This window comes from Nocardia amikacinitolerans NBRC 108937 (assembly GCF_001612615.1).
Lineage (GTDB): Bacteria > Actinomycetota > Actinomycetes > Mycobacteriales > Mycobacteriaceae > Nocardia > Nocardia amikacinitolerans.
Genome location: NZ_BDAU01000027.1, coordinates 1 through 44,217, shown reverse-complemented (window position 1 = coordinate 44,217; position 44,217 = coordinate 1). Strand labels below are relative to the sequence as shown.

Annotated in this window: 39 protein-coding genes, 1 tRNA gene and 1 pseudogene; 25 read left to right on the top strand and 16 right to left on the bottom strand. The window is 69.0% G+C overall.

Translation table 11 applies throughout. The features are described 5' to 3' along the window. Window positions 1–73: 73 nt before the first annotated feature. Both hutG and hutI read right to left on the bottom strand, forming a co-directional pair. The gene (gene hutG / locus NAM01S_RS20300; RefSeq protein ID WP_067787566.1) at window positions 74–1,027 is read right to left on the bottom strand and encodes a formimidoylglutamase; all 954 of its coding nucleotides are present in this window, start codon (window positions 1,025–1,027) and stop codon (window positions 74–76) included. Then, on the bottom strand, window positions 1,024–2,220 hold the full coding sequence (gene hutI, locus NAM01S_RS20295) for an imidazolonepropionase (RefSeq protein WP_067787573.1): 1,197 nt from the start codon (window positions 2,218–2,220) through the stop codon (window positions 1,024–1,026). The genes hutG and hutI overlap by 4 nt, the downstream gene beginning before the upstream one ends. A 322-nt stretch (window positions 2,221–2,542) precedes the next feature. On the opposite strand from hutI, the gene NAM01S_RS20290 reads away from it, so the two are divergent. From NAM01S_RS20290 to NAM01S_RS20270, 5 genes are all read left to right on the top strand, one after another. After that, window positions 2,543–2,941, top strand: coding sequence for an NUDIX hydrolase (locus NAM01S_RS20290; protein WP_067787564.1), 399 nt, complete (start codon window positions 2,543–2,545; stop codon window positions 2,939–2,941). Between the two features lie 260 nt (window positions 2,942–3,201). Then, the gene (locus NAM01S_RS20285; RefSeq protein ID WP_067787562.1) at window positions 3,202–4,647 is read left to right on the top strand and encodes a lytic transglycosylase domain-containing protein; all 1,446 of its coding nucleotides are present in this window, start codon (window positions 3,202–3,204) and stop codon (window positions 4,645–4,647) included. A 24-nt stretch (window positions 4,648–4,671) separates the two neighbouring features. Then, window positions 4,672–4,941, top strand: coding sequence for a hypothetical protein (locus tag NAM01S_RS20280; RefSeq protein WP_067787561.1), 270 nt, complete (start codon window positions 4,672–4,674; stop codon window positions 4,939–4,941). 68 nt (window positions 4,942–5,009) lie between these two features. After that, the gene (locus tag NAM01S_RS20275; protein ID WP_067787559.1) at window positions 5,010–5,888 is read left to right on the top strand and encodes an ABC transporter ATP-binding protein; all 879 of its coding nucleotides are present in this window, start codon (window positions 5,010–5,012) and stop codon (window positions 5,886–5,888) included. A gap of 73 nt (window positions 5,889–5,961) precedes the next feature. Then, on the top strand, window positions 5,962–7,149 hold the full coding sequence (locus NAM01S_RS20270; protein ID WP_067787557.1) for an ABC transporter permease: 1,188 nt from the start codon (window positions 5,962–5,964) through the stop codon (window positions 7,147–7,149). Between the two features lie 7 nt (window positions 7,150–7,156). On the opposite strand, the gene NAM01S_RS20265 is transcribed toward NAM01S_RS20270, so the two are convergent. Then, window positions 7,157–7,612, bottom strand: coding sequence for an aggregation-promoting factor C-terminal-like domain-containing protein (locus NAM01S_RS20265; protein ID WP_067787555.1), 456 nt, complete (start codon window positions 7,610–7,612; stop codon window positions 7,157–7,159). A 186-nt stretch (window positions 7,613–7,798) separates the two neighbouring features. Here NAM01S_RS20265 and NAM01S_RS20260 point away from each other — a divergent pair, with 186 nt between their 5' ends. Beyond that, window positions 7,799–8,368: a TetR family transcriptional regulator gene (locus NAM01S_RS20260; RefSeq protein ID WP_067787553.1), complete on the top strand. Its 570-nt coding sequence runs from the start codon at window positions 7,799–7,801 to the stop codon at window positions 8,366–8,368. After that, entirely contained in the window at window positions 8,365–9,585 is a 1,221-nt protein-coding gene (locus NAM01S_RS20255) for an NADH:flavin oxidoreductase (protein WP_067787551.1), read from the top strand. The genes NAM01S_RS20260 and NAM01S_RS20255 overlap by 4 nt, the downstream gene beginning before the upstream one ends. 171 nt (window positions 9,586–9,756) lie before the next feature. On the opposite strand, the gene NAM01S_RS20250 is transcribed toward NAM01S_RS20255, so the two are convergent. The 4 genes from NAM01S_RS20250 to NAM01S_RS20235 form a co-directional block, all read right to left on the bottom strand. Beyond that, complete coding sequence (locus NAM01S_RS20250) at window positions 9,757–10,143, bottom strand: VOC family protein (protein WP_067787571.1); 387 nt, start codon at window positions 10,141–10,143, stop codon at window positions 9,757–9,759. Continuing rightward, window positions 10,140–10,427, bottom strand: coding sequence for an ArsR/SmtB family transcription factor (locus NAM01S_RS20245; RefSeq protein WP_067787550.1), 288 nt, complete (start codon window positions 10,425–10,427; stop codon window positions 10,140–10,142). Before NAM01S_RS20245 ends, NAM01S_RS20250 begins: the two co-directional genes overlap by 4 nt. 337 nt (window positions 10,428–10,764) lie before the next feature. Continuing rightward, a tRNA-Arg gene (locus NAM01S_RS20240) sits at window positions 10,765–10,838 on the bottom strand. A 103-nt stretch (window positions 10,839–10,941) separates the two neighbouring features. Then, window positions 10,942–11,316: a DUF4345 family protein gene (locus NAM01S_RS20235; protein ID WP_067787549.1), complete on the bottom strand. Its 375-nt coding sequence runs from the start codon at window positions 11,314–11,316 to the stop codon at window positions 10,942–10,944. Window positions 11,317–11,661: 345 nt separating this feature from the next. On the opposite strand from NAM01S_RS20235, the gene NAM01S_RS20230 reads away from it, so the two are divergent. The 8 genes from NAM01S_RS20230 (at window position 11,662) to NAM01S_RS20195 (ending at window position 26,668) form a co-directional block, all read left to right on the top strand. Next, complete coding sequence (locus tag NAM01S_RS20230; protein WP_067787548.1) at window positions 11,662–13,704, top strand: bifunctional copper resistance protein CopD/cytochrome c oxidase assembly protein; 2,043 nt, start codon at window positions 11,662–11,664, stop codon at window positions 13,702–13,704. A 52-nt stretch (window positions 13,705–13,756) separates the two neighbouring features. Beyond that, window positions 13,757–14,728, top strand: a complete 972-nt coding sequence (locus tag NAM01S_RS20225; RefSeq protein WP_253798958.1) for a serine/threonine dehydratase — start codon at window positions 13,757–13,759, stop codon at window positions 14,726–14,728. Between the two features lie 163 nt (window positions 14,729–14,891). Next, window positions 14,892–17,438, top strand: coding sequence for a beta-glucosidase family protein (locus tag NAM01S_RS20220; protein ID WP_067787540.1), 2,547 nt, complete (start codon window positions 14,892–14,894; stop codon window positions 17,436–17,438). Window positions 17,439–17,630: 192 nt separating this feature from the next. Further along, window positions 17,631–18,146: a single-stranded DNA-binding protein gene (locus NAM01S_RS20215; RefSeq protein ID WP_084483112.1), complete on the top strand. Its 516-nt coding sequence runs from the start codon at window positions 17,631–17,633 to the stop codon at window positions 18,144–18,146. A 113-nt stretch (window positions 18,147–18,259) separates the two neighbouring features. Then, window positions 18,260–19,936 (top strand): energy-dependent translational throttle protein EttA, encoded by a 1,677-nt coding sequence (gene ettA, locus NAM01S_RS20210; RefSeq protein WP_067787538.1) that lies wholly within the window; start codon window positions 18,260–18,262, stop codon window positions 19,934–19,936. Between the two features lie 397 nt (window positions 19,937–20,333). Further along, window positions 20,334–25,283, top strand: a complete 4,950-nt coding sequence (locus NAM01S_RS20205) for an NAD-glutamate dehydrogenase (protein ID WP_067787537.1) — start codon at window positions 20,334–20,336, stop codon at window positions 25,281–25,283. Between the two features lie 218 nt (window positions 25,284–25,501). Further along, window positions 25,502–25,960, top strand: coding sequence for an acyl-CoA thioesterase (locus tag NAM01S_RS20200; RefSeq protein WP_342747026.1), 459 nt, complete (start codon window positions 25,502–25,504; stop codon window positions 25,958–25,960). A gap of 42 nt (window positions 25,961–26,002) precedes the next feature. After that, a complete protein-coding gene (locus tag NAM01S_RS20195; RefSeq protein WP_067787534.1) occupies window positions 26,003–26,668 on the top strand; it encodes a DUF8185 domain-containing protein in 666 nt (221 codons plus the stop codon). Between the two features lie 21 nt (window positions 26,669–26,689). Here the strand turns inward: NAM01S_RS20195 and NAM01S_RS20190 are convergent, their stop codons facing one another. Continuing rightward, window positions 26,690–27,001, bottom strand: coding sequence for an AzlD domain-containing protein (locus tag NAM01S_RS20190; protein WP_067787533.1), 312 nt, complete (start codon window positions 26,999–27,001; stop codon window positions 26,690–26,692). 260 nt (window positions 27,002–27,261) lie between these two features. After that, window positions 27,262–27,906 (bottom strand): annotated as a pseudogene (locus NAM01S_RS20185) (AzlC family ABC transporter permease); the annotation flags it as partial. Between the two features lie 80 nt (window positions 27,907–27,986). Between NAM01S_RS20185 and NAM01S_RS20180 the strand changes: the two are divergent. After that, on the top strand, window positions 27,987–28,556 hold the full coding sequence (locus tag NAM01S_RS20180) for a helix-turn-helix domain-containing protein (RefSeq protein WP_067787531.1): 570 nt from the start codon (window positions 27,987–27,989) through the stop codon (window positions 28,554–28,556). A 72-nt stretch (window positions 28,557–28,628) separates the two neighbouring features. On the opposite strand, the gene NAM01S_RS20175 is transcribed toward NAM01S_RS20180, so the two are convergent. Next, a complete protein-coding gene (locus NAM01S_RS20175; protein WP_245910160.1) occupies window positions 28,629–29,345 on the bottom strand; it encodes an HNH endonuclease in 717 nt (238 codons plus the stop codon). A 240-nt stretch (window positions 29,346–29,585) separates the two neighbouring features. Between NAM01S_RS20175 and NAM01S_RS20170 the strand changes: the two genes are divergently transcribed. The 7 genes from NAM01S_RS20170 (at window position 29,586) to NAM01S_RS20140 (ending at window position 34,414) form a co-directional block, all read left to right on the top strand. Continuing rightward, window positions 29,586–29,990 carry a globin gene (locus NAM01S_RS20170; protein WP_067787527.1) on the top strand — a complete coding sequence of 135 codons (405 nt, stop codon included), beginning with the start codon at window positions 29,586–29,588 and terminating at the stop codon, window positions 29,988–29,990. A 112-nt stretch (window positions 29,991–30,102) separates the two neighbouring features. Then, complete coding sequence (locus NAM01S_RS20165; protein ID WP_253798961.1) at window positions 30,103–31,707, top strand: glycoside hydrolase family 13 protein; 1,605 nt, start codon at window positions 30,103–30,105, stop codon at window positions 31,705–31,707. 350 nt (window positions 31,708–32,057) lie between these two features. Next, a complete protein-coding gene (gene ctaJ, locus NAM01S_RS20160) occupies window positions 32,058–32,336 on the top strand; it encodes an aa3-type cytochrome oxidase subunit CtaJ (protein ID WP_067787523.1) in 279 nt (92 codons plus the stop codon). Further along, window positions 32,323–32,787, top strand: a complete 465-nt coding sequence (locus NAM01S_RS20155) for a DUF5130 domain-containing protein (RefSeq protein WP_067787521.1) — start codon at window positions 32,323–32,325, stop codon at window positions 32,785–32,787. Before ctaJ ends, NAM01S_RS20155 begins: the two co-directional genes overlap by 14 nt. 128 nt (window positions 32,788–32,915) lie before the next feature. Next, entirely contained in the window at window positions 32,916–33,719 is an 804-nt protein-coding gene (locus NAM01S_RS20150) for an NAD(P)H-binding protein (RefSeq protein WP_067787519.1), read from the top strand. An 81-nt stretch (window positions 33,720–33,800) separates the two neighbouring features. Then, on the top strand, window positions 33,801–34,217 hold the full coding sequence (locus NAM01S_RS20145) for a hypothetical protein (RefSeq protein ID WP_157107808.1): 417 nt from the start codon (window positions 33,801–33,803) through the stop codon (window positions 34,215–34,217). Next, a complete protein-coding gene (locus NAM01S_RS20140; RefSeq protein ID WP_067787515.1) occupies window positions 34,214–34,414 on the top strand; it encodes a DUF6186 family protein in 201 nt (66 codons plus the stop codon). The genes NAM01S_RS20145 and NAM01S_RS20140 overlap by 4 nt, the downstream gene beginning before the upstream one ends. A 91-nt stretch (window positions 34,415–34,505) precedes the next feature. Here NAM01S_RS20140 and pepN read toward each other — a convergent pair whose 3' ends face one another. Beyond that, window positions 34,506–37,094 (bottom strand): aminopeptidase N, encoded by a 2,589-nt coding sequence (pepN, locus tag NAM01S_RS20135; RefSeq protein ID WP_067787569.1) that lies wholly within the window; start codon window positions 37,092–37,094, stop codon window positions 34,506–34,508. Window positions 37,095–37,630: 536 nt separating this feature from the next. On the opposite strand from pepN, the gene NAM01S_RS20130 reads away from it, so the two are divergent. Further along, window positions 37,631–38,461: a phosphoribosylaminoimidazolesuccinocarboxamide synthase gene (locus NAM01S_RS20130; RefSeq protein WP_067787513.1), complete on the top strand. Its 831-nt coding sequence runs from the start codon at window positions 37,631–37,633 to the stop codon at window positions 38,459–38,461. 21 nt (window positions 38,462–38,482) lie between these two features. On the opposite strand, the gene NAM01S_RS20125 is transcribed toward NAM01S_RS20130, so the two are convergent. The 4 genes from NAM01S_RS20125 to NAM01S_RS20110 form a co-directional block, all read right to left on the bottom strand. Beyond that, window positions 38,483–38,986, bottom strand: coding sequence for an NUDIX hydrolase (locus NAM01S_RS20125; protein ID WP_253798964.1), 504 nt, complete (start codon window positions 38,984–38,986; stop codon window positions 38,483–38,485). 367 nt (window positions 38,987–39,353) lie between these two features. Continuing rightward, window positions 39,354–40,586, bottom strand: coding sequence for an RNA polymerase sigma factor (locus tag NAM01S_RS20120; protein WP_067787510.1), 1,233 nt, complete (start codon window positions 40,584–40,586; stop codon window positions 39,354–39,356). Further along, a complete protein-coding gene (locus NAM01S_RS20115; protein WP_174554836.1) occupies window positions 40,583–40,984 on the bottom strand; it encodes a YciI family protein in 402 nt (133 codons plus the stop codon). The genes NAM01S_RS20120 and NAM01S_RS20115 overlap by 4 nt, the downstream gene beginning before the upstream one ends. Before the next feature lie 106 nt (window positions 40,985–41,090). Next, window positions 41,091–42,323: an NAD(P)/FAD-dependent oxidoreductase gene (locus tag NAM01S_RS20110; protein ID WP_067787509.1), complete on the bottom strand. Its 1,233-nt coding sequence runs from the start codon at window positions 42,321–42,323 to the stop codon at window positions 41,091–41,093. A gap of 179 nt (window positions 42,324–42,502) precedes the next feature. Here NAM01S_RS20110 and NAM01S_RS20105 point away from each other — a divergent pair, with 179 nt between their 5' ends. Beyond that, window positions 42,503–43,144 (top strand): mycothiol-dependent nitroreductase Rv2466c family protein, encoded by a 642-nt coding sequence (locus tag NAM01S_RS20105; RefSeq protein ID WP_084483110.1) that lies wholly within the window; start codon window positions 42,503–42,505, stop codon window positions 43,142–43,144. Window positions 43,145–43,189: 45 nt separating this feature from the next. On the opposite strand, the gene NAM01S_RS20100 is transcribed toward NAM01S_RS20105, so the two are convergent. Then, window positions 43,190–44,101, bottom strand: coding sequence for a M48 family metallopeptidase (locus NAM01S_RS20100; RefSeq protein ID WP_372511692.1), 912 nt, complete (start codon window positions 44,099–44,101; stop codon window positions 43,190–43,192). Between the last annotated feature and the right edge of the window lie 116 nt (window positions 44,102–44,217).

The window sequence follows — 44,217 nt, the reverse complement described above, 5'->3', positions numbered from 1 at the left end:
ATCTTGGTAAGCCGCCATTTGACTACCGTCGGTTATCGAGTGGGCGCGGTAGCCGGGTACGGGAGTGCCTGCCTCAGCTCACCGGCCGGTGACCGAGGACGATCCGGTGGATCAGTCGCGCGGCGGTGCGGGCGGTGCGGGCGTCGATATCGAATACCGGCGCGAGTTCGGCGACATCGGCGGCGACGAGTTTGCCGCTCGCCGTCACTCGATCGCACACCCGCTGTACGGTCTCGACCGGCACGCCGTAGCCCGCGGGCGCGCTGACGCCCGGGGCCACGGCGGCCGGGAGTACATCCAGGTCGAGCGTGAGATAGACCAGGTCGACGTCGTTCAGGAAAGTATCGATGAACTCGTCCACTGCCGGCCGGTCGACAACCCCACAGCGCTCGTCGGCTAGGTAGTGAACGCCCAGCCTGCGCGCGGTCTCGAACAGCGCCACGGTGTTGCTCGGCTGGCTGATACCCAGCACGTCGTAGCGGTAGGACCGCCCGGCCACCGATTCCGCCTCGGCGATCTGCCGGAACGGGGTGCCCGAACTCGGTGCGTCATCGGCGCGCAGGTCGAAGTGGGCGTCCAAGTTGAGGATGCCCAACCGTAGGTCGGCGCGCCGCCGTGCCGCCGCGATCCCGGCGTACGTGCCGAAGGCGACCTCGTGGCCGCCGCCGAGCACCACCGGAAAGCGGCCCGCGTCCAACGCGGCCGCGACCGCGCGGCCGAGCCGCCGCTGACCCGACTCCAAGTCCGTGCCGCCGACCACGATCGTGCCCGCGTCCTCCAGATCGAGCGGTTCGGGCAGCGCCAACGACGACAGCGCGCCGCGCAGTGCGTCCGGGCCCGCGACGGCGCCGGGACGTCCCTTGTTCCTGCGGACACCCTCGTCACTGGCGAATCCGATCAGTACGCAACCCTTTCCGACCGCGCGCGTCGGGTCATAGGGCCGGACGAGCTGATGCCAGCGCGCGTGCTCGGGTGCGTCGCCGTCGACACGGCCGGTCCACGGTCGCGGTGCGATGTCGACGTTCATGCGGCCGCGTCCGATACGAGCACGCCGCCGCGCCACACCGAGCGGACGAGCGGCACACCGGGCCGATAGGCCAGGTGCAGATAGGACGGTGCGTCCAGCGCGAGCGCGTCGGCGCGCGACCCGACTCGCAGACTCCCGACGTCGTCGCGGCGCAGCGCCCGCGCACCGCCGGCCGTGGCCGACCACACCGCTTGCTCCGGCGTCATCCGCAGCTCGCGCACCGCCAGCGCGATGCAGAACGGCAGGCTCGTCGTATACGAGGTACCGGGATTGCAGTCCGCGCCGAGCGCGACGGTGACGCCCGCGTCGAGCAACGCCCGAGCATCGGGATAGCTGTTGCGAGTGCAGAAGTCGGCGGCCGGGAGCAGCGTCGCGACCGTCGAGCCGCCCGCAAGGGCGTCGATATCGGCGGCGGTGACGTAGCTGACGTGGTCGACCGAGGCCGCGCCGAGTTCCACCGCCAGTCGCACACCGGGTCCCGCGCCGAGCTGATTGCCGTGCACGCGGGGCGTCAGCCCGTACGCAACACCCGCCCGCAGTACGGCCTCGGACTGTTCGCGGGTAAACGCGCCGTGCTCGCAGAACACATCGATCCACTTCACGTGCGGTGCGCAAGCCGGAATCATGTCGCGACACACCATTTCGACGTACTCGTCGGCCCGTCCGGCGTACTCCGGCGGCGGCACGTGCGCGGCGAGCAGGGTCACCTCGTCGGTGAACCGCCCGGCCACCAGCGCGCTGCGCAACTCGTCCTCGGTGGTCTGGCCGTAGCCGGTCTTGCATTCGACCGTCGTGCTGCCCGACCGCACCGACTCGTCCATCAGCCGCCGCACATTCGCGGCGAGCTGCTCGTCGTCGGCCGCTCGCGTCGCGGCGATGGTGGTGCGGATGCCACCCGCGGCGTACTCCACTCCGGACATCCGTGCCGCGAACTCCTCTGCCCGCTCCCCGGCGAAGACCAGATGCGAATGGCTCTCCACGAATCCGGGCAGCACCGCCCGACCCGCCAGATCCACTCGATCGTCGGCGGCGGGCGCCTCGCTCGCGTCTCCGACCCAGGCCACCAGTCCGCCGTCGAACACGACGGCCGCGCCGTGCCGCACGCCGAGGGCGCCGTCACCCGACTCGGGGTCGTTGGTGACCAGGGTGCCGATATTCGTCAGGACGGTGGACCGTGAGCCATCGGGCACGATTCCTCCTCGCGACCATGCCGTGTCAGCCGGATGCGCATCGGTGTGAGCCGACTGTAGAACATCACGCGCCGGCACAAGGGGATTCATCTGGCGGCACCAGCCGTCGGCTGCCATAGCCGTGGCACCTACGGATCGAGCACAGCGCCCGACGCCCGGTCATGACGCGCCAGGCCGCAGCCCGATAGCCGAGCAACAGCGGCCGATGCCCGGTCGTGCCGCGCTGGGCGGCCGTTCGACAATCGTGCAGCAGCAGTCGTGACGTGCCGGGCGGTGCCCGATATCGGGTTGACCGGCGGCCCGTTCCGCTCAGTAGGGTGGGCCGGTGATTCGCACAGCTGCGTTGGCTCATGTCCGGAATCGGCGTCTGCTGCAGGCGCGGTCCATCGGCAAGGACGTTTTCTACATGGCGGGCGGCAAGATCGACGCGGGGGAGACGCCCGTAGCGGCGCTGCATCGCGAGGTCCGCGAGGAGCTGGGCGTCGGCGTCGCCACCTACACCGAACTCGGCGTCTTCCAAGCCGAGGCCTACGGCCACGCACCCGGCACGCGACTCCACATGACCTGCTTCACCGCCGAACTCGACGGCGACCCGCACCCCAGCGGCGAAATCGCCGAACTCCGCTACTTCACCGTCCGCGAATACGCGGCAATGGACCACGTCGCTCCCGGCTCGATGCTCGTCTTCCGCAAACTGCACGAACTGGGCCTCGTCGACTGGTGACCATCGGCGGGTGACGAACGGCTCCAGCTGGCGGGGGCGGTACGGGCGGACGCACACCGCAGTCCATAAGTAATTAAATGGTCTTCGACGAATTGTGCTCTGGCGTCGGTGAATGATGCTGTATGTTAATGGCAATTCCTCATTCGTTGGGAAGTGAGGAACGTCGGTGACCTGGGTCGGCGGGGAGGAAGCGGCCCCACCGACCGAGCGCCGAAGCAGCACAGCCGCTCTCCGGCGTGGAAGAGGATTGGTAGGGCCGAATGCGTGTATCCGCTCCATTGACCGCATCGGCGCTGGCCGTCGCCGGACTGATCGTCACGGGATCGGCGACGTACTCGAGCGGTTCGAGTGCTCCACCCGAAGCTCCGGAAGCAATACTGGCCGGTGCGCGGGAAGGCTCGGTGCCAAAAGGCGACGAGGACGAACTCGCGCGGACCGTCGGCCTGCTTCCGGTGGCACCGGACGCGCCACGCAGGCTACGCGCCATGACTCCGGCGATCGCCAGTTCTGTCTCACTCCAAGACATTTCGCTGCCGAACACCGGCGGGTCGCTGGGCATACCGGAGATCGTGTTGGCGGCCTACCGCAATGCCGAGTTGGCGCTGGAGTCCTCGATGCCCGGATGCGGGTTGACGTGGAATCTGCTCGCCGGGATCGGGCGGATCGAGTCCGCCCACGCCGGAAACGGTCGCACAGACGCCGCGGGGACGACGGTGTCGCCGATCTTCGGCCCCGCGTTGGACGGAAGTGTGCCGGGCAACGAGATCATCAAGGCCGCCGACGGCGGATATGTGCGCGCGATGGGGCCGATGCAATTTCTGCCGAGCACCTGGAGCTCGTACGCGACGGACGGCAACGGCGACGGAGTCGCGGACCCGCACAACGTGTTCGACGCGTCGTTGGCCGCGGGCAAGTACCTGTGTTCGGGTGGGTCGGACTTGCGCGATCCGGCGCAGGAATTGCGTGCCGTGCTGCGGTACAACAACTCGCTGTCGTACGCGAGCGACGTGCTGAGTTGGTCGGCGGCCTATCGCACCGGCGGCGCTCCGGCGCGTGTCACGATCGATCCGGGATTGATTCCGCCGGGGTCGGCGCCCGTGATCCGGTCGGGTCCGGAAATGGTCGCCGTCGACACCACCACCGCGCCGCCGACGATCCCGCTGGAACCGGCGCCTACCACCGAAGTCCCCGTGGCCCCGGCGCCGACCCAGGTGATGATCACCATCCCTGGCCTACCGCCGATTCCGTGCGGGATCTTCTGCCCGCAGCCGCAGCCCAATCCCTGTGAGCAGGTGGTGGTTCCAGCTCCGATGCCGCGACCCGGCGAACCCGGCGGCCGCCTGCTCGTGCCCGGCCGGTCCTACGGCGGCACTGCAGTCGAGCCCATCCAGCCAGAAGCCCCACCGGTGCGGCCGGGAATGCCCTGCACATCGGAGGACCCGCATCCGCAGACCGGCGGCCAACCGTACGACGAGCCGAAACCACAAGATGTCCCGCCGGAGTCGGCTCTTCCGGAGTTCGAGCCTGGACCAGACTCTTCCGCCGCGCCCGAGTCGGACCTCTCGGACCCCGGACCGGCTCCTGCTGTCGCACCCGGGTCGAACTTGCCAGAGCCTGTGCCGCAACTCCCGGCACCCGCTGGCCCACCCCCTGCCATCACCCTCCCGTTCGGCATCGTCATTCCGCTGCCCGTGCCGCAGGGCTGATTCGACGCACACCACGGAGGACCAATGTCCACAGCCAAGGATTCTCCGAACGACCACGCGGCGGTCCACCTTCGCGTCGAGCTGTCCGAGCGCGTGCGAATCCGCGCGGTCCTCGACTATTTCGGCAAATGCCCGAACTGCGGTTACCCCGCCGAGGCGTCCTCCATCGAGCGTCGCCGCGGTGACGACACGGTGGCTACGGAGATCGTGGCGTACTGCGGCATGCCTTGTGGCTGGTCGGCCCAGATGCCCCCGCCCGACGACGACCACGCCTCGGGTGTGCGGCACCGGTGACTGTCCCGGCCTCGGATGGCTCGGTCCGCCGCTAGGGTGGGTGGAACGGCTGAGGACAGGGGAGTTCGATGTTGGAAGTCGCGCACCTGGTGCGCCGATTCGGGGGCACGGTCGCGGTGGACGACGTGTCGTTCACCGTGATGCCCGGCGCGCTGACCGGATTCGTCGGCGGCAACGGCGCGGGCAAGACCACCACCATGCGGATGATCATGGGCGTGCTCGCGCTGCACGGCGGGGAACTGCGCTGGCAGGGCAGGCCGGTGACCGCCGCGGATCGCCGGTCGTTCGGCTACATGCCCGAGGAGCGCGGCCTGTATCCGAAGCAGCCGGTGTTCGACCAGCTCGTCTATCTGGCCAGGCTGCGCGGGCAGTCGGCGGCCGACGCCCGGCGGCGCGCGAAAGAACTGCTGGAGCGCTTCGATCTCGGCGGCCGCGCCAAGGACAAGCTGGAATCCCTCTCGCTGGGCAACCAGCAGCGGGTGCAGATCGCGGCGGCGGTGATCGCGGAGCCGTCGCTGCTGATCCTGGACGAGCCGTTCTCCGGGCTCGATCCGGCCGCCGTCGACTCGATGGCCGACCTATTGCGCGAGTACGCGGACCGCGACGTGCCCGTCCTGTTCTCCTCGCACCAGCTGGATCTCGTGGAGCGGTTGTGCGACCGGCTGGTGATCCTCGCGTCCGGGCGGGTCGTCGGGCAGGGCTCGGTGGACGAGCTACGCTCCACCGGTTCCACGCGCTATCGGCTCTCGCTCGGCGGCGACCCCGGCTGGGTGCACACGTTCGCGGGCGTGCGGGTGCTGCAAACGAACGGCTCCAGCGTCCTGCTCGAACTCGACGGCGCCACAACCGAAGCGCTGCTCGGCGAAGCGCTGGCCCGCGGCTCGGTGCGTGAACTTGCCGAAGTGCGGCCTTCGGTGTCGGAGATCTACCGGGAGGTGACGGCATGAGTGAACGAAGTGAACGAATCATGTGCCAGCGCGCCGTGCGCATGCCGGAGCCGAGCGTCAGCGAGGCGCAGGCATGAGCACGGATTTCGCCCCGCGCGGGGTATGGCGGATCGTGGCCGCGCGGGAGATCGCGGTGAAGCTGCGCGACCGAAACTTCTTGGTATCCACGGCGATCACCATCGTCGTGATCATCGTGTCCCTCGCCATCAGCGGGTTCATGAGCAACCGCACCGACGAGATCGACGTCGCCGTCGTCGGCACGGGCGCCGATCGAATCGTCGAGACCGCCAATGCTTTGGCGGCGAGCGCGGACAAGAAGATCACCTTCACCGCACGCCCGCAGACCGATTCGGCGGCCGTCGAGCAGCAAGTGCGCGACGAGGACGTCGAGGTCGGTTTGGTCGCGGCCGATCAGGGCGGGTGGCGCCTCGTCGGCGATACAGCGCAGAACGACGATGCCGCAACCTATCTCACCGCCGCCGCGCAGCAGTTGGCGGTGCAGCGCAATGCCGCCGCCGCGGGTCTGAGTATGGAGGAGTTGGGTCGCGGCGGCATCGTGTCCTACGACCTGCTGGAGGAATCCGCGGTCGATCCGGGTCTGGCGAACATCGTGAGTTTCGTCTTCGCGTTCCTCTTCTACATGGCGTCGTTCCTGTTCGGCATGGCCATCGCGCAGAGCGTGGTCGAGGAGAAGCAGAACCGCGTCGTGGAGATCCTGGCGAGCGCGATTCCGTTGCGGCAGTTGCTGATCGGCAAGGTGATGGGCAATACCGTGATGGCGTTCGCGCAACTCGCGCTGTTCGTCGGGGCGGGACTGATCGGGTTGCAGGTGATCGGCAGGGGCGATCAGGTCGCCAGGATCGCGGGCGCGGCGGGCTGGTTCATCGTCTTCTTCGTGGTGGGCTTCCTCGCGCTGGCGAGCTTCTGGGCGGTCGCGGGTGCGCTCGCGACGCGCAGTGAGGATCTGCAATCGACCGCCATGCCGATGTCGATGCTGATCATGATCGTGCTGTTCGCGGGAATCTTCCTGACCGGCACGTGGCGGGTCATCGCGTCCTACGTCCCCGTGGTCTCGATCGTCGCCATGCCGAGCCGATTGGCCGAGGGCACGGCAGCCTGGTGGGAGCCGTTCGTGTCGTTGCTGCTGATGGCCGTGGGGATCTACGGCATCGTCCTGGTCGCGGAGAAGATCTACCGGCGTTCGCTGATGCAGACGCAGGGACGGTTGACGATGCGGCAGGCGCTCGCGGTCGAGGATTGACGCGGTATCAGTACCAGTGGTTCCGCTGCCAGAACGCCCATGCGGCGTCGGGACTTCCATAGCGGGCGACCATGTAGTCGTAGGTCCAGCGGAGCTGGGTGGCGGGATTGAAGGGCCAATCGAGCCCGTGCGTGGCCATCTTCTCCGGCGGCAGCGCCTGGCCTAGGCCGTAGGCGCCGCTGGTCGGGTTGACCGCGAACACATTCCAGCCGCTCTCGCGCGTGATGATGGCGTCGAACGACGGGAACTGGTGGATCGGAACGATGGTCAGCGCCAGGGTCTTCATCCCGAGGCGCGCCGAAGCCATGATCAGATCCACTCCGGCCGAGACAGCCGGGGTCGCCGACTGGTTGCCGCGCGCGTCGCGGGCGGGGTCGGCCTGCGGCGCCGCGGTCGCGGCGGGGGCCAGGGTGATCAGTGCCGCGCAGCAGAGCGCGGCGGCGGGGTGGAAATACCGAAGCATCGACTCGCTCCCTTCGCATCAGATGGACTGGAACCAGCTCGTGCGAAGTCAGCAAACCATCGGTAACCGTATGGATCGGGTCGACACACCGACGCGGCGAGAGTTTCATCCCATGACTCGCAGCCGTCCTCACGGTTACTTCAATCAGTGATTGAATCGACGATTGAAACGTGGTTGACTCCCTCCATGGCTCAGAAAGTTTCCGCGGTCACTCGCGAACGGCTGCTCGCCGCGGCCGAGCGTTTGTTGCTGACCGACCGCTACGAGGACGTGTCGGTACGGGCGATCTGCGTGGAGGCGGGCGCCAACCCCGCCGCCGTGCACTACCACTTCGGATCGAAGGAAGCCCTGGTCGTGGCGCTGCTCGAGGAGCGCCTCGGACCGCTGTGGGCCGACCGCCTCGCCGCGGTGAGCGCCGAGCGCGGTTCGGTGTCCGAGATCGTCGACGCGGTGATCGAGCCGTTCGTCGAACTCGCCGCCGATCCGGCGGGCCGCCTGCACCTGCGCCTGCTCGCCCAGTTGGTGCTCGGCCGCCATCCTCTGTTGTGGCAGCAGCCGTGGTTCCGGATGGACTCGTGGGTGGGCCTGCTTCCCGAACTCGCGGAGCCGGAAAGCAGGCGACGCTGGTCGTTTGCTTTCGACCTCATCATCATGTCGTTCGGTGCGGGAGACCGGGACCTGTCGGCATCCGCGGTCGCCACCTTGCGGGACTTCGTGGTCGCCGGACTCGCCGCGCCGGAAGGAGGTTCGCGATGACCGAGGTATTCGCACCTGCCACGCTTGGCCCGATAACCTTGCGTAACAGGGTGATCAAGGCCGCGACCTTCGAAGGGCGCACGCCCGACGCCCTGGTCACCGACGAACTCATCGACTTCCACCGCGAGACCGCGGCGGGCGGTGTCGGCATGACCACCGTGGCCTACTGCGCGGTAGCGCCGGGCGGTCGCACCGATCGGCACCAGATCTGGATGCGCGAGGACGCGCTGCCGGGACTGCGCAGGTTGACCGACGCGGTGCACGCCGAGGGCGCGGCGGCGTGCGCGCAGATCGGGCATGCCGGACCGGTGGCCAACGCCGCCTCCAACCGGTTGCCCGCGCTCGCGCCGAGCCGCATGTTCAGCCCGCTCGGCATGCGGCCGATGAAAGTGCCCGACGAGTCCCAGATTCGCGAGCTCGTCACAGCCCACGCGGACGCCGCGAGATTGGCCGAGCGAGCGGGATTCGACGCGGTGGAAATCCACTTCGGGCACAACTATCTGGCGAGCTCCTTCCTGAGCCCGCTGCTGAACCGGCGGAAGGACCGCTACGGCGGGTCGGCGGCCAACCGTGCCCGGTTCGTCCGCGAAATCGCTTGCGCGGTGGCCGAAGCCATTGGCGGCCGCCTCGCGGTGACGGCGAAGCTGAACATGGAGGACGGGGTCCGCGGCGGCCTCACGGTGCCGGAATCGCTCCAGGTCGCCGCGTGGCTGGAGGCGGACGGCGCGCTGGACGCCTTGGAACTGACGGCCGGAAGTTCCCTGCTCAACCCGATGCTGCTGTTCCACGGCGACGCACCCCGCCACGAATTCGCGAAAGTCCTTCCCGGACCGGCTCGCTGGGGCTTCCGCATGGTCGGTCGTGGCTTCCTGCGCGAGTACCCCTACCGCGAGGCGTACCTCCTCGAACGGGCCCGGCAGTTCCGCCGCGAACTCGCCATGCCGCTGATCCTGCTCGGCGGCATCACCAACCTCGACACCATGCGGTTGGCCATGCGGGAGGGTTTCGAGTTCGTCGCCATGGGCCGCGCCCTGCTGCGCGAGCCGAACCTGCTGCGCCGCATCCAATCCGACGAAGCGGCCCGATCGGCATGCACCCACTGCAACCTTTGCATGCCGAGCATCTACACCGGGACGAAGTGCGTCTTCCGGCTCGACCAGCGCCCGGATGCCGTCGCCCTCCCCGATCCCGTGCGCGCCGCGGCCGAGCCACGCTGATCCGACACACGATCAGCGGCACACCAGCCCGGCGTCCGCGGAGGCCTGCCGTCGGCTGAAGCGAAGCTGGGTCCAGGTGCCGCCGGGTGCGGCGGCACCTCCCGAGGGCTGTGTACGGTCATCGCCGACCGGCGGTCACGCCCCGGCGCGGGTGAGACGTGCGACGAAACGTCAGGCCGGGGTGACGATCTGGATCAGGTTCCCGCAGGTGTCGTCGAAAACCGCCGTGGTCACCGGCCCCGCCTCCAGCGGTTCCTGCGTGAACGTGACCCCGAGCCCGCGCAGTCGCTCGTACTCCGCCCGCACGTCGCTGACCTGGAACGAGGCGGCCGGAATGCCGTCGGCGACAAGGCCTTCCTTGTACGGCCCGACCGCGGGGTGCTTGTCCGGCTCCAGCAGGAGTTCCGCGCCCTCGGGGTCCTCCGGTGAGACCACCGTCAACCACCGGGCCTCGCCGAGCGGAATGTCGTGCTTCTTGGTGAAGCCGAGCACGTCGGTGTAGAAGTCGAGGGCCTTCTGTTGGTCGTCGACGAACACGCTGGTGATGTAGATCCTCACGGCGTTGGTCCTTTCCTGGTGACCGGCCACCGCTCGAGGATGGCGGCCAAGGGAGTGGTGTCGATGTGGTGGAACTTGTACCGCCCCTGCTTGCGCGTAGTGATCAGCCCGGCCTCCTCCAGCACGGCCAGATGCTGCGATACGCCCTGTCGGCTCAGGCTCAGCTGATGTCGACTCGTCAGGCGGACACAGAGTTCGAACAGCGTCTGACCGTCGTGCTCGGTCAGCTCGTCGAGAATGGTCCGCCGGGTCGGATCGGCGAGGGCCTTGAAGATATCGCCCACAGGCCGACAATAGGCAAGTCTTCACTTGCCTGTCAACGGAGACTCGGATGCCCCGGGCTGTGGGGCGCTCCCCACGCCGGGTGCACGAATGAATCCCACGTGACTACTGCGGATCCGCGCGGTGGCGCGATGCTGCTCGAACGGGAGAAGCCGAACTCACACCGGTCACGGTGTCCAACGCCTCGGCGTCGGTGTCCACAGAGCGGCGATCCGCCGCAGATCGAGCGCCGACGACAGTTCCTGGCTGTGGACGAGTGTCCTTGTTTGACCGCCGCGCGGTTCGGGTAACAACCCTGTGACCCACATCGGCGTGCGGGCCACAGGGTGCCCACGTGAGCGCCCCCGGCAGGAATCGAACCTGCGACCTAGGGATTAGAAGGCCCTTGCTCTATCCAACTGAGCTACGGAGGCAGCGGTTTCCACCATGGCCGACATTGGCCGTGCTGTCCAGCACGGAAAGTATAGCGACCGTCCAGGAAACTAGATTCTTACCGTCAGCAACATTCCGTCTACCTCAGTCGAGCAGGACAGCGACGCCGAGCAGGGTGGCCAAGGTCACTTCGACGACGAAGTAGAACCAGACGGGATAGAAGGCGGACGCGCGCCCGGTGAACGACGACCAGATCCGGCCGAACGCCATCCCGCCCAACGCGGCGGCCACCGCCACGCACACGCCGAATCTGAGGTCGCCGATATCGGCGGCGGCCAGGCCGAGGACCACCGCCACCGCGATGCCGAAGCCGCCGTAGACCGCGCGCACCTCGGCGTGCGCGTCGGCCCGATCGGCGAGCAGGCCGACGGTGTCGGCCAGCTGACTCGGGCGAAGCAGTCCGTATACGCCCATGGCGGCGAAGAACAGCGCCACCACGGCAATCAGCACGACCGACATCTCACCTCCCTGATCCGCGCCTACCTTATACGCGCTTCGCGGCGCGGGCCGGGCGAAATTCGCGGGGCAGCGGTTCGATGGTTCATCGGCCTGGCGAACGTGCGCCGAGCTTCGCCGCGGAGACACACGTAGCGCGCGTTGCACGGGCGACGCCTGGCGAACGTGCGCCGAGCGTCGCTGCGCGGAGACACAAGTAGCGAGCGTTGGACGGGCGACGCCTGGCGAACGTGCGCCGAGCTTCGCCGCGGAGACACACGTAGCGCGCGTTGCCGGGCGACGCCAGTGGACAGCCGCGAGCATGGCCGGAGCGAACCCAGGGGTACGCACCCAACTACGCTGAGTCGTATGTCGTCACCGCAGGACCCGACCCTCGCACCCGCTGAGCCGGACGTCCCGCGGGCGGATGCGGCGCGCGGTTTCGCCGCCGTGACCGCGTTCGCGGGAGCCATCGCTGCCGTCGTCGCGGCGCTGGTCGTCGGTCTCTCGGCGGCGCAGGCCCTGAGTCTGCTCGGCATTCCGGATCCCGGCCCGCTGACCACCTACGGTCTGCCCGCGCTCCGCGCGCTGGCCGATCTGTTCGCGGCGCTGACCGTCGGCTCGCTGTTGTTCGCCGCGTTCCTGGTACCGCCGCAGTCCGACGGGTTGCTGGATGTGGGTGGGTATCGCGCGCTGCGGCGGGCGTCGAATTTCGCGGTGATCTGGGCGTGCTGCGCCGCGCTGCTCGTCCCGCTGACGGTGTCGGACACAACGGGTCAGCCCGCCAGCGACATCTGGCGTCCGGAACAGCTGTGGCGCGCCATCGCACAGGTGGAGCTCGCCGAGGCCTGGCGGACCACGGTGGTGTTCGCGCTGATCGTCGCGATCGGTTGCCGCCTCGCGCTGCGCTGGGGTTGGACGCCGCTGCTGTTCGGCGGCGCGATCGTGACCATGATGCCGCTCGCGCTGACCGGCCACTCGTCATCGGGTGGCTCGCACGACGTCGCGACCAACAGCCTGATCCTGCACTTGGTGTCGGCGGCGGTCTGGGTGGGCGGTCTGTTCGCCGTGCTCGCGCACGCGATGCGCTCCGGCGCGCACACCGATGTCGCGGTTCGCCGGTTCTCGTTCCTGGCGACCATCGCGTTCGTGGTGATCGGCGTCAGCGGCGTGATCAACTCGTGGGTCCGTGTGCCGTTCGACGAGCTGTTCACCAGCACCTACGGGCGGCTTGTCCTCGCGAAAGCGGCGGCGTTGCTCGTGCTCGGTGTCATCGGCTGGTTCCAGCGCCGCGCGACCGTGCCCGCCCTCGCGGCGAACCCGCGCGACCGCTCCGCGCTGCTGCGTTTCGGCGCGGTCGAGGCGCTGGTCTTCGCGGCCACCATGGGTCTGGCTGTCGGTCTCGGCCGCACTCCGCCGCCACCGCCCGCGACCGTTCCGACGCCCGCCGAGGTCGAGCTCGGCTACGACCTCGCAGGCCCGCCGACGGTCGCGCGGCTGCTGTTCGACTGGCGCTTCGACCTGATCTTCGGCACGGCGGCGATCGTGCTGGCGGTGGTGTACCTGCTCGGCGTGCGGCGATTGCGCAACCGCGGCGATTCGTGGCCGGTCGGCCGGACCATCGCGTGGCTGTCGGCCTGCGCGCTGCTGCTGCTCGCGACGTCGTCGGGGGTCGGGCGGTACTCGCCCGCGGTGTTCAGCGTGCACATGGGCCAGCACATGGCGCTGTCCATGCTCGCGCCGATTCTGTTCGCCCTCGGCGGCGCGGTGACGTTGGCGTTGCGCGCGCTGCCACCCGCCGGACGCACCGGCGTGCCGGGGCCGCGCGAATGGATTCTGGCCGCCGTGCACAATCCGGTGTCCCGTTTCCTGACCCATCCGATCGTGGCGTCGGTGATCTTCGTCGCAGGCTTCTACGCGCTGTACATGGGCGGCATCTACGACACCTTCGTCGACTCGCACGCCGCGCACCTGCTGATGAACCTCCACTTCCTGCTCAGCGGCTACCTCTTCTACTGGGTCGTGATCGGCATCGATCCGAAACCGCGCCAGGTGGAACCGCTCACCAAGCTGGGCATGGTGTTCGGCTCGCTGCCGTTCCACGCGTTCTTCGGCGTCGCGCTGATGAGCATGACGACGGTCATGGGCGGCTGGTTCTTCCGCAGCCTCGACCTGGGCTGGAACAGCGACCTGCTCGGCGATCAGCGCACCGGCGGTAGCCTTGCCTGGGCGAGCGGCGAGGTGCCGTTGGTCGTGGTGATGCTGGCGCTGCTGATTCAGTGGTCGCGCAGCGACGAACGGACTGCCAAGCGCATCGACCGCGCCGCCGATCGCGACAACGACGCGGAGCTGGCCGCCCACAATGCCATGTTCGCCGAACTGGCGAAACGTGACGGAGAGGTGCGTAAGTGAGTGAGGCCGCGCCGCCGGGTTCGGCCCGGTTGTGCGACCGCGGAGTGCGGTCTTGACAGGTAACGACAGGGGTGCGGTCGCGGTGGCCGAAGACTGCCGACGGGTGTATCGCTCCGATGTGCGCGCCGCGCGCCGCCGGACGCTGGGGCGGATCAGGAAGACGCCGGTCTTCCACACGTCGGTGGCCGGTCCGACCGGTCCGGTGCCGGTCACGCTGAAGCTCGAATACCTCCAGCACGGCGGCACTTTCAAGGTCCGAGGCACGCTCAACGCGCTGCTCACCTCGACCGCGCGGACCGATCAGGTGGTCATCGCCTCCGCGGGCAACGCGGGCATCGCCGCCGCGCTGGCCGCCGCCTGGCTGGGCAAGGCATGCACGGTGGTGGTGCCGGAATCCGCGCCGCACACCAAGGTGGCGGCGATGTGGTCGCACGGTGCCGAAGTGCTCTGGCACGGAACGACTTACGCGGAGGCTGCCCGGCATGCCACCGAGCTGGCGGCCGAACGCGGCGCGTTGCAGCTGCACGCCTACGACCTGCCCGCCGTGGTCGCGGGCGCCGGGGTGGTCGGCCTGGAACTCGAAGACCAGGTGCGCGGCAAGCCGCCGGTGCTCGTCGCGGTCGGCGGCGGCGGACTTGTCGCGGGCATCGCCGCGGCGCTCGGTCGCCGTCAGCAGGTGGTTGGCGTCGAGCCGGTCGGCATGCCCGCGCTGCACGCGGCATTGCTCGCCAATCGGACGGTCGACGTCGGCGGCCCCGGCGTCGGATTGGACTTGCTCGGCGCGACCCGGGTCGGCGAGATCGCCCTCGACATCGCGCGGCGCTACGACGTGCCCTCGCTGCTGGTCACCGAGGAGGCGATCACCGCGGCCCGCGAGTACCTGTGGCGCGAATTCCGGATCGTCGTCGAGCTGGCGGGCGCCAGCGCGCTGGCCGCGATCCAGAGCGGCGCGTACACGCCCGCGCCGGGGGAGCGGCCGGTCGTCGTGCTCTGCGGCGCCAACACCGACCTCGGCGCGCTGTGAGTCGGCTCGCTGGCCGCTGATCCGCCCGCAAGCGGATCAGCCGTGGGCCGACCTTCCTCGGAGCGCCTTGACCCGCGCCGTCGAGGTCGGTCGCGCGCGACGCGCCGACGCGTAGATTGTCGAAAGACGCGGGACCCGGCCGACGATCCGAGGAGGAGCGCTGATGCTCGACACGGTGGACGAAGCCCTGCGCGCGCTGGTCGGCGCGCTGCATCTGGAGCAGAAGGTGCGGCTGCTGACCGGCGCGGACATCTGGTCGACCGTGGCCGAGCCCGCGATCGGGCTGCGGTCGATGATGCTCTCCGATGGGCCTTCGGGCGTGCGCGGCCCGGTCTGGGACGAGCGCGACCCGTCGCTCAACCTGCCCTCGGCGACCGCACTCGCGGCGACCTGGGACCTCGACATGGCCCGCCGCTACGGCGCCGCGTCGGCCGCCGAGGCCAAGCGCAAGGGCGTCGATGTGGTGCTCGGCCCGACGATCAACCTGCACCGCAGTCCGTTGGGCGGCAGGCACTTCGAGGCCTACTCCGAAGATTCTTTGCTGACGGGTGAATTGGCGGCGGCTTACGTCCGCTCGGTGCAGGAACACGGCATCGCCGCGACCCCGAAACACTACGTGGCCAACGACTTCGAGACCGAGCGCTACACCGCCGACGTCGAGCTGGACGACCGCGCGCTGCGCGAGCTCTATCTCGCGCCGTTCGAAGCGGCGGTGCGGGCGGGCGCGTGGCTGGTGATGTCGGCGTACAACTCCGTTCGCGGCGTCACCATGTCGGAGAACCCGTTGCTGACGACGCCGTTGCGCACCGAGTGGGGTTTCGACGGCCTCGTGGTGTCGGACTGGGTGGCGGTGCGCAGCACCGAGGCCTCGGCCAACGCGGACCAGGATCTGGTGATGCCGGGCCCGGTGGGTCCGTGGGGCCCGCAACTGGTTGCGGCGGTGCGGGCCGGAGCGGTGCCGGAGGCCGCGATCGACGCCAAGGTGCTGCGATTGCTGCGGCTTGCCCAGCGTGTCGGCGCGCTGGATCTGTCGGATACCGCGTTGCGCGACAACGGTTTCGACACCGCCGCGATCGCGTCGCACGGACACGTCGCGGTGCGCGAGCCCATTGCGCCGGAACCGGAAACGAACGGGAAAGCCGAGGCCGACATCTCCGATCGCGAGGGTAGGGAACTCGCTCGCGAAGTCGCGGCGGCCGGGATGGTGTTGCTGCGCAACAGCGGCGAATTGCCGTGGCCGAGTTCGGGTCCCGGTTCCATCGCCGTGATCGGCGAGGCGGCGATCTGGCCACGCACGCAGGGCGGCGGCAGCGCGACGGTGGTTCCCGCCCAGACCATCAGCCCCGTGGACGGTCTGCGCGCCGCGCTGCCGGACGCGTCCATCACCGTGCATCCCGGCGTGCCGGTCCAGACCGGCATCCATCCGCTCCCGCTGACATCGATGACCGATCCGCGGACTCGCGAACCCGGGTTGCGCGCCCGCTTCCTCGACGCAGACGGCAACGAGCTGCTGAGCGAGCTGCGGCGCGCCGCGCAGCTGGTCTACCTGGGCACCGTGCCCGCGGGCGCGGCCATGCTGGAGCTGAGCACCGAATACCGGCCGGGCGCCGACGAGGCCGCGGCGGCGCGGCTCGGCGTCGCCGGGGTGGGCCGGATACGGATGGAGATCGACGGCGCCGCGGTCATCAACACCGTGCTCGGGGGCAGTGGTGACGCGCTTGGCGCCGCGCTGCTCACCCCGGACGTCGCGTCGGTGCCGGTGGCCGCCGACGGTGCGGGGCCGATCTCGATCACCGTGCGCCAGCAGCTCGAAAACGACGGCGCCGCATTGGGTCTGGTCGCGATCACCGTGGGTACCGAGGCGGCGCACACCGATCCCGCGGACGCGATCGCCGACGCCGCGGCGCTGGCGGGGGCCGCCGATGCCGCCGTCGTCGTGGTCGGTACCAGCTCGCAGACCGAGTCCGAGGGCTTCGACCGCACCACCCTGGCGCTGCCGGGCGCGCAGGACGATCTGGTGCGCGCGGTGGCGGCCGCCAATCCGCGCACCGTGGTGGTGGTGAATTCCGGCGGACCGGTGCTGCTGCCCTGGCGCGACGAGGTCTCGGCGCTGCTGCTGACCTGGTTCGGCGGCCAGGAGATCGGCCACGCGCTGGCCGACGTGCTGCTCGGGCGCGCCGAACCCGGTGGCAGGTTGCCCACCACCTGGCCCGCCGCTGAGGCGGACGTGCCCGTGCTGTCGACCACGCCCGTGGACGGCGTGCTGCGCTACACCGAAGGCATCCACATCGGCTACCGCGCTTGGTTGCGCGCCGGCGTGACACCGGCCTACCCGTTCGGGCACGGACTCGGTTACACCACTTGGGAACTCGCGGATCTCGCGGTGTCGGCTCCGGCGGCGGACGGGTCGGTGGAGGTGTCACTGACCGCGCGCAACACCGGCGCGCGGGCCGGCAAGCAGGTGGTTCAGGTGTATCTGTCCCGTCCCGACTCGGTGATCGAGCGACCGGTGCGGTGGCTGGCCGGGTTCTCGACCGTATTCGCGGAGGCGGGAGCGTCGGTTCCGGTGCGAATCACGGTGCCGCGGCGGTCTTTCGAGCATTGGGATGGGGGTTGGCGGATCGAGCCGGGTGAGTTCACGGTGTCCGCAGGGACGAGTGTGGTCGAGTTGCCGTTGAGCGCGTCCGCGGTGGTCGGCGCGGGCGGGTAAGGGTCGACGCTCCGGGCGGCGGCGAGTGCGAAGCGGTGGCTGTCCACATGCGGCGGACCGAGTTGTCCACAGCGCGAAAGAGGGGGTTCCTTCACACCCCGTGCGCGGGCGAGGCTGGTTAGGCCCTCGCTCGGCGGGGAGGAGACACCCGGAGCGTCCGGCCCGGGTCCGATAGGTGAAGGGGCGAAAATCATGTACGAAGCGATGGCCACGGTGGTCGGCACGGTGGTGACCAACCCGGTCAAGCGGGACCTGAGCAACGGCGAACAGGTGCTCACCTTCCGGATGGCGAGCAACTCGCGCAGGCTGGACTTCGCGTCCGGTGAATGGGTGGACAACGGGACCTTGTATCTCACAATCAGCTGCTGGCGGCGGCTGGTCGGCGGCGTGGACGCGTCGCTGCGGCGCGGCGACCCGGTACTCGTCTACGGGCAGCTGCGCTCGCACGAGTACCGGACCAAGGACGGCGTCGAGCGGCGCGATCTGGAGATGCGGGCCACCGCCGTCGGCCCCGATCTGTCCCGATGCACGGCGCAAGTGAGCCGCCGATCGGAGACCGGCGGCGGGCCCACGGCGTTGATGCGGAATACTTGTATCGGATCCAGCGCTGAAAATCGTGCACGCGTCGGCGAGGAATTGGGGGACAGTGCCGCGACCGTGGCTTCCGTACCTTCCGGAAGTGCCGCACCCGAGCCCGTCGACGCCTGATCCTGCCCGCAGAACGTCGGGCGCGAGCACGGTGAATCCGGCGCGAGGATGCCCGCGTGCCGTGAGTGGCTCTGCTTCGTTCCACTGTTCCCGAGACCGATAGGCTTCCGCATATGGCTGAGTTCATCTACCAAATGAAGAAGGTTCGCAAGGCGCACGGCGACAAAGTCGTGCTCGACGATGTCACCTTGAACTTCCTTCCCGGCGCCAAGATCGGCGTCGTCGGCCCCAACGGCGCCGGTAAATCCAGCGTGCTGAAGATCATGGCCGGACTGGACCAGCCCAACAACGGCGACGCGTTCCTCGCGCCGGGCGCGACGGTCGGCATCCTTCAGCAGGAGCCGCCGTTGAACGAGGAGAAGACCGTTCGAGGCAACGTCGAGGAGGGCCTCGGCGAGGTCAAGGTGAAGCTCGATCGCTTCAACGAGATCGCCGAACTCATGGCCACCGACTACTCCGACGAGCTCATGGAGGAGATGGGCAAGCTGCAGGAGTACCTGGACCACGCCGACGCGTGGGACGTGGACTCCCAGCTCGAGCAGGCCATGGACGCGCTGCGCTGCCCGCCGCCGGACGAGCCGGTCACCAACCTCTCCGGTGGTGAGCGTCGCCGCGTCGCGTTGTGCAAGCTGCTGCTGAGCAAGCCCGACCTGCTGCTGCTCGACGAGCCGACCAACCACCTCGACGCCGAGTCGGTGCTGTGGCTCGAACAGCATCTGGCCCAGTACCAGGGCGCCGTGCTGGCCGTCACCCACGACCGGTACTTCCTGGACAACGTCGCGGGCTGGATCCTCGAGCTCGACCGCGGCCGGGCCTACCCGTACGAGGGCAACTACTCCACCTACCTGGAGAAGAAGGCCGAGCGCCTCGAGGTGCAGGGCAAGAAGGACCAGAAGCTGCAGAAGCGGCTGAAGGAAGAGCTCGCGTGGGTGCGTTCCGGCGCCAAGGCCCGCCAAGCCAAGAACAAGGCTCGCCTCGGCAGGTACGAGGAGATGGCGGCCGAGGCCGAGAAGATGCGGAAGTTGGACTTCGAGGAGATCCAGATCCCGCATGGCCCCCGACTGGGCAATGTGGTCGTCGAGGTCTCGCACCTGGACAAGGGCTTCGGCGAGCGTCAGCTCATCAAGGATCTGTCGTTCACCTTGCCGCGCAACGGCATTGTCGGTGTCATCGGTCCGAACGGTGTCGGTAAGACCACCCTGTTCAAGACCATCGTCGGGCTGGAGCAGCCCGACAGCGGCGAGGTGAAGGTCGGCGAGACGGTCAAGCTGAGCTACGTCGACCAGAACCGCGCGGGCATCGACCCGACGAAGAACGTCTGGCAGGTGGTTTCCGAGGGCCTGGACTTCATCCAGGTCGGCAACCAGGAGATGCCCTCGCGCGCGTACGTCAGCGCGTTCGGTTTCAAGGGCCCGGACCAGCAGAAGCCTGCCGGTGTGCTCTCCGGCGGTGAGCGCAACCGCCTGAACCTGGCGATGACCCTCAAGCAGGGCGGCAACCTGATCCTGCTCGACGAGCCGACCAACGACCTCGACGTGGAAACCCTCGGTTCGCTGGAGAACGCGCTGGAGCAGTTCCCCGGCTGCGCCGTGGTCATCTCCCACGACCGCTGGTTCCTGGACCGCACCTGCACGCACATCCTCGCGTGGGAGGGCGATTCGGATAACGAGGCCAAGTGGTTCTGGTTCGAGGGCAACTTCGAAGCGTACGAGGCCAACAAGATCGAGCGCCTCGGTCCGGAGGCGGCCCGTCCGCACCGGGTGACGCACCGCAAGCTCACCCGCGACTGAGCAATACCCGCCGACGGGGCGATCGCCGCGCGCATCGCCCCGTCGCAAGGCCGCTTCGCCGAAGGAATTGCGGAGAAACACCCGCGGGCGGTCGCTCCATCGAAGGAAATACGGTCGGCCCTATCGCAGCCCAAAACTGGCTAAGGTAGGAACCGTGCATGCGCAGGCGCTGTCCGGACAATGGGTCCTTCCCACCGCGATCGCGTCTACGTGACGTTTGCCGGTCCGATCGGGTGCTGTGCCGAGAGATCGACCTCGGCAATTCATCGGCGAACGCACGGTATCGGTGAACACCCTGCATTTGGAAGGGAATTCACCTCCGCGTCAGCACGGCACAGCTACTCTCGGACCGGCGTCACTTTGTTGCGGAACCGAATCCGAGGGAGTTGGCGAAAAAATGACGGTCTCGTCCGAATTGTCCAGTGCGGCGTGGGCCGCGAGTTTGCCGCAGTCGCTGCGCGGTGATCTCGCGACCCTCGAGGAGGCGTATTTCCGCCACGTCGACGCGGGCGATGTGGACTGTGCGATCACGGGTATCACCCAGATCTTCCGGCGGCACCTGGAATTGGCGATGACACGCCAGGCCGGTCGCGCTCTCGTCCGGGTCTATCACCCGGACGACGGTTCGGGGTTGGGCGCCGCGGTCCAGGTCGTGACCGACGATATGTCGCTGCTGGTCGAGTCGATCACCTCCTCGCTGAGCCGGATCGGGGTGAGCGTCAGCGAGGTCATCCATCCGATCTTCGAGGTCGAGCGCGACGACGACGGACGGCTGACCAGGGCGGTGCCGCACGAGGTCGACGCCAACGGCGGGATGGCGCTGCGCGAGTCCTGGATGCACCTGCAACTGCACCCCTCGACCAGCCGCACCCAGCTCGAGCGCATCGAACATTCCATGCCGGACGTGATCGCCGACGTGCGGCAGGTCATCGGCGACACCGAGGCCATCAAGCAAGTCCAGAGCGATCTGGCCGACCATTTGGAACGGGCGGCGAAGACCGGCGCCGCGCCGTTCTCCGCGACCGAACTGACCGACTGCGCCAATCTGCTTCGCTGGCTGGGCGAGGGCAATTTCACTGTCCTCGGATTCGCCCGCTATCGCCTGAGTACCGAGGGCGACAAGACCGTGTCGAATCCGCTGCCCGGCACCTGCCTCGGCGTGCTGCGTCCTGATGTCGGCACCGACTTCCACGTTCCGGTCAACGGCGCCGATCGGCCGTTGCTGATGTTGACCCAGGGTCTGGTGCCCGCCACCGTGCACCGCTCGGTGTACCCCTATTTCGTCGGCGTCGCCGATTTCGACGAGTCCGGCGCGATCATCGGCGAGCACCTGTTCATCGGTGTCTTCACCGTGACGGCGGTGCACGAGAACGTCCTCGACATCCCGGTGATCGGCCGCCAGGTGCGCGCGGTGATCGAGGAGAGCGGATTCGACCTGGACTCGTTCTCCGGCCAGGCCATGCTCGAGGTCATCCAGTCGTTCCCGCGCACCGAATTGTTCTCCTCCGACACCGAGACCATGCGGCGTACCGCGCTCGCCGTGCTCAATGTCGGCCTGCGCCGCCAGGTTCGCCTGTTCATGCGGCTGGACACCTACGGCCGGTTCGTGGCCTGCCTGGTCTACCTGCCGCGCGATCGCTACACCACCCGGGTGCGGCTGGAGATGCAGGACATCCTGGTCCGCGAGCTGGGGGGCGTCTCCATCGACTACTCCGCGCGGGTGAGCGAAAGCGAGCTCGCCAGTGTGTATTTCACGGTGCGGATGCCCGACGTCGGGTTCACCACTCCGACCGTGCCCAGCGAGGCGCCCGCCGTCGTCGACACCTCCGAAGCCAATCGGTTGCGCATCCAGCGCCTGCTCGCCGAGGCCAGCAACACCTGGGACGACCACCTCAACGACGAGGTGAGCACCTCGACGGTGCTCGATCCCGCCTTGGTGCAGCGCTACGCCTCGGCCTTCCCCGAGGGATACAAGCAGGACTTCAGTCCGGGCCGCGCCCTGCGCGACATCGGCAGGCTGGAGCGCTTGGCAGAGGGCGCCATCGCCCAGCATCTCTACCGCAAGCCGGAGTCGGCGCCCGGCTCGTGGCGCTTCACCCTCTACATCGGCGGCACCGGCGTCTCGCTGAGCCAGGTGCTTCCCGTGCTGCAGAGCCTCGGCGTCGAGGTGGTCGACGAGCGGCCGTATCAGATCCAGCTGGACCCGGCCAAGGCTGGCGGCCCGAGCGTGGAGCGCTGGATCTACGACTTCGGTCTGCTGGCCCGCCCCGAACTGCTGCGCAGCTCGCTCGACCGCGATCTGGACGCCGAACTGCTGGAGTCCCCGGCGCGGGCCGACGCGCTGGAGGCCGAGGTGCGCGGCCTGCGCGAACGCTTCACCGACGCCTTCGAGGCGGTCTGGTACGACCGCGCCGAGGCCGACGGCCTCAACGAGCTGGTGCTGCGCGCACGGCTGCCGTGGCGTGCCGTGTCGATCCTGCGCACCTACGCGAAATACCTGCAGCAGGCCGGTTTCCCGTACAGCCAGGCCAACATCACCAGGGTGCTGCTGACCTACCCGGACGCGGCGCGGTTGTTCGTCGACCTGTTCACCGCGCGGTTCGATCCGGACACCGCCTCGGCCGAGCGCGCCGCCGAACTGGAGACCATGCTGCGCGCCCGCATCGACGAGGTGGTGAGCCTGGACGCGGACCGCATCCTGCGGGCCATCCTCGGCCTCGTCAAGGCGACGTTGCGCACCAACTACTACGTGACCGACGTCGAGGGCAGGTCGCGCGACTACGTCTCGATGAAGGTCGAGCCGCGCGAGATCGCCGAATTGCCCAAGCCGCGACCGCAGTTCGAGATCTTCGTGTACTCGCCGCGGGTCGAGGGCGTGCACCTGCGCTTCGGTCCGGTCGCGCGCGGCGGCTTGCGCTGGTCGGACCGCCTGGAGGACTTCCGCACCGAGATCCTGGGTCTGGTGAAGGCGCAGGCGGTGAAGAACGCGGTGATCGTCCCGGTCGGCGCCAAGGGCGGATTCGTGGTGAAACGCCCGCCCGCCTCGACCGGCGATCCGGGCGCCGACCGGCAGGCGCTCGGCACGGAGGGCGTCGCCTGCTACCGCACCTTCATCTCCGGTCTGCTCGACATCACCGACAATGTCGACCTGGCCACCGGCCGGGTGCTGCCGCCCGCACGGGTGGTGCGCCGCGACGGCGACGACACCTACCTGGTGGTCGCCGCCGACAAGGGCACCGCGACGTTCTCCGACATCGCCAACGACGTGGCCAAGAGCTACGGGTTCTGGCTCGGCGACGCGTTCGCCTCCGGCGGCTCGGCGGGGTACGACCACAAGGCCATGGGCATTACGGCCAAGGGCGCGTGGGAAAGCGTGAAGCGGCACTTCCGCGAGATGGACATCGATACCCAGACCGAGGACTTCACCGTGGTCGGCATCGGCGACATGAGCGGCGACGTCTTCGGCAACGGCATGCTGCTGTCCGAGCACATTCGCCTGGTCGCGGCCTTCGACCACCGGCACATCTTCCTCGATCCGAATCCGGACGCCGCCCGTTCGTTCCGCGAGCGGCAGCGCATGTTCGCGTTGCCGCGGTCCTCCTGGGCCGACTACGACACCTCGCTGATCAGCGCGGGTGGCGGCGTCTGGGATCGCACGGTGAAGTCCGTGCCGATCAGCCCGCAGGCGCGGGTCGCGCTCGGCCTCGGCGAGAACGTGGAATCCCTGTCGCCGCCGGAACTGGTGCGCGCGATCCTGCTCGCGCCCGCGCAGCTGCTGTGGAACGGCGGCATCGGCACCTACATCAAGGCGAGCACCGAATCCAACGCCGACGTCGGCGACAAGTCCAACGACCCGGTGCGCGTCAACGGAAACCAGTTGCGGGTCAGGGTGATCGGCGAGGGCGGCAACCTCGGCGCCACCGCGCTCGGCCGCATCGAGTTCACCCGCAACGGCGGCAAGATGAACACCGACGCGCTGGACAACTCCGCGGGCGTGGACTGCTCCGACCACGAGGTCAACATCAAGGTGCTGCTCGACGGCGTGGTCAGCAGCGGACTGCTGCCCGAGGAGGAGCGCAACCCGCTGCTCGCCTCGATGACCGACGAGGTCGCCCGAATGGTGCTGCGCGACAACGTGTCCCAGAACTTCCTGATGGGCATGTCGCGTTTCGAGGCGCCGCGCATGATGAACGTCAACATGCGGCTCATCGACGACCTCGAACAGCGTCGCGGCCTGGACCGCGAACTCGAGGCGCTGCCCTCCGACGCCGAGATGAAGCGCCGTCAAGAGGACGGCGCTGGCCTGTGCTCGCCGGAACTGGCCAATCTCATGGCGCACGTGAAGCTTTCGCTCAAGGCCGATCTGCTCGACTCCGATCTGCCGGACATGGCCTACTTCGCTGCCCGCCTTCCGGAGTACTTCCCGACGCCGCTGCGGGACCGTTTCGGCAGCGCCATCAAGAAGCACCGGCTGCGCCGCGAGATCGTCACCACGATGATCGCGAACGAGATGGTGGACTACGGCGGGATCAGCTACGCGTTCCGGCTGATCGAAGAGGTGGGCGCGACGACCGCCGACGCGGTGCGCGCCTTCGCCGCGACCACCGAGATCTTCGACCTGCATGCCATGTGGGCGCGGATCCGCTCGGCCGACATCCCCATCTCCGTGCGCGACGAACTGGAGCTGGAGACCAAACGCACCCTCGACCGCGCCTCGCGATGGCTGCTCAGCAACCGCCCGCAGCCGATCGCCGTCGGCGCCGAGATCAACCGCTACAGCAGGGGCGTGCGCGAGCTGGCCTCGAAGGTCCCTGGCTGGCTGCGCGGCCACCACGTGGCGACGCTGACCGATCAGTCCGCGGAGTTGATCGCGCGCGGCGCACCGACCGACCTGGCGACCGAGGTGTTCGGCCTGCTGACGCTGTTCCCGCTGCTCGACGTGCTCGACATCGCCGACATCACCGATCGTGACGGCGAGGAGGTCGGCGCGCTGTACTACGCGCTGAACGACCATCTCAAGATCGATTGGCTGCTCCAGGCGGTGAGTCACCTCGAGCGCGGGGACCGGTGGCACGCGCTGGCCAGGCTGGCGCTGCGCGACGACATGTACGGTTCGCTGCGCTCACTCACCTTGGACGTGCTCTCCGCCGGTGAGCCGGAGGAGACCGCCGACGAGAAGATCGCCTACTGGGAGTCGAAGAACCAGTCCAGGCTGGGCCGCGCGCGGGCGGCGCTGTCGGAGTTGTTCGAAAGCGGCGCCCACGATCTGGCGACGTTGTCCGTGGCGGCACGGCAGGTGCGCAGCATGGTCAGCGGTGTCGGCGCGCAATCGGAGGTGCCGCGCTAAAGCGCAATGCACGGCCCCCGACAGGACCACTCGGGCCGACATTGCGATACTGGACGGCGAAGATCGGTCTCGATCCGGGTGCGTCCCGGATCGCAGTGTCGGTGTTGTCGGATTTTCCAGACCCACGATCTCGCCTCGTCTGCCTGTTGCGACGCCGCAGCGTGTGCGTCCTGGTGGGTGACTGGGCGTCCACCGGAGGTACCACAGTGACGAATTCATTGAACGGTAACGGGAAGGGCCACGGGAGTTCCGTGCTGCTGCCCAAGCGTTTTCACGCCAAGGTCGAGATCCGGTGGTCCGACATGGACGTGTTCCAGCACGTCAACCACGCCAGGATGGTGACCCTGCTGGAAGAGGCGCGTATCCCGTGGCTGTTCGAGGAAGGCCGCCCGACCTCCGCGCTGCGGTCCGGCTGTGTGCTCGCGGATCTGCGCGTGCGCTACCGCGGGCAGCTGCGTCATGAGGACACCCCGCTCGATATCGCGATGTGGATCGAGCAGTTGCGCGCGGTCGATTTCACGGTCGGCTACGAGGTGCGGGCCAACGGCGCGGCGCCCGACTCGCCGCCCGCCGTGCTCGCCACCACCCAGCTCGCGGCGTTCGACATCGACACCCAGCGGCTGCGCCGCCTGACCGATCCGGAGCGCGAGTACCTGGCCGGGTGGATGGACAAGTGACCGCGACCTGATCGCCGGTCCCGCGACGACAGAACGGTTGTGATGGCAGAGCAGCGGGTGCTGCACGTTTCCGATCCGGCCGAACGCGAGAACCTCGCCACGTTCCTGAGCAGGGCGGTCCGGCTGGACCAAGCCGCGGTGGTGCGCCTGCGCCGCCGTGGCGAGCGGTACGTATCGGCCTGGGTCGCTACGGGTTTCGAGGCGCTCGCGGTGCGGACGGTGGTCGCCGAACTCGGCGTCGACGATGTCACCGTCGGCGCCGACTTGGTGCTGGCCGGACTGGCGTCGGGCAGTCCGATCGATTTGGGTTATTCGATGGACTCGGCCTGGCGCGGCGCGCTTCCGCCCATCGACGGGTTCGCGCACGTCGACGATGTGCCCGCCCGCACCCTCGTCGAATTGGCAGAGCGCGGAGCGGAATTGGCCAAGGAACACGGCAGCCAGCACGGTCCGCCCGCCTCGCTGCTCGACCAGACCGTGCTGACCGTCTCGGCCGCCGACACCCGGGTGGAGGTCCCGATGCGGGTCGTCTTCGCGCTCACCGCAATGGATTTCATCCCGCACTCCGGTGAGAAGGCCGAAGCTCGCCGCATTCCGCCCGCCGAGATCGTGCGCGTCCGCGCCACCCCCACCTGGCTGCGCCTCGACGCCCGCTACGGTTCGGTCGCCCGCCGCCGCGCGGGCAGCATCCCGCTACTGCCGAGCTGAACGCCGAGCCCTTACGGCGACTCAGGAAACTCCGATGAGCCGCAGCACGGCGGTGGTCGCCGCGGCGGCCAGGATCACCACGAGCAGGGGACTGCGCCGCCACGCGAGGATTCCGCCGGCCACCACCCCGGCGGGCAGCGCGACGCCGACATGCCCCGTGCCGAAGGGCAGGGTCGTCACGGCGACCAGCGCGGCCAACAGTACGACCGCGCCGATCTCCAGCAGTTGGCGCGCGCGTTCCGGAAAGCGAACGCGGCTGCGCAAGGCGGGTCCGGCCCAGCGGAAGGCGTAGGTGCCCACCGCGAGGGCGATCACTCCGGCGGCCAGCATCATCGAGGCTCCTTCGGTCCGCGGTCGCAGGAGACGTAGTCGGCACTCTCCGGCGCCGAAAGCGCTTCGTCCGGCGCGAGGCCTGGCACATCGCGCGCTGCGTCGGTCACGAAGTACCGCTCCTTCGCCGCGGAGTTCGCCGCGGAGTGTCGTTCGTCGGTCGCGGAGTTCTCCACGGAGTGCACTTCGATCGCGGAGCCGTGTTTCTCGCGCACGGTCCCGTGCACGTCGCTCGCGCCGCGCCCCAGCGTGATGGCCGCGACCACCACGCCCGAAAGAGCAAGCAGCACGGGCAAACCCGCGGGCAGGAAGGGCGCACTCAGCACCGCGACGCCGGTTCCGACGCACACCGCCCCGAACGTCGTCCGGTCGCGCAGCGCCGGAATGACCAACGCGAGCAACACCGCGGGGAACACCGCGTCCAAGCCGAGTACCGAGGTATCCGGCACCACCGTTCCGATCAGCGCGCCGAGCGCCGCCCCGCCCGGCCAGGCGAGCAGGACACCGAGCCCGCAGGCCCAGTAGACGGCGCGGCGGCGGTCGGGTTCGGATTCGGCCAGCGCCATCGCGACCGCCTCGTCGTTCATCACGTGCACGCCGATCAGCCGCCGCCATCCGGTGCCGACGACGTCCGGGACCGACAGCCCGTAGGGCAGGTGTCGCGCGTTGACCAGCAGTCCGGCCAGCGTCGCCGCGATCGGATTGCCGCCCGCCGCGACGATACCGATGAACAGGAACTCCGCGCCGCCCGCGAGCACGACGGTGCCGAGCAGCACCGGCAGCCACACCGGAAAGCCCTCGGCTACCGCGGTCGTACCGTAGGAGATGCCGATGACGGCGACGGCGAGGCACACCGCCGCGATGCCGGACAGTGTCTCCCGGTCCAGTGTTCGCCATATCGAACGCATGTAGCTTATAGTGAACATGGCAGGCCGGTTCGTCAATATGGTTTTCTGTTGGGCGGTTCGCACTCGACGGGAGCTGGGGCATGACGCGGAACGACACCACGACGGCGACGCCGCAGGCGGTGATCGCGGCTTCGCTGCGCCGCGAGCGCACCCGCGCCGGGCTCTCGCTGAGCGAGGTGGCGAACCGGGCGGGCATCGCGAAATCCACGCTCTCCCAATTGGAGTCGGGTAGCGGGAACCCGAGCCTGGAAACCCTGTGGGCGCTGTGCGTCGCGCTGGACATGCCGTTCTCCCGGCTGCTCGATCCGCCGCGGCCGACCGTCCAGGTGATCCGGGCGGGCGAGGGGCCGCGGGTGGCCGCCGAGCGGTCGGAATACACCGCGACGCTGCTCGCGTCCGGTTTGCCGAACACTCGCCGCGACCTGTTCCGCATCACCGCCGAACCCGGCCACCCACGCGCCTCGGACCCGCACATCCCCGGCGTGATCGAGCACGTGCTCCTCGCGACAGGGCGGGCGATGGTCGGCCCCACCGAGTCGCCGGTGGAGCTGGGACCGGGCGACTACATCGCCTATCCGGGCGACGCGCCGCACATCTTCGAGGCGCTGGAATCCGGCACCTGGGCGACGCTCATGGTCGAGTACGGCTGATCCACGTCGGCTTGGGCAGAACTGCGGCCGCCACGTATCGGACGAGCCTCAGTCGGAGCTCGACCCCGGTGCTCAGGCAGCGCCTTCGCCGAGGTACTGCAACCAGATCGGATCGAGGTCCGAGGTCGTCGACAGCAGCCGCCAGTGCGGCCCTTTCGGCGAGACAAGCGGCGAGCGCAACGTCCAGCCGAGCTCGCTGAGCAACTTGTCGGCTTTGCGGTGGTTGCACGGCGCGCAGCTGGCGACGCAGTTCTCCCAGGAATGCTCGCCGCCGCGGCTGCGCGGGACGACATGATCGATGGTCTCGGCCTTGCCGCCGCAGTATCCGCAGCGGTAGCGGTCGCGGTGCATGAGCGCGGCCCTTGTCATCGGGACGCGGGCGCGATAGGGGACGCGCACGTAGGTGCGCAGCCGGATGACCGAGGGAACGGCCACCTCGGATCCGGCGGAATGGACGACCGGTCCTTCGGGATTGTGGTGCACGGCGTCGGCTTTGTCGCAGATGAGCAGGACGACGGCACGGCGGGCGGACAACGCGGTGAGCGGCTCGTAGGTGGCGTTCAGAAGCAACACCCGGCGCTTCAACCAGTTGGCGGTCTCGGCCTGGACCGGCGTGAGATGGTGGCCGTGATCGGCACGATGAGGAGCCTCACCCGGGCGGTGGGATCCAGGATGATGATCGGACAAGATGTGCAGCGGAGTAGCCCCCGACCCACGATTGTGGACGTCGGCGGGCTGGAGTTGTCGGTGGGTCCTGGCCTCGTGTGACCGGCCGTGCCGCTGCTTCATCTGGGTGACCCCGATTTCGTCAGGTTCAAGATCATGTGATATCTCCCGTGGAGACTGCCACCAATATGACCATGGAACTCGCCTGATTGCACGGTGATTTCGCACAATGTTGGGTTAACTGCCGCTGAAGAGCCGCCGCTCCGCTATCTGGACCGCGGTCGCGCGGCCCGTCCAGCCGTGGCGGCCGAGCCCGCGCCGGGCACAATGGAGTGCGGGGATTCGACCAATCGAGAGGACCTGATGAGTTCGGGCGAGCAGACCACGACGTCGTTCTACGAGGCGGTCGGCGGCGCGGAGACGTTCCGTCGGCTCGTGGCGGTGTTCTACCGAGAGGTGGCCGCCGACGAGATCCTGCGTCCGCTCTATCCGGAAGAGGATCTCGGACCCGCGGAGCGCAGGCTGCGCATGTTCCTCGAACAGTACTGGGGCGGTCCGCGCACCTACTCCGACGAACGCGGGCATCCGAGGCTGCGGATGCGGCACATGCCGTTCACCATCGGTCCGCTCGAGCGCGACGCCTGGCTGCGCTGCATGCACATCGCGGTCGCGGAGCTCGAGCCCGAGGTCCTCGACGACGAACACCGCAAGGCCCTGCTCGACTATCTGGAGATGGCCGCGTACTCGCTGGTGAACTCGCCGATGTGAGCCGCGAGGCACCGTACCGGCCGGGCAAGGGATTCGCTGTGAATTTGCCAGATAGTGTGACATGCGGTCACCCGTGCGGAATTCGTCGCATGTCTTTGGCACTATTACGAACGTGACAGCTACACCTGCCGTGCAGGCGCCGGCGGATCGCACCGGCCAGCCGTGGTGGCGTTCCGCCGTGTTCTACCAGGTCTACCCCCGTTCCTTCGCCGACTCCGACGGTGACGGCATCGGTGATCTGGGCGGCGTCCGCGAGAAGCTCGGCTATCTGGAATTGCTCGGCGTCGACGCACTGTGGATCTGCCCGGTCATGCGCTCGCCGATGGCCGACGGTGGCTACGACGTCGCCGATCCCCGCGACATCGATGCCCTGTTCGGTGGCATGGCCGCGCTGGACGCGCTCATCACCGAGGCACACGCCCGGCGGCTCAAGGTCACCATGGACCTGGTGCCGAACCACACCAGCAGCGAGCACCCTTGGTTCCAGGCGGCGCTGGCCGCCGCGCCGGGCAGCCCCGAACGGGCGCGCTACATCTTCCGCGACGGCCGAGGACCCAACGGCGACGAGCCGCCCAACAACTGGCCGAGCATCTTCCGCGGTCCGGCCTGGACCAGGGTCACCGAGCCGGACGGCACGCCCGGCCAGTGGTACCTGCACCTCTTCGCGCCGGAACAACCCGACCTGAACTGGGAGAATCCCGAGGTCGTCGCGGATTTCGAGCAGACGCTGCGGTTCTGGCTCGACCGCGGCGTGGACGGTTTCCGCATCGACGTCGCGCACGGCATGGCCAAACCGCCTGGCCTGCCGGACATGGAGACCGTGTCCACCAAGATGCTCATCCACGACGACAGCGACCCGCGCTTCAACAACCCGGCCGTGCACGACATCCACCGCCGCATCCGCAAGGTGATCGACGAGTACCCGAACGCGGTGTCCATCGGCGAGGTCTGGGTCGACGACAACACCCGCTTCGGCGAATACGTGCGACCCGACGAGCTGCACCTGGCCTTCAACTTCCGCCTGGCCGAGACGGCGTTCACCGCCGAGGCGGTCCGCGACGCCATCGACAACTCGCTGTCCGCGGTCGCGCCGGTCGGCGCCTCGCCCACCTGGACCCTGTCCAACCACGACGTCGAACGCGAGGTCACCCGCTACGGCGGCGGAGCGACCGGGTTGGCGCGGGCCAAGGCGATGATCCTGGTCGAGCTGGCACTGCCCGGCGCGGTGTTCATCTACAACGGCGCCGAACTCGGCCTGCCGAACGTGGACGACCTCCCCGAAGACGTGCTGCAAGACCCCGTCTGGGAACGGTCGGGACGCACCGAACGCGGGCGTGACGGTTGCCGGGTGCCGATCCCGTGGGAGGGCGACCGGCCGCCGTTCGGGTTCACCAAGGGTGAGCGCTCGTGGTTGCCGATTCCGCCGGAGTGGGCCGGATTGAGCGTGGAGGCGCAGCTCGAGGAGCTGGGTTCGACCGTCTCGCTGTACCGGTTGGCGATCGAATTGCGCGGTCTGCGACCGGAATTCGCGGGCCCGAGGATCGAGTGGTACGGCAGTCCCGCGGGTTGCCTTGCCTTCCGCCGTCCCGGCGGGCTGGTCTGCGTGCTCAACGCGAGCGCAGCGCCGATCCCGCTGCCGCCCGGCGAACTGCTCCTGGCCAGCGCACCGCTGACCAGCGGGCAACTGCCGCCCGACGCGGCAGCTTGGCTGGTCTGACCTACACCGCGACCACGAACTCCCTATCGGTCTCGTCCGGGCATTCGATGGCCCCGCAGTGAACCGCAGTCGAGTTGGCGGATGCCGCGCCGTGGATGCCTGGCAGCTCGTTCCGGCAGCGGTCCGGCGACCAGCTCCCGCCAGCGTCCGTTGTTCGTCTTCGCCGCGGGTGCGCGCGGCGAGTGTGGCCGCCGTCCAGGTAGGCGGCGAGACTTCGTCTCCGAATGCGACTCGGGCGCGGGCGGTTTCGCCGGACGGGGCCGGGCAGGACCGGTCCCCGGCCGGAACGACACGGGGTCAGTGGACGACCGGACGAGCGTCTACTACACAGCATCGTCTACCGTAAGGCCGTGAGCATTCTCGAGACAGTGCTGATCTTCGTCGGCATCCCGCTGGTGATCTACGCGGCGATCGCCGGATTGTCGTTTCTCGGTAAGCCGCTGCCCGGCGAGAAGCCGGTTCACTTCGAACTCGGACAGAAGTGGACCGCGGAGCCGGTGCTGTGGAGTGCTACCGACGAGGTGACCGGACACGGGCACCACGACACCGCTCAGTCGCATGGCAGCCATGCGGCTATCGAATCCGCCCAGGTTGAGCTGATCGGAGGCCGGGCAAGTGGCAAGTTCTAAGTGGCCAGCGGTGGTCGAGGCCGACCTCCCGCACGGGTACGCCCTCACCAGCAGCGGACGCGTGTCCGGTGTGCACGAGGCGGGCGACGTGTTCAAGGAAGCCCCCTTCAGCGATGAAGAGCGGCTCGCCATGGACAACGCGCTGACCGAGGCGACCCGCGCGACCAAGGTGCGCTTCAACATCTACGTGGGCGATCTCGGCGCCGACACGGCGGCGGGCGCGGACGCGCTGTTCGCCACGACCCCCGAGGCGGCGCGCTCGGTGCTCATCGCCGTCTCGCCCAACGAGAAGGCGATCGAGGTCCGCTCCGGCCACGATGTCGCCGACCGCGCCAACGACCGCGTCTGCCAGCTCGGCGTCACCGCCGCGCTCAGCTCGATCCGGCAGGGTCAGCTGATCGACGGTTTGATTTCCGCGGTCCGCGTGATGGCTGCCGCCATCGGTCGCTGACCCCCACGTCACCAGCGTGCTCGCGGCGCGCCCACCCGAATCGGGTGGGCGCGCCGCTCGCGTTTCCGGCTGCGGCGCGGAAACATTGGGGGTTGTCGAGATCGGCGAATCGCGGGCACCTTGGGAAGATGAAAATTCTTGTCACGGGAGCCACCGGCAACATCGGGCGGATGGTTGTCGATCATCTGCTGGCGGGCGGCGCGACCGATGTTCGGGCGCTGTCGAACCACCCCGAGCGCGCCGGGTTCCCCGCGGGCGTCGAGGTCGCGCAGGGCTATCTGCGGCGGCTGTCCTCGTTGCCCGCCGCCTTCGAGGGCGTCGACCGCATGTATCTCGCGCCGGTGCTGGAGACGGTGAACGAGGTGGTCGAGCTGGCGAAGGCGGCGGGCGTCCGGCACATCGTCGACCTGTCCGGCGACGAATCCACCGACTGGCAGCCCATCGCCAAGGCCGTCGAGGGCTCCGGCCTGGACTGGACGCACCTCTACGCCGGTGAGTTCAGCGAGAACGCCGCCATCTGGGCCGACCAGATCAAGGCATCCGACGAGATCCGCGATCCACACCCCGAGGCCGCCAACGCGCCCCTCACGATGGACGACATCGCCCGCACCGCGGCGAAGGTGCTGCTCACCGAGGGGCACGCGGGCAAGACCTACGAGCTGACCGGCCCGGAGACGCTCACCAGGGCCGAGAAGATCCACGCCATCGGCGCCGCCCTCGGACGGGACCTCACCGTCGTCCAAGTGCCACGTGACGAAGCCATCCGGATGCTCGAACCGGCGATGGGCTCGTACGCGGAATGGTACGTCGACGGGATCGCGAGCATGGTCGAGCACCCGCAGAAGCCGACAACCACGATCGCGGACGTCACCGGTGCGCCGGCCACGAGCTTCGCGCAGTGGGCAAGGGACAACACCGAACTGTTCCGCTGAGCTGCGCACTCGGCGGCGGCACGGGCATCGAATTCCGCTCACCTGCGCACTCGGCGCATTGCCTGGTCGTATTCTGCGACAGTGGCAGCGAAATCGGTGCCCACCGCGCGACCGTCCGGTCGACGGCGTGCGCTCGGGATCGCGTGCGTGGTCGCGGTGGCGGCACTCGGATTCGTCACGCGACCCTTCGAATGGCCCGCGGTGGTAGTGGTCCTCGTCGTCGCCGCGGTCGCCCTGGGGTGGGCGCTGCGTCCGTCGAGTGCCGCCCACCCGAAAACCACGCCGCTGCGCAGGGGCACCGCAGTGTGGTCGGGGCTGTTGCTCGCGGGTGCCGGGTGGGAGGCGTACGCGTATGTCCGCCAACCGGATTGGTCCAAACCCCATGACGAATACCCCACCCTCTCGACCCTGATCGATCCGGCCATCGAACAGGGCCCGCTCCGCTTCGCCGCCTGGTTGGCCTGGCTGGCGATCGGCTGGTGGCTGGTCACCCGATGAACGGAGGAACCCACGTCGTAGTCGGCTTCGCCGTGCTTCTCGCGATCGCCCTCGCCCTCACCGCCCTAGCCCACGTTCGCCGCGATCTACTCACCCCATTGAGCGCCGTGGCCGCCGCCGCACTCACCAGCCGACCCGTCCGCATCATCGCGGTCCTCTGCTGGGCCTGGCTCGGCTGGCACTTCCTCGCCCGCTGAGCACCGAAGGCCACTCCCACACAGGCACTGCACGCCTCACATAGCCGGTGGCTATGTGAGGCGTCGAAACGATTTGTGGGAGCGGCAGGGACTAGCGCGCGTCGAAGGCTCGCGCGCGCAGCGAGCGTTCGATGCCCGCCTTGCCCTCGGAGACCAGGCGGAGCAGGGCGGGCGGGTGGTTGTCGGCGAGGAACTTGTCCGCCGCGGCGACCGCGTCGTCGGTGATCTCCCAAGACGGGTACAGGCCGACGACGACCGTCTGCGCGACCTCGCTGGAGCGCCGCTCCCACACCGCGGGGATCTCGGCGAAGTACCGCTCCACGAACGAGCCGAGCAGCTCGCCCTGACCGGCCGGGGCGAAGCCGCCGACGATCGCGCGGGCGGTGATGTTGGGCAGCGAGTCGTCGTCCATCACCCTGGTCCACGCCTCTTCCTTGACCTCGGCGATCGGCCGCGCGGTCGCCGCTGCCGCGGCCTGGCGCTTGCCCGCCGCGGTCGGGTCGTTGGCGAGCTCGCGGTCGATGGTCGGGGTAGCCGTGCCCTCGGCGTCGATCTCGCCCGCCGCGGCGAGCGCGCTGACCAGGCGCCAGCGCAGATCCGTGTCGACCGCGAGTCCGCCGAGACCGACCGAGGCAGGGGCGCCGTCGAGCAGTTCGCGCAGCACCTCGGTGTGCCAGCCCGACAGCCGCGCGCCGGTCAGCGCGTTGACGAAGGCCAGCTGGTGATCCGAGCCCGGCTCGGCCTCGCGCGCCAATTCCAGCAGGCGATCGGCGAATTGGGGCCAACCCACCGAATCGGCCCACGCGGGGTCGGCGTAGCTGCCGATCGCGGTGTGCGCCTGCATGAGCAGCCGCTGCACGACGCCGATCTCGGTTTCCGCGCCGACGCCGCGCTGCACGAGCGCGACGAAATCGCGGGCCTTGAACTCGGCCTGCCTGGTCATCTCCCACGCCGCCGACCAAGCCAGCGTGCGGGGGAGCGGCTCGGCGATGTCGGCGATCCGGTTGACGAGCACGTCCAGCGAGTCGGCGTCCAGCCGTACCGAGCAGTAGGTCAGGTCGTCGTCGTTGACCAGCACGAACTTGCCGCGCGGCACGCCGACCAACTCCGGCACCTCGGTGCGCTCGGCGGCATCGAGATCCAGCTCGACGCGGTGGGTGCGGACCAGCTTGCCGTCCTGGTCGTCGTAGACACCGACCGCCAGCCGGTGCACACGACGCTCGCCCGCGCCGGGGGCCGCGCCTTCCTGGACGACGGCGAACGAACCGAACTTGCCGTCGGCGTCGACCTGGAAGTCGGGCCGCAGGATGTTGAGGCCGGTGGTCTTGAGCCACTGCGCGCCCCAGGTCGACAGGTCGCGGCCGGAGGACTTCTCCAGCGCGGTCAGCAGGTCGTCGAAAGTGGCGTTGCCGTAGGCGTGTTCGGCGAAGTAGTCGCGCAGACCAGCCAGGAACGGCTCCAGCCCGACGTAGGCCACCAGCTGCTTGAGCACGCTCGCGCCCTTGGCGTAGGTGATGCCGTCGAAGTTGACCTCCACCGCGGCGAGGTCCGGGATGTCGGCCGCGATCGGGTGCGTCGACGGCAGCTGGTCCTGCCGGTACGCCCAGGACTTCTCCACATTGGCGAAGGTGGTCCACGCGTTGGTGTACTCGGTGGCCTCGGACTGGCACAGCACCGAGGCGAAGGTGGCGAACGACTCGTTCAGCCACAGGTCGTCCCACCACTTCATGGTGACCAGGTCGCCGAACCACATGTGCGCCATCTCGTGCAGCACGGTCTCGGCGCGGCGCTCGTAGGACGCGCGGGTCACCTTGGAACGGAAGACGTAGTCCTCCAGGAAGGTCACCGCGCCCGCGTTCTCCATCGCGCCCGCGTTGAACTCCGGCACGAACAGCTGGTCGTACTTGCCGAAGGCGTACGGAACGCCGAAGTTGGCGTGGTAGAAGCCGAAACCCTGCTTGGTCTCGGTGAAGAGGCGGTCGGCGTCCATGTGCTCGGCCAGCGACGCGCGGCAGTAGATGCCGAGCGGGATCGAGCCGTGCTCGTCGGTGTAGGTGTCGGTCCACTTCGCGTACGGGCCCGCGATCATGGCGACCAGGTAGGTGCTCATCCGCGGCGTGGTGGCGAAGGTGTGCACGGCGACACCGCCGGACTCCCGCTTGCTGCCCGCGCCGTTGGAGACGACCTCCCAGTCGGCGGGTGCGGTGGCAGTGATGTCGAAGGTGGCCTTCAGATCCGGCTGATCGAAGCAGGCGAACATGCGCTTGGCGTCGGCGGTCTCGAACTGCGAGTACAGGTAGACCTTGTCGTCGGTCGGATCGACGAACCGGTGCAGGCCCTCGCCGGTGTGCGAGTACACGCAGTCGGCCTCGACGACCAGCTCGTTGCGCTCGGCCAGGTTGTGCAGCGCGATGCCCTTGGCCTCGTCGTAGTCGGAGATGTCGAGCGGGATGCCGTTGAGCACCGCCGAGCGCACGCCGGCCGCGACGATGTCGATGAAGGTGCTCGCGCCGGGCGTCGCGGTGAAGGTGACGGTGGACTTCGAGCCGAACGTCTCGCCGACCGTGCCGTCGGTGCCGGTCGGCTGGTCGGTGAGATCGAGTTCGATGCGGTAGTTCTCGACGCCGACCGTGGCGGCGCGCTCGATCGCCTGGTCGCGGGTGAGATTCGGGGCAGACATGGAACTCCTTCGCTCTTCGACGAACACGGCACGGTGCGAGCTCGCGGCGGGATCGCCCACCGGGAGCGCGACAGCGTCCACAATGCCACCGGGCGGGTCCGCCCGCGCGGAACTTTCTCGCCAACCCTAGTGGGCGCAGCCGGACGGAGTCCGTCCCCCGATCGCGCATGGCCGGAGCGAATGCGGGGTGCGCCCCGCGGGCACATGCGGACTCGGTCTGTCTTCGAGTCGGGCATGGGGAGCGAATGCGGGGTCACGTCAGATGGGGTGGCCGGACGAGGCGGTCCTCGATCCGCGCATGGGGAGCGAACGTCAGATGGGGCGGCCGGACGGGGCGGTCCTCGATCCGCGCATCGCCTGGAGGGGCGCACCCAGCAGGTGCGGTCAGGTGCGGTCCAGCCCTCGAGCGTGCGGGCCGGTACGAAGGCCGGGGCACACGCCCGGCGGGCGCAGGCGGCGGCACCGGCCGCCGAAGACCACGGCGGTATCGTTCCTGTGCAGCGCAGACACACATCCACGGATTCGGAGGCTCCACGTTGAAGCATGTGCACGCCGGTAAGGTGCGCGACCTGTACGAGGACGGCGACACGTTGCTGCTCGTGGCCTCCGATCGGGTCTCGGTGTACGACGTGGTGCTGCCGACGCCGATTCCGGAGAAGGGCGCGCTGCTGACCCAGCTGTCGAACTGGTGGTTCCAGTTCTTCGCCGACGTGCCCAACCACGTGCTGTCCACCACCGACGTTCCCGCGGAGTTCGCAGGCCGCGGTGTGCGGGTCAAGCCGCTGAAGATGGTGCACGTGGAGTGCATCGCGCGCGGCTACCTCACCGGCTCGGGTCTGAAGGAGTACGAGCGCACCGGCACCGTGTCCGGCGTCGCGCTGCCGCCCGGCCTGCGCGACGGCGACAAGCTGCCCGAGCCGATCTTCACCCCCACCAGCAAGGCGTCCGAGGGCCACGACGAGCCGATCACCTTCGCCGACGTGGTGAACCAGGAGGGCCGCGAGGTCGCCGAGCAGCTGCGCGATCGCACCCTCGACATCTACCTTCGCGGCGCAGAGCACGCCGCGAGCAAGGGCGTCATCATCGCCGACACCAAGGTCGAATTCGGCTGGGACGGTGACGTTCTCACCCTCGGCGACGAGGTGCTCACCTCCGACTCCTCACGCTTCTGGCCCGCCGATCAGTGGGAGCCCGGGCACCCGCAGCCGTCCTTCGACAAGCAGTTCGTCCGGGACTGGTCCACCTCGACCGGCTGGGACAAGGAGCCTCCGGGCCCGGAGATTCCGGCCGACATCGTCGAGGCGACCCGCCGCAAGTACCAGGAGGCGTTCGAGCTCATCACCGGCGTGCGGTGGGCGTCGGCCTGAGCGCTGCCCGACCCCGGGTTCTCAGGGGCGAGCGTCGTCGGTCCGGTCGGCTTCCGCGCGCAGGTGTTCGGTGAGGCGGTCCAGGTAGGGCCGCTGCCCGGCGATCAGCTTGTCGTGCGCGGTGGCCATGTCGAACCACTCGGCGCGGTCGATCTCCGGGAAGGCGACGAGGCGGCCGGAGTGCGGCGGCCACTCCATTTCGAAGGTGCCCGGGTCGACCTGGGCCGGATCGAGGTCGCCCTGTACGGCCCACGCGACGAGCCGCTTGCGCCCGCTGCTGTAGCGGACTTCACCCAGCGGGATCCATTCCCCTTCCGGTGCGGGTAGTCCCAGCTCTTCGGTGAATTCGCGGCGGGCGGCCAGTGCGGCGTCCTCGGTCTCCGGGTCGTATTCGCCCTTGGGGATCGACCAGGCCGCGTTGTCTTTGCGCGCCCAGAAGGGCCCGCCCATGTGGCCGAGCAGGACCTCGGGATCGCCCGAGGTGATGCGAAACAGGAGGATGCCCGCGCTGAATGTCGCTGTCACACCAGCAGTCTGCCGCGTCACCCGACCGTTTCCTGGCTCAACCGCCGCGCGCGGCATCGAATAGTCCGGTCCGGCGGCTTCCTGCGACGCTGTCCGATGCGGCGGGTGGGTGGCTCGACGCGGAGATGCGGAAACGAGTGCGGACGGGCGCGCTGTCCTGCTCCGGCGGCTCCTCGCCTCAGTTGCCGCCGATGCCGAATTCGACGCGGCGTTCGTGCGGCTCGCCGCGGAAGTGGCGGAACCGGTGCGGCCCGTCGGGCTCGAGTCGACCGCGCGCGGCGGTGCGGCGGTTCGGGCAGCTTCTGGGCGAGGGCCGGGATATCAGCTTGGAAGGCTGAGGATCCGCGTCGGAAGTGCCGACCGGAACTCAGTTCCGCGCCACCATAACCTGACGTAGGCGCGCCGCACGCAGCGTCAGATAGTCCCACTCCGGCACACTCGTGGTTCGGCGGGCCGCCGCGGTGTAGTTCGCGACGGCGGCCGGATACTCGCCCGCCATCTCGTGCAGATGGCCGCGCACCGCGTCCAGCCGGTGACCCGCGCCCGCGAGCGGCTCCGCGAGGGTGTCGATCAGTGCCAGCCCCGCCGACGGACCGTGCACCATCGCGACCGCGACGGCGCGATTCAGCGTCACCACCGGATTCGGCGCGATGCGTTCGAGCAGGTTGTACAGCGCCAGGATGCGCGGCCAGTCGGTGTCCTCCGCGCGCGGCGCCTGCCCGTGCACGGCCGCGATCGCCGCCTGCACCTGGTACGCGCCGGTGAGTCCGTGCGACAGGGTGCCGGTGACCAGCCGCACGCCCTCGGTGATCATCGCCCGATCCCACCGGCCGCGTCGCTGTTCTGCCAGCGGGATCAGTTCGCCGTGCGGACCGACACGGGCGGCCCGGCGAGCGTCCGTCAACAGCATGAGCGCCAGCAGTCCGGTGACGTCGACGTCGTCGGGCAGCAGCCGGTGCACGGCGCGGGCGAGCCGGATCGCCTCGCCCGAAAGGTCCGTGCGCTGCAACTCGGCGCCCGAAGTGGTGGTGTGCCCTTCGTTGAAGATCAGATACAGCACGTGCAGCACCGAGCCGAGTCGCTCCCGCCACTCGGCGTCGTCGGGCCTGGCGAACGGGCGATCGAGTGCGGCGAGGCGCTTCTTGGCCCGCGCGATGCGCTGGGCCATGGTCGGCTCCGGAAGCAGGAACGCGCGCGCGATCTCCGCGGTGGTCAGCCCGCCGACCGCCCGCAGCGTCAACGCGATCGCACTCGCCGAGGACAACGCGGGGTGACAGCACAGGAAGAACATCGCCAGGGTGTCGTCCCGGTCGACGATCTCGGCGTCCGGCAACTCGCGCTCGAAAACCGTTGTCTCCCTGCGCCTGCGGGCCACCTCGGCGCGCACCGCGTCCGCCATCCTGCGCTGCGCGACCTGGACGAGCCAGCCGCGCGGGTTGTCCGGGAGCCCCGCCGCCGGCCACTGGGTCGCGGCGGCGAGCAGGGCCTCCTGAACGGCGTCCTCGGCGGCGTCGAAGTCACCGAAACGGCGCACCAAGACGCCGAGGACCTGGGGCGCCAGTTCGCGCAGCAGGGCCTCGGCGTCGGGCGGAAGGGTCACAGCTCGGTGGCGGGAGCGCTCATCACCGCGCGCACTTCGATGTACTCACCGATCGGCTTGCCGCCGGGGCCGGGCGCGGCCGAGGCCTGGGCGGCGATCTGCAACGCGCGTTCGGGGCTGTCCACGTCGACGAGCCAGTACCCCGCCAGGAATTCCTTGGTCTCGGGGAACGGGCCGTCGGTGATCACGGGTGCGGAGCGGCCGTCCGCGCTGACGATGCGCGCGCTTTCCGGTCCCGCCAGGCCCTGCGCGTCGACCAGTTCGCCCGACTTGGCCAGTTCCTCGCCGAGCGCGCGCTGAAAGTCGATGTGCGCCTTGATGTCTTCCGGCTCCCACTCCGACATCCGGGTGTTGCAGTAGGTGGCTTCGCTGTAGGTCTTGATCAGCATGTACTTCACGGTTGTCTCCTCGCGGATCGGCGCGCCCCTTCGGCGCTCTCGCAGGTAGGTCGGAGCGGTGCGCGCCGCTTCGACACATCGCTCACGAGAAATTCGGTGATCTGGATCACAGTGAAGTCGACGTGTTGCCCAAGCGATCGGGATCGACCGGCTCGCCAGCGGTGATCAGCTCCTTGATCCGGTCGGTCACGTCCCACACGTTGACGTTCATGCCCGCGAGCACCCGGTTCTCCGCGTCCAGCCAGAACGCGACGAACTCGCGACCCTCCAGATCGCCGCGCACCACGACCCGCTCGTACTCGCCCGGCGCGGCGAACCCCGTGTACTCCATGCCGAGGTCGTACTGATCGGTGAAGAAGTAGGGCAGCCGGTCGTAGGTCGCCGACTTGCCGAGCATGGTCGCCGCCGCGACCGCGGGCTGGTTGAGCGCGTTGGCCCAGTGCTCCACCCGGATACGGCGGTCGAGCCGAGGATGCTGCTGTTCGGCGATGTCGCCGACGGCGACGATGTCCGGATCGCTGGTGACCAGGCTCGCGTCAACGAGCACGCCCTTGTCCACCTCGAGCCCCGCCTCGGCGGCGATCTCGATATTCGGCTTGGCGCCGACCGCGACCAGCACGGCGTCGGCGGCGACGGTCGTCCCGTCGGCCAGCCGCAGCCCGTCGGCGATCGCCGTCGCGATCCCGTCGTGCGTGGTGATCTCCTCGACCTGCGCGCCGAGTCGTAGGTCGACGCCGTGCGCCCGGTGCAGGTCGGCGAAGACCGCGCCCATCTCGGGTCCGAGCGCGCCGAGCAGCGGCTGTTCGGCGGTCTCCACGATGGTGACGTCCATCCCGGCGGCGCGGGCGGCCGCCGCGACCTCGAGGCCGATCCAGCCCGCGCCGATGATCGCGAGCCGGTTGCTCTGGCCGAAGAGGCCGATCAAGGTGTCGGAGTCCTCGATGTGGCGCAGCGTGTAGACGTTGGGGGTGTCGGCGCCGGGCAGCGGCAACGTGCGCGGCGTGGATCCGGTGGCCAGCGCGAGTTTGTCGTAGGAGAGCGTGGAGTCGTCCGGCAGGATGATCGTCTTCGCGTCCCGATCGATCGCGCTCACGGTCGTGCCGAGCAGTAGGTCCACATTGTGGTCGCGGTACCACTGCGCCGGTTCCACGGTGAAATCCGCGAGCTGCTTCTTGCCGAACAAATGCTCCTTGGACAGCGGAGGTCGTTCGTAGGGCAGATGTTCCTCGGCGCCGACCAGGGTGATCTTCCCGTCGAAATCGTTGTCGCGCAGGGCTTCCGCCGTCTTGGCCGCGGCGAGACCGCCGCCGACGATCACGAAACGCCGATCCGAGGTCATTGCGGACTCCTTCTCGGGAGGGAACGCGTGCCCACTCGAGCCTACTGTCGGCGGGTGTTCCGCAACGCGGTATCCGGACATCGGTTCGGGCCGGGAACGAATCGTCCGGCGGCGTGGTTGGTTCCGGGTAACGGCGCTGGCGCGCCGTGCTTCCTGCATGCGATCGAGAGGAACGACCCGTGACCGACACGGCCGAGAAGAACGTCGCCGACTTCTGGTTCGACCCGCTGTGCCCCTGGTGTTGGATCACCTCCCGCTGGATCTTGGAGGTCGAGCAGGTCCGCGACATCGAGGCGCGCTTCCACGTGATGAGCCTCGCTGTGCTGAACGAGGGCCGCGATCTGCCCGAGCAGTACCGCGAACTGATGAACAGCGGCTGGGGTCCGGTGCGCGTCGCCATCGCCGCCGCCAAGGACCACGGCGACAAGGTGCTCTCCCCGCTCTACACCGCGATGGGCAGCCGCATCCACGATCGCAAGGCCGAATACGAGCGTCCGACCATGCAGGAGAGCCTGGCCGCGGTGATCGCCGACGCGCTCGCCGAGGTCGGTCTGCCCGCGGAGCTCGCCAAGGCCGCGGAGAGCACCGAGTACGACGAGGCCCTGCGCAAGAGCCATCACGAGGGCATGGACAAGGTCGGCAAGGACGTCGGCACCCCGACCATCCACGTCAACGGTGTCGCGTTCTTCGGTCCGGTGCTCTCGCGCATTCCGCGCGGCGAGGAAGCGGGCAAGATCTGGGACGGCGTCGTCGCGCTGGCGTCCTACCCGCACTTCTTCGAGCTCAAGCGGACCAGGACCGAAGACCCGGTCTTCGACTGAATACGAGACCGGGCGCCGCGCGGTCGCGGCGCCCGGTCCGGTCGCTCAGGGCACCGGCTTCGGCGGCAGACTCGGAACCTCGCCGTACGGGCCGTACGGCACGGCGCCCACCGGCGGCCGCGGGCTCGGGCGCAGGAACAGCTTGCCGTGCCTGCTGCGGTCGCGCAGCGCCCACATTCGCCAGGTCAGCACCGGGTGCGAGGACAGGGCGTTGACGAACCAGACGAACCCGCCCTTCTCGGTCGCGGCGCGGTCGGCCATCTCGTCGAAGCCGACGAGGGTGTTCATGTACTTGCCCGCCGCCAGCGTGCCCATGGCCGCGGCCGCGCCGGTGTGCCGGTTGCAGTAGCCGTGATTGTCGGCGGTGTACTCCTGCGAGCGGATCAGCGAGCTGCCGAGGATCGGCAGGAACGGCACGAGGAACATGCCCAGCTGTCGCCAGTACGAGGTGTGCCCGGCGGCGATGTGACCGACCTCGTGGCCGATGATGAACGCGAGCGCGTCGGGTTCGCGTGCCTTGCCGCCGATTTCGAACAGGTCGCTGTAGACGACGACGAAGCGCCGGAAGCCGTGCCCGGAGGCGAAGGCGTTGATCTGGCCGTTGCCGAGCACCACGTAGGCGTCGGGCACCTTCGCCATGCCGAAGCGGGCCGCCGCGTCGACCACCATCTGGTAGCCCTCGGGGAACTGCGTCGGCGACATCTTCACCCCGTTCACCCGCTGCGACGCGTAGTTGATACCGCGCCCGACCCAGACCAGGATCGGCGCGAAGACGAGCAGCAGCAGATAGTCGCTCGGCACGGCCCCGTCGGCGAGCACCACGATGAGCATGACGATCGCGATCAGATACGCGACCGCCGTGCACACCACCACCAGAACGAGCAGCGGGATCTCCCAGCTGTGCCTGGCGGGCATCCCGAACGGAGAGAGACCGCGCGGCATGTTCTTCGGCGGCACGGGTGGTGGCGCGCCGTAGGGCGTCATGTGCTCGGCGTGAGGCGACGTTGGCTGAGCGCCATAGGGCGTGGTGGATCCGGTGCTGTGAGGCGGCGTTGGCTGAGCGCCGTAAGGCG

Excerpts from the sequence above, each read along its gene's own strand:
- hutG (WP_067787566.1), bottom strand. The coding sequence starts at position 1,027 with ATGAACGTCGACATCGCACCGCGACCGTGGACCGGCCGTGTCGACGGC.
- NAM01S_RS20285 (WP_067787562.1), top strand. The coding sequence starts at position 3,202 with ATGCGTGTATCCGCTCCATTGACCGCATCGGCGCTGGCCGTCGCCGGA.
- NAM01S_RS20280 (WP_067787561.1), top strand. The coding sequence starts at position 4,672 with ATGTCCACAGCCAAGGATTCTCCGAACGACCACGCGGCGGTCCACCTT.
- NAM01S_RS20275 (WP_067787559.1), top strand. The coding sequence starts at position 5,010 with ATGTTGGAAGTCGCGCACCTGGTGCGCCGATTCGGGGGCACGGTCGCG.
- NAM01S_RS20270 (WP_067787557.1), top strand. The coding sequence starts at position 5,962 with ATGAGCACGGATTTCGCCCCGCGCGGGGTATGGCGGATCGTGGCCGCG.
- NAM01S_RS20265 (WP_067787555.1), bottom strand. The coding sequence starts at position 7,612 with ATGCTTCGGTATTTCCACCCCGCCGCCGCGCTCTGCTGCGCGGCACTG.
- NAM01S_RS20260 (WP_067787553.1), top strand. The coding sequence starts at position 7,799 with ATGGCTCAGAAAGTTTCCGCGGTCACTCGCGAACGGCTGCTCGCCGCG.
- NAM01S_RS20255 (WP_067787551.1), top strand. The coding sequence starts at position 8,365 with ATGACCGAGGTATTCGCACCTGCCACGCTTGGCCCGATAACCTTGCGT.
- NAM01S_RS20235 (WP_067787549.1), bottom strand. The coding sequence starts at position 11,316 with ATGTCGGTCGTGCTGATTGCCGTGGTGGCGCTGTTCTTCGCCGCCATG.
- NAM01S_RS20230 (WP_067787548.1), top strand. The coding sequence starts at position 11,662 with ATGTCGTCACCGCAGGACCCGACCCTCGCACCCGCTGAGCCGGACGTC.
- NAM01S_RS20220 (WP_067787540.1), top strand. The coding sequence starts at position 14,892 with ATGCTCGACACGGTGGACGAAGCCCTGCGCGCGCTGGTCGGCGCGCTG.
- NAM01S_RS20215 (WP_084483112.1), top strand. The coding sequence starts at position 17,631 with ATGTACGAAGCGATGGCCACGGTGGTCGGCACGGTGGTGACCAACCCG.
- ettA (WP_067787538.1), top strand. The coding sequence starts at position 18,260 with ATGGCTGAGTTCATCTACCAAATGAAGAAGGTTCGCAAGGCGCACGGC.
- NAM01S_RS20205 (WP_067787537.1), top strand. The coding sequence starts at position 20,334 with ATGACGGTCTCGTCCGAATTGTCCAGTGCGGCGTGGGCCGCGAGTTTG.
- NAM01S_RS20195 (WP_067787534.1), top strand. The coding sequence starts at position 26,003 with ATGGCAGAGCAGCGGGTGCTGCACGTTTCCGATCCGGCCGAACGCGAG.
- NAM01S_RS20190 (WP_067787533.1), bottom strand. The coding sequence starts at position 27,001 with ATGATGCTGGCCGCCGGAGTGATCGCCCTCGCGGTGGGCACCTACGCC.
- NAM01S_RS20180 (WP_067787531.1), top strand. The coding sequence starts at position 27,987 with ATGACGCGGAACGACACCACGACGGCGACGCCGCAGGCGGTGATCGCG.
- NAM01S_RS20175 (WP_245910160.1), bottom strand. The coding sequence starts at position 29,345 with ATGAAGCAGCGGCACGGCCGGTCACACGAGGCCAGGACCCACCGACAA.
- NAM01S_RS20170 (WP_067787527.1), top strand. The coding sequence starts at position 29,586 with ATGAGTTCGGGCGAGCAGACCACGACGTCGTTCTACGAGGCGGTCGGC.
- NAM01S_RS20150 (WP_067787519.1), top strand. The coding sequence starts at position 32,916 with ATGAAAATTCTTGTCACGGGAGCCACCGGCAACATCGGGCGGATGGTT.
- NAM01S_RS20140 (WP_067787515.1), top strand. The coding sequence starts at position 34,214 with ATGAACGGAGGAACCCACGTCGTAGTCGGCTTCGCCGTGCTTCTCGCG.
- pepN (WP_067787569.1), bottom strand. The coding sequence starts at position 37,094 with ATGTCTGCCCCGAATCTCACCCGCGACCAGGCGATCGAGCGCGCCGCC.
- NAM01S_RS20110 (WP_067787509.1), bottom strand. The coding sequence starts at position 42,323 with ATGACCTCGGATCGGCGTTTCGTGATCGTCGGCGGCGGTCTCGCCGCG.